We start from the raw sequence: 57,671 nt of genomic DNA on the forward strand, positions 1-57,671 counted from the left end.
GTGTGGTCGGTGAGGTCGGTGACGCGCGCCTCCTCCGGCTCGGGCGCGGCGGCGTGCGGCAGGGGACCGTCCGCCTGACCCGGCGCGGTGTGCGACATGGCCGCGAGGAACTCGCTCTTCTCCAGCCGGGGCCGCAGCCAGGAAATGGCGGCAAAGGCCACCGGGTTCAGCAGGATCGACAGGATCGCGCCGGCGAGGATGAGATCGCGCCCCTGCTCGGGCAGAAGATCAAGAGCAACGCACAACCCTGCGAGAATGAAGGAGAATTCACCGATCTGCGCAAGGCTTGCGGAAATGGTGAGCGCCGTCGGCACCGGGTGGCGGAAGGCCAGCACGATAAAGAACGCGCCGATCGACTTGCCGAAGATGATGATGAGCAGCGTGCCCAGCACCGGCCAGGGCTCGCGCGCCAGGCTCATCGGGTCGAACATCATGCCGACCGAGACGAAGAACAGCACCGCGAACGCGTCGCGCAGCGGCAGGGTTTCCTCCGCCGCGCGGTGGCTGAGTTCGGACTCGCTGAGGATCATGCCCGCGAAGAACGCGCCCAGCGCCAGCGAGACGCCGAACAGCTTGGCCGCGCCGAAGGCGACGCCCAGCGCGATGGCGAACACCGCCAAGCGGAACAGCTCGCGCGAGCCGGTGTGCGCCACATAGTGCAGCAGCCACGGGATGACCCGGCGGCCGACCACCAGCATGAAGACGACAAAGGCCACCACCTTGAGGAGGGTGATGCCCAGCACCACCCCGATGCGCGGTCCCGATCCGGCCTCGGCCGCGGCTGCCGCCTCGCCCGTCCCCACATGCAGCATGGAGGCGAGTGCGGGCAGCAGCACCAGCGCCAGCACCATGGCCAGGTCCTCGACGATCAGCCAGCCGACCGCGATGCGCCCCTTCTCCGTGTCGATGAGTCGGCGCTCCTGCAACGCCCGCAGCAGCACCACCGTACTGGCGGTGGAGAGGGCAAGGCCGAACACCAGACCGCTGACAAGGGGCCAGTCCAGCGCCAGACCAAGCCCCGCGCCCATCACCGTGGCGATGGCGATCTGCACCACGGCGCCCGGCACCGCGATGGTCTTCACCGACAGCAGGTCCTTCAGCGAGAAATGAAGACCCACACCGAACATCAGGAGAATGACGCCCATTTCCGCCAGCTCGGGGGCGAGAGACTGGTCCGCCACGAAGCCCGGTGTGTGCGGCCCCGCCAGAACGCCCGCGATCAGATAGCCCACCAGCGGCGGAATTCGCAGCCTGCTGGCGATCGTGCCCAGAATGAAGGCAAGGCCGATACCGCCGACGATCGTGGCAATGAGGGGCGTATCATGGGGCATTCGTGGTTCGGTGCTCCTTGTTGAGGACGTCCCGTCGGGAAATGACAAGAAGTGGGCAGACCACTTTTATGAAATAGATACGGCCGGTCGCGCAAGTACTTCCTGCAAGAATTTTGCTCCCTTCTCAATGGATCCGACGGCATCGAACGGTAAACGGTTCGGCCGGATCCGACATCGCTATTAATCTATTCAGCGATATTCTCACAGAAATCGGCAGGAAGATCGACAATGTTACACGGCTGTTCAAAAAATTCCGCAAACTAAATGTCTCCGTATGCTGAAATACAGGTTAACTTTTCTGAACAACCATCCTCGTTTACCTTTGTCTCAATGCTCCACTGGTGAATATTTCACGTACCGTCATGACTTTTCATCTCTATGACGATGCTCGGCATGTTCTGAACACCAGGGTTTTCCGCCCGGTCTCTGCCCTGCGATTCTGGCGTGGTTTACTATGGCGGGGCCGGTCAATTTTGGCCCGGGACAGGAACAAACGGGCAGCTTCCCCCGCTTTGTTTTGCGCGTCGCCCCCCGGGAAACAGTGCTTTTCTCGGCAACAGTTCGTCGTTACTCGACGGGGGCACGCGCGCGCTCGCGGCGACCGGTCCACCGGTGGGCAACCTTTCCCGAGCGTTCAGGCTATGGCTTGAGCAGGGGTCGCGGGACTGCTACCGCTGGGCCACGCAAGACTGCCATCACAGGCTGTGATGCCGTCCCTCGATGTGATGCCGTTGAGTTTGTCGACAGGATACACCATGGATGAAGACTTCCGCAAAGCCGCATTGGATTATCACCGGCTCCCCCGCGCCGGTAAGCTGGCGGTTGAGCCGACCAAGCGCATGGCCAACCAGCACGACCTCTCCCTTGCCTACTCCCCCGGTGTGGCCGCAGCCTGCGAAGCCATCCGGGCCGATCCTGAAGCCGCGCGCGAACTGACCGCCCGCGGCAACCTGGTTGCCGTCATCACCAACGGCACGGCGGTGCTGGGCCTGGGCAACATCGGTGCCCTCGCCTCCAAGCCGGTGATGGAGGGCAAGGCGGTTCTGTTCAAGAAGTTCGCCGGCATCGACGTGTTCGACATCGAGGTGGACTCGAGCGACCCGGACCACTTCGTCCAGGTGGTGGCCGCGCTGGAGCCCACCTTCGGCGGCATCAACCTCGAGGACATCAAGGCACCCGAGTGCTTCGTGATCGAGGAGCGCCTGCGCGAGCGCATGAACATCCCCGTGTTCCATGACGATCAGCACGGCACCGCCATCGTCTGCGCCGCCGCCGTCCGCAACGGCCTGCTGCTCCAGGGCAAGCGGCTGGAGGACGTGAAGCTGGTCACCTCGGGCGCGGGCGCCGCCGCCCTGTCCTGCGTCAACCTGCTCGTCACGATGGGCCTCAAGCCCGAGAACGTCACGCTCACCGACATCAACGGCGTGGTCTACGAGGGGCGCGACGCGGACATGCCCGCCAACATGGCCCGCTACGCCCGCAAGACCGACGCGCGGACCCTTGGGGACGTGCTGGCGGGCGCGGACGTGTTCCTCGGCCTTTCCGCCCCGCGCGTGCTGAAGCCGGAATGGCTGCCGCTGCTGGCGGAGAAGCCGCTCATTCTGGCGCTCGCCAACCCGGAGCCCGAGATCCTGCCCGAGCTGGTGAAGGCGGCGCGTCCTGACGCCATCGTGGCGACCGGCCGCTCGGACTATCCGAACCAGGTCAACAACGTTCTCTGCTTCCCCTACATCTTCCGCGGCGCGCTCGACGTGCATGCGACCGAGATCAACGAGGCGATGAAGATCGCGGCGGTCGAGGCCATCGCCGAGCTTGCCCGGGTGGAAGCCAGCGAGGTGGTGACCACTGCCTACGGCGGCGAGGCGGCCCTGTTCGGGCCGGATTACATCATCCCCAAGCCGTTCGACCCGCGCCTGCTGCTGGAGATCGCCCCGGCCGTCGCCCGCGCCGCCATGGCCTCGGGCGTCGCGCGCAAGCCGATCGAGAACTTCGAGAGCTACCGCACCGAACTTGAGCGGTTCGTCTACCGCTCCGGCCAGCTGATGCGCCCGGTGTTCGAGGCGGCGCGCCGCGCCCCCAAGCGGGTGGCCTACGCCGAGGGCGAGGACGAGCGCGTGCTGCGCGCCGTGCAGACGGTGGTGGACGAGCGCATCGCCCGGCCGGTGCTGGTGGGCCGCCGCACCGTCATCGAGGAGCGCATCCGCGAACTGGGCCTGCGCCTCAAGATCGACCGCGATATCGAAGTGGTCGACATGAGCGAGAATGACGACAAGTACCTGCCGCTGGTGGAGCGCTACCAGCAGCTGGTGGACCGGCGCGGCATTCCGCCCTCGTCGTCAGAGCGCCGGGTGCGCCGCCGCCCCAACATCACCGCGGCCATGCTGCTTCAGGCGGGTCATGTGGACGCGGCCATCTGCGGCGGCCGCAGCGACTGGTGGCAGCAGACCCGGGATGTGCTGCCGCTCATTTCGCGCGTGGAGCATGTGAGCCGCGTCTACGCCATGTCCACGGTCATCCTGCCGTCGGGCGTGCTGTTCCTGTGCGACACCCACATGAACCTGGACCCGACCGCCGAGCAGGTGGCCGAGATGACCCAGCTGGCCGCCCAGACGGTGCGCCGGTTCGGCATGGTGCCCAAGGCGGCGCTGCTGTCCCACTCCAACTTCGGGGCCAGCAACTCGCCGACGGCGCGCAAGATGCGCCAGGCGCTGCCGCTCATCCGCGAGGCCTGCCCGGATCTGGAGATCGACGGCGAAATGCATGGTGACGCGGCACTGGCGGAGGGCATCCGCAGCCGCATGGTGACCCGCAGCCCGCTCACCGGCTCGGCCAACCTGCTGATCATGCCGACGCTGGACGCGGCCAACATCAGCCTCACCCTGCTGGCCGCCGCCAACGACGGCCACCTGATCGGCCCGCTGCTGCTCGGCATGTCGAAGCAGCTGCACGTGCTGGTGCCCAGCACCACCGCGCGCGGCATCGTCAACATCACCGCGCTCAGCGTCGCCCAGCTTCAGGGGTAAGCCGGACCAGGGACTGGACTCGCCGGGGGCCCTGCTCCCGGCGGCCCTCCTCCCCAAAACAAAAGCGCGCCGCAAGGAGGGCCTTGCGACGCGCTTTTTTTTCGTGGCGGGCGGCGGGGTTATTCGGCCGACTTGGCCTCATCCCCGGCCACGTCCTGGAAGTAGGGCTCGACCTCGCCCTTCAGCTTGATGGTCAGCGGATAGCCGTGGCGGTCGCGGGTGTTGCCCACCGGCACGCGGATCCAGCCCTCGCTGACGCAGTATTCGTCCACATCGTTGCGCTCGACGCCGCGAAAGCGAACGCCCACGCCCCGCTCGAGCACGGCGGCGTTGAAATAGGGGCTTTTCGGATTGATCGACAGGCGATCCGGTGGCGTATCGGTCATGCTGTGCGCTCTTTGCTTGGACACAATCTGGAAAGCCAAGGGATATAACCGGGGCCGGGCGCAAAACCAAGCGGCCAGTCAAGGCGCGCCCGTGAATGGCTTGCGCGCCGCACTGCCCCCCCCGATTGTCCGCATCTTGTCCGCATCGACCCGGGCATCGCCGCGTTATGGCAGCATGGCCTCTCCCGCACCCGACCCCCGCTCCACCGCGCCGGACCCGCCGGAGGCGCGGCTGGACACACTGCAGGCGCAGTCCGTGCGGATGGAGAAAAGCGCCTCGGCGGTCAGGCAAAGCAGCCAGGCCGTCGAGCACAGCACGCAGCATGTCTCGGAGAGCGCCGACCGGCGCACCGAGCTGGCGGCGGACCGCACCATCTTCGCCGCCGAGCGCACCTATGCCGCCTGGGTGCGCACCGGCCTTGCCGCGCTTGCGAGCGGCGTCGGCGCGCGGGCGGTTCTGGAAAGCGTGGTGGCGGACTGGGTGATCATGGCCACGGCGACCGTGCTGGTGCTGCTCAGCGCCTTCTGCTTCGTCTGCGCCATCTGGCGTTACCTGCGCCCCGGCGCGCCGCTCAGCATCCCCAGCATCCGCCGCCTGCCCGCCGTGATGCTCATCGGCGTCAACATCTTCCTCATGTTCGTGGCGCTGGCGGCCCTCTATGGCATCTGGCACGGCGATTTCACGCCGAAATGATCGTGGCCAACCGGCGGCCGTCCGGCTCCAAACCTTGACCCCCCGGGTTTGTTCGGGCATTCCTGACCCCACCAGAGCGTGACTGCCATCGCAACAGAGAGACAGCGCCGCCCTTGTCCGGCGCGATGACGGGAATTGATGACCGCCTCAGAACTGATTGCCGCCCACCCCATCCTTGAAACCCTGATCGGCCTAGCGATCCTGGGCCTCGCCGCGTGGGTGGCCTACACCCTCACCCGCGTGATCCTGATCCGCCTGTTCGGCCACATGACGCAGCGCACGAGTTTCGTCATGGATGGCCTGCTCATCGAGCACCGGGTGGTGCACCGGCTGGCCTATGCGGTGCCCTCGGTCATCATCCATGCGGGCGCGGCCTTCATTCCCGGCCTGCCGGAGCCGGTGCGGCTGCTCGTCGAGAATGTGGCCTCCGCCTTCACCGCCATCACGCTGGTGCTGGCGCTCGGCGCCTTCACCAACGTCATCAACGATCTCTACAACCGCCGCCCCGACGCGGCGAACCGGCCGATCAAGGGCTATCTCCAGCTGGTCAAGATCGTGCTCTACACGGCGGGCGCGATCGTGGCGATCGCGTTCCTCATCGAGCGCTCGCCCATGCTGCTGCTCTCCAGCCTTGGCGCGCTGGCGGCGGTGCTGACCCTCGTGTTCAAGGACACGCTGCTGTCGCTGGTGGCCAGCGTGCAGCTCACAACCAACGACATGGTGCGGGTGGGCGACTGGATCGAGATGCCCCAGGTCCACGCCGACGGCGCGGTGATCGACATCGCGCTGCACACGGTGAAGGTGCAGAACTGGGACAAGACCATCACCACCATTCCCACCTACCGGCTGATCAGCGACAGCTTCAAGAACTGGCGCGGCATGTTCGAGAGCGGCGGGCGGCGCATCAAGCGGGCGATCCCGCTCGATCTGGCCAGCGTGCGCTTCCTGACGGCGGAGGAGCGCGCCCGGCTGCGCCGCTTCACCCTGCTGCGGGACTATCTGGACGCCAAGCAGGCGGAACTGGACGCCTGGAACGCCAGCCACCCGGAACGGGCGTCGGAGCCGGTCAATGCCCGCCGCCTCACCAACATCGGCTGCTTCCGCGCCTATGTGCAGGCCTACCTCAAGGCCCATCCCGGCATCCATCAGGAGATGATGATGCTGGTGCGCCAGATGCCGCCGGGGCCGGCCGGCGTGCCGCTGGAGATCTACTGCTTCACCAACACGGTCGTCTGGGTCGAATACGAGGCCATTCAGTCGGACATCTTCGACCACCTGTTCGCCATCCTGCCCGAGTTCGGCCTCAAGGTGTTCCAGCAGCCCTCCGGCTGGGACATCCAGCAGGCAGCCGACGCCAGCGGGCCGGAGGCCGGCCGGCTGGCGCTGCTGGCCGCCCTCGCCCAGGAGGACAGGCAGGCCGCCGCCCGCTGAGCCCCCGGGACGGCCCCGGGGAGCCCCCGGGCGGGCAAGCGGCTGGCGGGACACGTCAGGCAGGAATTGCAGCGGGCTGGACCGGCTACTTGAGGTGATTGCTCAGGTACCGGTTCATCTCGAACATGGTGACCTTCTTCTTCCCGAACACCGGCTCCAGCTTGTCATCCGCCAGGATTTCCCGGCGGTTTTCGGGGTTTTGCAGGTCGTTCTTCTTGATGTAGGCCCAGACCTTGCTCACCACCTCGGCGCGCGGCAGCGGCGTATCGCCCACGATGGCGGCCAGCTCGCGCGACGGTTGAACGGGCTGCTGCAACGCGTTGAGCTTCTGGCCCGACGATTTTCCCTTGGTGGTCCTGGATGGCATGCTTCCTCCTTCGCGGGACTGTTGCATTCAGGGCGAACCGCCGGCCCGGCCGCACTGTTCTGGCGGGTTAACGCTTGGCCGCCCAACTGTGTCCGTACAGACCATGCGGACAGCAGGCGGGCTGCGGCCGGAAAGCCACAGTTCCGCCTGCCCGGCAGCGCCGCGGAGCCAGGCGGCCTCAGTAGTCCTTGGCGTATTGCAGCTGGAGGCTGGTCTCGCCCGCCCGGCCCACCTGCGAGAGGATGCTGAGCGCCCGGGTCAGCTCGATCTGGAGCTGGGTCAGCGTGTTGCCGTGGGTGTCGCTGGTCACCTCCACGTAGACGTCGTCGGTGAGATACTGGCCAACCGCCAGCGACGTGCCGCGCCCGCTGGCCTCGTCTCCGCCCACGATCCGCAACCGGTCGATGCTAGTCGCCTGGCGCAGCTTGCCGAGGGGGTTGAGCCCGCCCCCGCCGCCGCGCAGCGAGGCGACGGCTGCGCCCAGCTGCAGCGCCTCGGTGGCGGACAGCTCGGTGACCGAGCCGCCGAACAGCAGGCGGGAGAGGATCTCGTCCTGCGGCAGCGACGGGTTGGAGGAGAAGGCGATGCTCGGCTGCAATGCCTGCCCGGTCACCTGCAGCTGGGCCTCGATGCCATCGACGGTTGCGCCGGCCACGATGTCGAGGGTTGGCGCGGGCGGGAATTCCCCCGCGAAGCGGATGACGCCCTTGTTCAGCTCGAAGCGGCGGCCCGCGAAGGCGTAGGAGCCGCGCACCGCCGTCACCGTGCCGCGGATGGCCGGCTCCATGACCGGCCCGCCGATATTGAGGTCCACGCCCCATTCGGAATCGAGCCCCATGCCCTGGATGAAGATGCGGTTATCCGCATCCACGTCCACATTGAGCGTGAACTCGAACGGAGACGGCTTCTCCGGCTCCTTCCGGCGAGGCCGGCGCTGGATCGGCACCTCGCCGACGCGCTGCACCTCCAGTTGCGGCACCTCGGCGGCGGCAACGCCGGTGAAGCGGTAGCGGGCCTCGTTGATCCGCAGCTTGCCCTCGATGACGCCCTTGCCCCCCGCGCGCCGGATGGCGACCGGCCCGGTGATGACCGCCTCCAGCGCATCGGTCTGCGCCGCACGCAGGTGGTCGAGCGTGATCTGCACGTTCATGGGCAGGCCCGCCTCCATGTCGAGGTCGGCAAAGCCGGTGGCGGAGAACCCGCCGCCGCCCGGCGAGGTGCCACTGAACTCGGCCAGCTGAAGGCGCGAGCCCTCGAAGCGGGCGTTCAGTTTCACGTCGCGGATGCGGGTGCCGAAGTCCACATTCTCGTAGGACATGTCCGCGCCGCGCACCGTGCCGCGCAGCAGGGGCTGGGCCGGGGTGCCGCTCATGTCGGCGCTGACCGACAGGGTGCCGCCCAGCTCGTGCCCCTTCATGCCGCTGAGCGCCCAGAGCAGCTCGACCGGGCCGCTGAAGCGCAGCCCGCCCGCCAGTGGCGCATCGCGCAGGCGGCTCATCCAGTCTGTCTCCGGCTCCTCCGCCTGCGGGGGCAGGCTGAGGCGCGCTTGCAGCGAGCCGACCACCTTGCCGTCATGGCGCACCAGCGCCCGGACCGCCGCCTGCTGCTCCGAAAGGGAGGCGTTCAGCCCCAGATCGAGCGGCGGCGACTGGGTGCTGAGACCTGCCCGCTGCATGTTGCTGACGACAATGCGCGCCTCGGCGCGGGGCGTGCGCCCGCCGGGCGGCAGGGTGGCAGTCATGGTGCCGGAGGTGGTGCCGGAGAGGCCCATCTCGGGATCGATGGCATCGAGGAAGCTGAGCCCGAGGCCGGACCACTGGGCGGCCAGCCGCGCGGTCTCGCCGGTCTCCCCTTCCACGGTCAGCTTGCCCCCGGCCAGTTGCAGGGTGGCGGGATTGAGCCGCCAGCCCGCCTCCACCCGGTCCGCGACGGCGGGCTGGGCCAGCCGGATGCGCCGCTTCGACAGCGTGCCGTTGAACTGGGTGAGCTGCACCCGTTCGGGCGTCATCTCGGCGGCAAGGTCCAGATTGAACGGCGCGTTGTGCCGCCCGGCCAGGGTCAGGTTCGCCCGGCCCGTGCCGGACTGGTAGAGCACCGTGCCGGAGGTCTGCTCCACCAGCCAGTCGCCATAGCGGATCTGGCGGCCGGAGAAGCGGGCATTCACGTCGGGCGCGCCGTCGGGCAGGCGCAGGCTGGCCTCAAGCTGGGCCTGACCGATGCCCAGCGCCGGGAAGACGGGCGGCCGCGCCTGCCGGGCCTGAAGCGACGCATCCATCCGCTGCACCGCGCCCTCGCCCGCAAGGCGAAGCTGCCCGGTCAGCCCCGCGCCCTTGAGGCTCAGCGCGCCGGCCATGGGCCCGGCCTCGGTCTGCTCGACCCGGCCTTTGAGGGTGAGATCGGCAAGGCTCAGCTCCGATATCTCCGCCGCCAGCGGCCCTTCCTCCAGAACCACGATGGCGCGGCCCCGCAGCGGCCCCTCGGACGAGCGGCCATCGAGCGCCACCGCGTAGCCGCGCGGCTCGGGCGTTGCCTTCAGCACCACATTCCTGAGGCCGATGCCGAGATCCGGCCGGGCCAGCGTAAGCTCCGCCTGCGGGCGGACGGCCTCGCCGCTGGCGTTGATCGCGAAGGGGCCATAGGCGGCGGATTCGCCCTGCCCTGCCAGCACGATGCGCCCGTCCGGCGTGTAGACGCCCTCGGTGAGCGCGAAGCGGAAGCGCGGCGCCTCCAGTTGCGCCACGTTGAGCACGATCGCCCCGCCGGGCCGCTGCCGGGCCGAGACGGTGAGCACCGGCAGCCCGCCGAGAAAATCACGCGCCGCCTCGTTGTCGAGCCGGGTCGCCCGGGCGTTGATGTCGCCGTTCAGCGCCAGCGCACTGGTGCGCGGGTCGAATGCGATGCGGGCGTCGGCCGAGGCGTTGACCACGCCGAACCCGGCCACCTCATACTGCTGCACCGACGCATCCACATCGGCGTCGTAAGCGCCGGAGGCGGGCGCGTAGGCGAACATGGCCCGGCCGTTCAGCCGGTTGGAGCGGAAGGCGAGGTTCTTGGCCCCGATGCGCTCCGGCGTCATCTCGACCGTCCCGTTCACGCGCACCTGCCGCAACAGGCCGCCCACCTGCTCCGGCAGGCCGTCGATGGAGGCGGCGCTGAGGGTAATGGGCGCGGTGATGCGGCCTTCCGGTTCCATCTCGACACGGCCTTCGGCGTTGAGGTCTGTGGCCCCGCGCCCCTCGAAGGCGATGCGGCGCGCCTTCAGGGTATAGGCAATGGTGGGCGTTGCGACCGGACCGTTCAGCTCGGCAGCGAGCGTCACGTCGTCCCCGCTGAGGCCGTCCATCACCGTGGCGGGGGCGAGCAGCCGCCCGTTCACCTCCATGGCCTCGAAGCGGCTGGTTCCGGTGTCGATGGCGCCCTGCGCGTCCACCGCGAAGGCCGGGGCGGACGCGCGGGCGGTAGTGACAAGGCGCGGCTCCTCGAAGCGGGCCGTCGCGCTCACCTCGACAGCGGGCGAGAGCAGGCGCGTTGCCGGCCCCTCCTCCAGCACCAGCGCCGGGCGCACCTGACCCTCCAGCGAGAAGGTGCCGCTGCGCGCCTGAAGGGCGAGGTTCGCCAGCTCCTCCCCGGCCAGTTGCCCGTGGAGGCGGCCGTTCCATGCGCTCCACGGCCCCGCCCCTTCCAGCCGCACCGTCAGCGGCTCGGTGAGCCCGGCAAGCCCGGCCACCAGACCGGCGGCGGGCGCGTCGAGCCGGGCGTCGAGGTCGAGCCGGTCGCGGTCCGGCTCGGCCGCCAGCCGCAGGTGCAGCCGGTCCCCCGCGTCGGCGGCGGAATCGGCGGTCAGGTTCAGCCGCCCGTCCGCCAGCACGCCGCTCGCCTTGAGCGATGCCACAGAGCGCTGCCCCGCCACCTTCGGGCCGATGACGATCCGCTCGGCCGTCAGATCATCCAGCGTCGCGTAGATGTCGGGGAACAGGGGCTGGTCCGGCTCGGGCGGCGTCGGATTGAGGCGCGGCAGGCGGGAGAGCGTGATCTCCGGCGCATGCGCCCGGCGCACCACCACATGCTTGCGCACGAGGGGGCCGGGCTTCCAGTCCACGGTGACCGCCGGGATGGCAAGGAACGGGCCGTCCAGATCGAACAGCACCAGATTGCGGATGGTAAAGCGGCTGTAGAGCGAGCCGTCGATGCGCTCCATCCGCACCCGCAGGCCCGACTCCAGCTCCAGCTTCCCGATCTGGCGGACAAGGAAACCACGGCCCGGCCCGGTGTTGATGGCCAGCACGAGCGCCGCCACGAGGACCACGACCGCCGCCAGGGCGACTGCGCCAGCGCGCAGCACCCGGACCCAGACGGGGCGGGCGCGCGGGGCGGGATTTTCCGTGTCCGTATCCATCAGAAGGCCTGCCCGATCGAGATGTAGACAGCGAATTTCGGGTCACCCGGGCGCCGGTCGATGGCGCGGGCGATATCGAAGCGGAGCGGACCGAAGGCGGTGTAGTAGCGCGCGCCCAGCCCCGCGCCGTAGCGCAGGTCGCTGAACTGCGGCAGCGCGTTGGTGTAGACCTGGCCCGCATCGACAAACGCGACGATGCCATAGTCGCCGAACCGGTAGCGCAGCTCCGTCGAGACCTCGGTCAGGGAGCGCCCGCCAAGCGGGTCGCCGTCCGCATCCTGCGGGCCCAGCTCCCAGTAGCCGAAGCCGCGCACCGAGCCGCCGCCGCCCGCGTAGAAGCGGCGGCTGGGGGCAATGCGGTCGCGGTCCGCCCCCAGAATGGAGCCGAGCGCCACGCGCCCGGCCAGCACCAGATTATCGCCGCTCAGCGGCAGATAGCCGCTCGTGTCCAGCCGCAGGCGGGTGTAGCCGTAAAAGCCGTTCTGCAGGGCGGCTTCGGGCGTTGCCTGAACCGCGGCGCGGAAGCCTCGCGTCGGATTGAACAGATCGTTGGAGCCATCGTATTCCAGCCGCGTGGGCAGCGCGGCGATGAGGAAGGTGCGCCGCTTGCCGTTCTCGTCGCCTTCGTCCGCGAACAGGCTGCGGTCGCGCTGGTTGGTGGCGAGCAGCTCGGCCCCCACCGCATAGCCCCAGCGCCGCCCGAGGCCGATATCCGGCTCCCGCAGCAACCCGACCGCTCCGCGCAGCGCGTAGGCGCTGTAGGCGTCCCGGTTCTCCCGCAGCGCCTCGGTCAGCAGGAACATGCTGCGGCCGCGCTTGCCCGCGTTGGAGCGGCGCACCTCCGCCCCCAGCCGCTGCTCCTTCGTGCCCGCCACCGCCCGCGCCGTGAAGGCGCCCTCGGGCGGGAACAGGTTGCGGTGCGTCCACTCGCCTTCCAGCTTGATGCCCTCGCCCGTGGCATAGCCGCCGCGCGCCGCCAGCCGCCGCTGCGGGCCCTTGGTGGTCTCCACCTCCATGTCCACCACCGCAAGGCCGTTGTCCGTGCGCTGGTCGGTGAGCACCGGCCGCAGCGCCACGCTGGAGAACAGGCCGGTGGCGATGAGCGCCTGGCGCAGGTCCTCCACGTCGCGGCTGTCGTAGGGGTCGCCGCTCCTGAACCGGGCGAGAACGTTCAGGTGATCCTCATCGAACAGCCGGTCGCCGGTGATGCGGATGTCGCCGTAGACGCTGGGCGGCCCCGGCGTCACCGGCAGGGTGTAGAGGCCGGTGTATTCCAGATCGTCGATCAGCACCTGCCGCACGCCCACCTCGGCAAAGGGATAGCCGCGCTGGGGCAGCTTGAGGCGCAGCTCGGCCTCCGCCGCCTCCACCCTGGTCGCAACGATGGGGTCGCCCTCGAACAGCGGAAACAGCTCCCGCACCGCCGCGCGGGTCGCCTTGTCCGTGGCGCGGGGGAACTGGAGCCGGATGTCGCTGAAGGTGTAGCGCGGACCGGGGGTAACGGTGAGGGTCACATCGACCCGCCCGTCCTCGTCGGCAACCGGCGCCAGGGCGATGTCGACCGTCGCGGCGTAGTAGCCCTCCGAGGCCAGCAGGCGGCGGATCAGGTCCGCGTCGGACCGGGCGCGGCGGTTGATCTGGGCCGCCAGCGCCCCGCCGTTGCGCTCGGCAATCAGGCTGGAGAGGGACTTGAACTGGCCTTCGAGCCCCACCGCGTCCAGCCCCTCGGTGCGGACGGAATAGCGCAGCGTCCGGTTGGCGAACCGGCGGCGGTCGCTCCGCCCCTCAGCGGGCGGAAAGGCGTCCAGATCCGGCCAGGGCACGGCAATGTCGGGAATCTCCGGGATATCCGGACTCTCCGGGATGTCCGGCAGGTCGCCGGGCGCTTCCCCGGGCCCCGCTGCCGCTTCTTCCACCGCCTTGTCGGCGGGCGCATCCGGGGCAGGCTCCGCCACCTCCTGCGCTGCCGCGGACTGCCACGGGAACGGAGCAAGGCCCAAAAACATCAAGGAGATGAGGCGGAACGGCAGGCGCATAAACTTACCAACGCAGAGCTTGGGCCAAAGTGCCCGCCACCGGATTGCAGCGCCCCATCTTCGTCCAGCCCCTGACGGTTTCTATAAGCAATTGACAATAAAGCACTATCTCATCCCAACGGCATGACGGAACTTGCCCCGCTTGTCAAAGCCGCAGCAACGCGCCCCCTGCCGCCGCCGCCGTTTCCGCCCCGCTTCGCATCCTGCGGCCCGGCCCCGCGTTCAGGACACGAGAACCCGGAACCGCAAAAGGGGGGGTGGCCCATGCGTCCCTTTGCAGCCTTGCCGTCAAGGCGCGCGTTACCCATACTCCAGCATGGCGTGGCGGCAATTCAGGAACAGGTGCCAGACCATGGCTGACTCCGAACTCGCCCTTCTTCTCGCCCGTTTCCAGTTCGCCTTCACGGTGAGCTTTCACTTCATCTTTCCCGCCTTCTCCATCGGCCTTGCGAGCTATCTCGCCGTGCTGGAGCTGCTGTGGCTGCGCACCCGGCGGGAGGTCTACCGGAACCTGTTCCGCTACTGGGTGAAGATCTTCGCCATCACCTTCGCCATGGGCGTGGTCTCGGGCATCGTGATGTCCTACCAGTTCGGCAGCAACTGGTCGGCCTTCTCCGACAGGGCCGGGCCGGTCATCGGCCCACTCATGGCCTATGAGGTGCTCACCGCCTTCTTCCTGGAAGCGGGTTTTCTCGGCGTCATGCTGTTCGGCCTCAACCGGGTCGGCCCCAGGCTGCATTTCGCCGCCACGCTGATGGTGGCGGTCGGCACGGCGATCTCCGCCTTCTGGATCCTCTCCGTGAACAGCTGGATGCAAACCCCGCAGGGCCACGTGATCAGCGAGAACGGCCAGTTCCTGCCGGGCGACTGGCTGGCCATCATCTTCAACCCCAGCTTCCCGTTCCGGCTCGTGCACACCGTGCTGGCCGCCTATCTGACAACGGCGCTGGTGGTGGGGGCGGTCGGCGCCTGGCACCTGCTGCGCGACCGCACCAACAAGGGCGCGCAGCGCATGTTCTCCATGGCCATGTGGATGATCGCCATCGTCGCGCCCATCCAGATCGTGGCGGGCGACCTGCACGGCCTCAACACCTTGCAGCACCAGCCGATCAAGATCGCCGCCATGGAGGGGCATTTCGAGAGCTACCCCGAGGGGCGCGCGCCCCTCATCCTGTTCGGCCTGCCGGACGAGGAGGCCGCCACCGTGCGCGGTGCGGTCAAGGTGCCAAGCGGCTCGTCCCTCATCCTCAACCATGACCTCAACGCACCGCTCAAGGGGCTGGATTCGGTGGACCGGTCCGAGTGGCCGCCGGTGGCCATCGTGTTCTGGTCGTTCCGGCTCATGGTCGGGCTCGGCGTGCTGATGTTCGCCCTGGGCATGGTCAGCCTCTACGCCCGCTGGCGCGGGCGGCTCTATGACTGGCCGCTGCTGCATCGCTTCGCCGTGCTGCTGGGGCCGGCCGGGTTCCTCGCCGTGATCGCGGGCTGGGTGACAACGGAAGTGGGCCGCCAGCCCTACACGGTCTACGGCCTGCTGCGGACGGCGGACTCGGTCTCGCCGCTGGGGGCGCCCGCCGTCGCCTCCTCGCTGGTTGCGTTCGTCGTCATCTACTTCGCGGTGTTTGGTGTCGGCACCTGGTATCTCCTCCGGCTCATGGCCCATCCGCCGCACCGGGGCGAGCCCGGCATCGAGGAAGGGCCGGACCGGCCGATCCGCACCGCCGGCATCACCCCCGCTCCCTCAGTCAATCCCGAGCGCTCGCTCCACCCCACCCTTCCGGCCAAGTGAGGCGACGATGGAATACAACTTCGACCTGACGCTGCTCTGGGCCTGCATCATCGCCTTTGCCGTGTTCGCCTATGTGGTGATGGACGGCTTCGACCTTGGCATCGGCATCCTCTTTCCCGCGCTCCACGTGGGGGAGGAGCGCAACGTCGCCATGAACTCCATCGCCCCGGTGTGGGACGGCAACGAGACCTGGCTGATTCTCGGCGGCGGCGGGCTGATGGCCGCCTTCCCGCTGGCCTATGCGCTCATCCTGCCCGCCATCTACGCCCCGCTCATCGCCATGCTGCTGGGGCTGATCTTCCGGGGCGTCGCCTTCGAGTTCCGCTGGCGCGACCCCGGCCACCGCGCCTTCTGGGACGCAGGCTTCTTCGGCGGCTCGCTGGTGGCGGCGCTGAGCCAGGGCATCATCCTCGGCGCGGTGCTTCAGGGCATCACCATCGACAAGGCCGCCCGCACCTACGCCGGCGGCTGGTGGGACTGGCTGACCCCGTTCAGCCTGGTGACCGGCGCGAGCGTGGTGATCGGCTACGGCCTCCTCGGCGCCACCTGGCTCATCATGCGCACCGAAGGCGGGCTCCAGCACAAGGCGCGCAACTACGCGCGCTGGTTCGGCGCGCTCATGCTCATCGCCATCGCCGTGGTCAGCGGCGCGACGCCCTACCTCAGCAATGCCTACTTCGAGCGCTGGTTCGCCTGGCCCAACGTGCTGTTCACGGCGCAGGTGCCGCTGCTGGTGGCGGTAACGGCCATCGCGCTCTACATCGCCCTCAAGCGGCAGTGGGAGCACTGGCCGTTCCTGCTCTCGCTCATCCTGTTCGCCCTCACCTTCATCGGGCTCGGCATCAGCCTCTACCCCTACATCGTGCCGGATCAGGTGACGATCTGGGAGGCCGCCGCGCCGGAGAAGAGCCAGATCTTCATGCTGGTGGGCGCAGGCATTCTGGTGCCGCTCATCCTTGCCTACACCGGCTATGCCTACTGGGTGTTCCGGGGCAAGGTGGGGCACGAGGGCTACCATTGATGCGGCCCGACACCGCCCCCGGCCCTCTGTGGAAGCGCCTGCTGTGGTTCGTCGGGCTGTGGGCGGCGGGCGTCGCCGTTGTCGGCGCGGTCGCCTGGCTCCTGCGCCTGTGGATCGCCTGACGCACCCGGCGCCTGCGCCAGACAACCCCCTGCGACAGAAGGGACATTTGCGCTTCGCGAAAGTCCGGCTATGAGAGGCTCATGATCCGCCATCGCCCAGACCGCAACCGCGCCCTGCACGCAGCCCTGCTGCTGCTGACGCTGCTTGCGCTGTTCTGGCGGGCGGTCATTCCCGGCGGGTTCATGCCCGACTGGCAGAACGGCGGCCTTGTCGTCACCCTCTGCACCGAGCAGGGGCTGGCCACCGCCGTGCTTGGCCCCGACGGCAAGCCCAAGGCCGCCGGGGACGCCGCGAAGGCCGAGGGCTCCTGCGCCTTCGCCAGCCTCGGCCTGCCCCTGCTGCCCGCCGCGCCCGCCGCGCTGCTGGCGCTGGCGCTGGCGTTCGTGCTGCTCTCCGGCCGCCGCCCGGCCGCGCCGGTTCCGTGCCGCCAGACCCTGCGGCTGCGCCCGCCGCTGCGCGCGCCTCCCGTTTCCGTCCTTGCCTGAACCAGATCCCTCGCTGATCCATTCAAGTGATGGCGCGCGGATGCACGCGCGCCCGGAAAAATGGGAAAGACCCATGACGAAATTCGCATCCCTGCTGGCCGCCGCGCTGGCGCTCTCCACCCTTGCCGCTCCGGCAGCCCTCGCCCACGCCTACAAGGCGGGCGACATCTCCATCAAACACCCGTGGTCGCGCGAGACCGCGCCGCGCGCCAAGACCGGCGCGGGCTACCTCACCATCGTCAACGGCGGCGGCGAAGCCGACCGGCTCATCGGCGGCACCAGCCCGGTCGCCGAGCGGCTGGAGGTGCATTCCGTCACGATGATAGACAACATCATGCGGATGCGCCACCAGGAAAACGGCGTCGAGATTCCCGCAGGCGGCACCCTGGAGCTGAAGCCGGGCGGCTACCACATCATGCTCATCGGCCTCAAGGCGCCGCTGAAGGCAGGCGAGAGCGTGCCCGCCACGCTGGAGTTCGCCAAGGCGGGCAAGGTGGACGTGACCTTCAAGGTGGAAGCCCTGTCCGGCGCGGCCGCGACGCCCGCCCCGGCCGCCAGCCACGGCACCCACGGCGAGACGCAACATCATGGCAAACATTGATCGTCTGCGTGCCGTCCGCCGCATCCTGTGGGCCGTCGTCGCGCTGACGCTCGCCGGCCTCGCGGTTGCCATCGTGGTCAAGCGCAGCGAGCCGCCCGAGGCCGGGCAAGCCGCCAGCGCGGCGCGCCCCGCCATCGGCGGGCCGTTCACGCTGACCGACACGGAAGGCCGCACGGTGACCGAGGAAAACCTGAAGGGCAAACCCTTCGCCATTTTCTTCGGCTTCACCCGCTGCCCGGACGTGTGCCCGACCACGCTCAACGACCTGAGCCTGCTGCACCAGCAGCTCGGGCCGGATGGCGACAGGCTGAACATCGTCTTTGTCTCGGTGGACCCGGAGCAGGACAGGCCCGAGGATATCAAGCAGTACCTCACCCTGTTCGATGCGCCGATCATCGGCCTCACCGGCACGGACGAGCAGCTGGCGGAAATCACCCGCGCCTACCGGGTGTATTTCCGCAAGGTGCCGCAGGGCGCAGACGATTACACCCTGGATCACACGGCGACCGTGTTCCTGATGGATGCGGACGGACAGTTCGTCAGCACCATCGACCTGCACGAGTCCCGCGAGGTGGCCTTGCGGAAGCTGCAGCGCCTCATCGGCCGCTCCGCCTGAGAGCGTCGCCTCGGTCCATGACCCAAGGGCGGCGGAAGGGGCACTCCGCCGCCCGCCTGTAAAGTTTAGGGGGAATAACCCGCTATGAAGATCTTCCATGGCGTCCTTCTGGCCGCCGCAAGCCTTGCCGCGCCGTGCGCGCAGGCACAGAACACCGACTTCGCGGTGGGCGATATCGTCGTCACCGCCAAGGGCATGGCCCGCTCCACCGCGGGCGTGCTGACCTCCGTCGACGTGCTGGGCGGCGACATCGCCCAGCGCCAGAGCGTGGACAATACCTGGGAAATGTTCGCCCGCCTGCCGGGCGTCACCCTGACCGATTTCGACCAGGGCACCACCTCCGGCCGCTTCTCCATTCGCGGCTTCAACGGCGAGGGCGAAATCAACGCGGTGAAGCTGCTGATCGACGGCATCCCGAGCAATGCCAACGATGGCGGCATGGGCTTCATCGACATGGTGATGCCGCTGGAAATCGCCGGTATCGAACTGGTGCGCGGCACCTCCGACCCGCGCCACGGCCTGCACAGCATCGCGGGCAACGCCAACATCCTCACCCGCACCGGCGGCACCTACCTGGACGCCCGCCTGCTGGCGGGGGCCTATGCCACCGTCGAGGGCCAGGTCTCGGCAGGCTACGAGACCGGAAACGGCTTCAGCCAGAATTATTTCGTCGGCTACCGCGACACCGGCGGCTACCGCGACCACGCGGATCTCGACCGCCTCAATCTGGCGGGCAAGTGGTTCCAGACCCTCGGCGCGGTGCGCGTGGGTGCCATCGCCCGCTATTCCCGCGCCACCGCGCAGGAGCCCGGCTATCTCACCGAGGCCGACGCCGCCCGGGACCGCCGCCAGTCCCTCGACGTGTCGGAGACCGACGGCGGCAAGCGCCGCCTCCAGAGCTACAGCCTGCATCTGGACGCGGACCTCGCCCGCGCCCTCTCCCTCACCGCCAAGGCCTACGCCAACGGCTACCGGGACGACCGCTACGTGCGCTTCTCCGAAAACGTCTCCCAGCAGCGCCGCCTGACGAAAGAATGGCAATACGGCGGCCTGTTCGCGCTGCACTACCACCCGCACATCGCCGGACTGCACAGCGTGATGCTCGAAGCGGGCGGCGACTTCCAGATCCAGAACAACAAGAGCCTGCGCTGGCTCACCGAGCGGCGCGCGGCCACCCGGCAGACCCGCGATCACGACTTCGACATGACCGTCTACGGCGGCTACGTGCAGGCGATCATCGAGCCGACGCCCTGGCTGACCCTCACCCCCGCCTGGCGCTTCGACAAGGTCTCCGGCGACTTCACCGACCGGCTGGCGGACGCGCGCTACGACATCAACGACTACGGCACCATCAGCCAGCCGAAATTCAATCTGGCCGTCGTGCCGATGGCGGGCCTCACCCTCTACGGCAACTGGGGCCGCACCTTCCAGATCGGCGTCGGCTCGGGCGCATACAAGGTGCCGCCGCGCGTGAGCGACCTCGACCCCTCCGTCAACGAAGGCTGGGAAGCGGGCGTGAAATACGCCGCCGGCACCTGGCTCACCCTGCGCGCCGCCGTGTGGAAGCAGACCGCCTCCGGCGAGATCAAGCGCCGCCTCAACGACCCCTCCGGCGATTTCGACAACCTCGGCAAAACCCGCCGCCGGGGCCTCGACGTGCAGGCCAGCCTCTCGCCCCTGCCCACGCTCGACCTGTGGGCCGCATGGTCGCGCCAGCGCGCCATCATCGCGGAGCCGGACCCCGCCACCCCGTCCCAGCGCGGCAACTGGATCGACCACGTGCCGCGGAACCTGTTCTCCGGCGGCATCGACTACACGCCAACCCAGGGCCTGCGCCTGTCCCTGTGGGGCAACGGCCAGTCCCGCTACGAACTGACCCCCGCCAACAACGTCGGTCGCTACGGCAACTACGCGGTGTTCAACTTCGAAGCCGCCTACCAGCTCACCCCGGCCGTCGAACTGTCCGCCCAGATCAACAACCTGGCGAACGAAAAATACGAATACGCCTGGCACGACGGCACACAAACCCTCCTCGCCCCCGCCCCCGGCCGCGCGGCCTATGGCGCTATCCGGGTGCGGATGTGAGTTTTTGAGGGGGATTTTTTTGGGGGGATTTTTTTGATTGCAGGAGGGTCTCGGACCCTCCTGCACCTCCCTTTCGTTTTGTCGGGCCGTGTTTCCGGCGCTTCATCCGCAACACTAAAAAACAGGGACGCACCCGGTCGAACCCAGGTGCGTCCCTTTTATTCCTCAATGTTGCGTACCGGCCGAGTGGCCGGGTGCATCCTGAAAAAGACCGGGAGGTGCAGGAGGGGTAAGCCCCTCCTGCAAAAAAAATTCAAAACCTCCAGACCACCAAAATCACCCTGCCAGTCCGTAGGACCGCAGCAGTGCGTCGGGTTTCGGCTCACGCCCCCGGAAGGCGATGAAGCTTTCGAGGGCCGGGCGGGAGGCGCCTTTGGCGAGGATGTGTTCGCGGAAGGCGAGGCCTGCGTCGCTGCTGAGCACGCCCACTTCCTCGAAGCGTTCGAAGGCGTCTGCGGAGAGGAGTTCGGCCCACAGGTAGCTGTAGTAGCCTGCGGCGTAGCCGCCCGCGAAGATGTGGGTGAAGGCGTGGGGGAAGCGGTGCCACTCCGGCGGGACGATGACCGCCACTTCCTGCCGGACCTCGTTCAGGAGGTCGAGCACGTTGACCGGCTGCTCCGGGCTGTATTCCAGGTGCAGGCGCAGGTCGAACAGGGCGAATTCCAGCTGGCGGACGAGGAACATGCCGGCCTGGAAGCGCCGCGCGGCGAGCATTTTCTCGAGGAGCGCGTCGGGCAGCGGCTCGCCGGTCTGGTAGTGGCCGGAGAGCAGGCCGAGGGCTTCCTTGTTCCAGGCGAAGTTTTCCATGAGCTGGCTCGGCAGCTCGACCGCATCCCACTCGAAGCCGGTGATGCCGCCGACGGAGGGCAGGTCCACTTCCGTCAGCAGGTGGTGCAGCGCGTGGCCGAATTCGTGCAGCAGGGTCAGCACGTCGCGGTGGGTGAGCAGCGCGGGCGTGTCCGCCGTTGCCGGCGCGAAGTTGCAGGTGAGGTAGGCGACCGGCCGGTGCACCTTGTCCGCGTCGCGGAAGCGGGAGCGGCACACGCCCATCCACGCCCCGCCCCGCTTGCCGGAGCGGGCGAACAGATCGATGTAAATACCGGCGAAGGCCTCGCCCTCGCGGTTGTGCAGCTCGTAGAAGACGGCATCCGGGTGCCAGGTTTCCACGTCGTCCCGGCGCACCAGGGTAATGCCGAACAGCCGCTCGAACAGGGTGAAGGTGCCGGAGAGCACCCGGGGCAGCGGGAAGTAGGGCTTGATCTGCTCCTCGTTCACCGCGAAGCGGGCGAGGCGCAGTTTTTCGGAGGCGTAGCCCACGTCCCACGGCTGAAGGTCCTCGATGCCGAGTTCCGAGCGGGCGAAGGCGCGCAGCTCCTCCAGATCCTGCCGGGCAACCGGGCGGGCCCGGGCGGCGAGATCGCGCAGGAAGTCGATCACCTCCTGCGGGGTGCGGGCCATCTTGGGCTCCAGCGAGAGCGCGGCGCTGTTGGCGAAGCCCAGCAGGCTTGCCGCCTCGTGGCGCAGCGCCAGAATGCGGGCGATGCGCTGGCTGTTGTCGAACTGCCCCGCGTTCGGCCCCTGATCGGACGCGCGGGTGTTGAAGGCGTGGTAGACGCGCTGGCGCAGGGCGCGATCATCGGCATAGGTGAGGATCGCCTGCACGCTCGGCTGGTGGAGCGTGACGAGCCAGCCCTCCAGCCCCCTGGCCTGCGCGTAGGCGGCGAGCACGCCCTTCTCCGAGGCGGGCAGGCCGCTCAGCGCCGCCTCGTCCGTGAGATGCTCGGACCAGGCTTCGGTCGCATCCAGCACGGCGTTGGCGAATTCGGTGGAGAGGGTGCTGAGCTCGATGCCGATCTCGCGGAAGCGGGAGCGGTCCGGCTCCTCCAGCGCGACGCCGGAGAGGCGGAAATCGCGCAGGCTGTGCTCGACGAGCGCCCGCGCCGCGGGCGAGAGGGTGTTGAGGCTGCCCATCTCCGCCACGGCGCGGATGGCGGCGTAAAGCTCCCGGTTCTGGCCCACTTCCAGGTAATGGGCGGTCAGCTTCGGCTGGGCCTCGCCATAGGCGGCGCGCAGCTCGGGCGTGTCGGCGACGCTGTGCAGGTGGGAGACGGGCGCCCAGGCGCGGCTGACGGCGAAGTCCGCCCGCTCCTTGGCCATGAGCACATCCTCGAAGGTGCGGGGCGTCGAGGCGTCGGTGATGCGCGCCATGGCGGCCGCGTGCTCGCTCAGCACGGCCTCAACCGCCGGGGCGACATGCTCGGCGCGGATTGCGGCAAAGGCGGGCAGTTCCGCGTCCAGAAGCAGCGGATTCGAGGAGTGAGTGGAAATGGCGGCCTCCTGTGGTGCTCGGTCTGTTTCGGCTCGGTTCCGGCTTGGTCCTGATGCCGCCGCGCCCGGGCCGGGCGGGCGGAAATTCCTGATCCGTTCCAAGCAAGTGCGGCCTTGGGCCCCTGATTTCAAGAGGCATCCGAACGCGCGCAATCTGAACGCACGGCGGAGCCCGCCGTGCCCTGCCCTTCCGGCACGCGGTTCGGTGGCGGGGGGACGGCGGCGCATTTCGCGTCACTCGCGATGGAAGCGCCCGCAATTTCCCCGAAAACGTGAAATCGACGCTACGGGGGTTTAAACGCCCGATGAGAGGTTTTTACCTATCACCGGTAGGGCGGTACCGACCCACCCCGTTTTGGCGCTGTAAGGGGCCTTTACGGGCGACGGCGAGGCATTCCGGCGGCGACCCTCGCCCTGCCCCGCCAGCAGCGCCACATAGGCGTCCAGCATACGCCCCGCATCGAAGGTGCGCGCCCGCACCTTCAGCAGCGCGGCCTCGCGCGGCTGGGCCATGTGCCATTCCATGGCGGCGGCCAGCGCCTCGGCGTTGTCCACCGGCACCAGCGGGCCGTAGCGGCCGTGGGCCAGCACTTCGCGCGGGCCGGTGCGGCAATCGGTTGCCACCACCGGGCAGCCGCACGCCAGCGCCTCCAGCAGCGCGTTGCTCGACCCCTCCCACGCGGAGGAGAGCACGAACAGCGCTGCCCGGGCAAGATAGCGGTGCGGGTTGGGATCGAAGCCGGCCAGGCGCACATCCTGCGCGATGCCGAGCCGGGCCGCCTGCCGCTGAAGTGCGGCGCGGGCCCTGGCCGAGCCCTCGCCCAGAATGACGAGGCGGCAGGGGCGCGTCTGGCGCAGGCGGGCAAAGGCGTCCAGCAGCAGGGGGAAATTCTTCTGCTTGACCAGCCGGCCGATGCCGAGAACCACCGGCGGCGCGCCCGGCGCGAACCACGGGTCGTCGAGCGGCGCCTCCGCCCGGCCCGCCACCCAGTCGAGCGGCACGCCGTTGGGGATGACCGAGACATGCCCCAGCTTCAGCGCCTCCTCCATCTGGTGCGCGAGATCGCGCGACACGGCCACCACCTGATCGGCCCGGGCGAAGACGCGGCGCATGAGGGTGCGGGCGACCAGCCCGCGCACCGCCCCGGCCACAGCGGCGAGCGGGCCGCCGCGCCGGTGGAACAGATCGTTGCTGGCGCGCATGACGAGGCGGGCGGGATGGCGGGCGGCCGTATTGGCCTCGGCGGCGAGCCAGTGCACATGGTTGCCGCTGGAGAGCAGCACCCGGGGACGCCGGCCGGCGAGCGCCCGGGCGAGCGTGCGCGTTGCCAGCGCAATGGCGAGGGCGCGATGACGGCAGCGCTTCAGGAGGGGGTTGGCGTCGGCCAGCGCCAGCACCGATACGCCCGGCGGCACCTCGCCCGCCAGGGCGCCATCCGCATGGACCACCCACAGCTCGGTGCGCAGGCCTTGCGCGCGGGCGGCGGCGGCGATGCGCAGCGCGTTGCGCACCACGCCGCTGCCCCGAAAATCGTAGACGAGAACGGCCAGATCGAGCGTTGCGGTCTCGGGGTGCGGCCGGGGGAAAACCGGAGCGTGCATCATAGGGGCAACCACCGCCGTTCGTGGGTGATGTGGATGTAGCCAAGCCGCGCGCCCAGACGCACGCCGACCCCGCTGTAGACCGGCACCAGGGTGACGGACTTGCGATGATCGACGCCCACGTCTCCGCCTGCCCCCACGTAGACGCCAGCCTGCGCCATGGGGCGGCGGCCGAAGATGTCCTCAACGGCGCGCAGGTTGTAAACCAGGATGAAGACCCTGGAGGCGTTCGCCCCCGCGTCCAGTCCGATGGACGGCCCCTGCCAGTAGAGACGCCGGGTAATGCGCCGCCCCTCGGCATCGGTGAACACCAGCTTGCCCGAGCCGTAGCGCAGGCCGCCGATGAACCCGGCGCTCACTTCCTCGCCCGCGATATAGCCGGTCGGCACGCCGTACTCCGCCACCGCCTTCTCGATGGCCTCGGCGACGCCGTGGCTCACGTCGCCGAAGAATTCGTCCGCCGCCGCGATGATGCCGCTGCGGCGGCTCTCCTCGGCGGAGGAGAGCGCCTCCTTCGCCGCGGACGTCTCCGCCGGGGCCGCCGCCGGAGCCTCCGCGGAAGCCACCGCGGGAGCCTCCTCGGCCCGGGCGGCGGGCGGCGCGGCCAGCAGCGGCAGCACGAGCGCGGCCGCAAGCAATCGGGGCCGGCGCGCGCATTCAAGGAGACGGTGCAGAATCATCATGCCCCGCCTTTTAGGGGCGGGGCATGACAGAAGCCTGACGAAGGACCGGCGTGCGCCGTTTTTCCTTTTCCGGCTCTTTTTCCTTTTCCGGCGCTCCGGGGGCGATCAGCGCCGCCCTTCGAGGTAATCGTTCAGCACCTCGTGGAAGCGCCGCACGCGGGTTTCCTGCCCGGTGAGATAGGCGTCCTGATAGGCCTCCGAGCGCAGGCCCTGCTGCTGCTGCTCGGCGACCGAGAGGTCCTGCGACAGGAAGTCGCCGATGCCCAGCTCCGCCAGGTGATTGGTGAAGCTGTTGGTCTCGTGCTCCGCCTCCTCGTAGGGGCGCATGCCGTAGATGGTCGGCACCTCGGTGCGGCCCTCGATGCGGGGCACCATGTACCAGTAGTCGAACGTGCACTTGTTCGGATCATCCGGGTGCGGCTCGGTGCGGAAGAAGTGCAGGCCGTCCGACGTGCCGGTGATGGTGACGTTCGGGAACAGGGTGTGATGGAGGTGATCCGTCAGCTCGTCGTCGTACATGGTCTCGAAGTAGGTGTAGCCGCGCGACGGCCCGAGACGGCGCTTGGCCTCCTGAAGCGCCAGACGCCCGTCGCGGGCGCGGCCCTGGAAGTCATCGGGATTGAGATCCCACTCGCGCAGCATGTCGGCCCAGGCGGGCTCCACCTCGTTCGGGAACTTGGAGCGCATCGACGGCTGGCCCCGCTCGATCATCCGGTTGTGACCACTCGGGTACATCTCGAAGATGGTGTTCTTGTAGTCTTCGTCGATGATCGCCTGCATCTGCGGGTGCACCGTCGGCAGGTGATAGCTCTCGTTGAAATTGTCCGACGCGAACTTCCAGTTGGTGTTCACCGTCAGCGTGCGCCAGATCACGCGCACCCAGTTGTCCAGATCGCGGCTGGCCAGGAGATCGGGAATCGGCTCCAGATATTCCAGCAGCGGCTTGGCGTTCGGGTCGAACGAATACCACACGAAGCCGCCCCAGGTGCCGCAGGGCAGCTCCTTCAGCTTCAGCTTGCCGCACGGGTTGCCCTGGGGGAAGTCGTCCGGGTCCTGCACGTCCTGAAGGCCGCCGTCCAGGCCCCACTTCCAGCCGTGGTAGGCGCAGGACAGGGCCTTGGTGATCGAGCCGCTCTCCACCGCCACCAGCCGGTTCCCGCGATGAAGGCAGACGTTGTAGAAGGCGCGGATCGAACCGTCGGTCTGTTTGATCATGATGACCGACTCGTGCATGAAATTGTGCACGATGAAGTCGCCCGGCTCCTCAAGCTGGGCCGTGCGCCCGCCCACATGCCAGACGCGCTTCCACATGTACTTCCATTCGCGCTCGGCGAATTCCTTGCTGTAGTAGCGATCGCCGGTGATCGGGTCGCCGCGGACGGCGGGCGGCTGTGCCTTCGGGTGGGTGGGATAGCCGGGCTTGCCCTTGCTTTCGATCTTCGTGGCGATGGTCATGTGTACTCCCCTTCTTGCGTCGCGAGCGACTTTTGAACGATCGTACAATACGACGTCCCGCCAGAGGGAGACACATCAACCCGACCCTGTCATTTTGGATAGGCCCGATCGCATCCATCCGGCCCGCGCGCGGCTCACGGCTGCTTTCCCGCCGCCAAGGCCGCGCGGAACCGCAGCACCGCCCGCGCGCCGCCGCCCGGGCGGTTGTGCAGCGCCACCGCGCCGCCGTGGGCCTCCATGGTGCGGCGGACGATGAACAGGCCCAGCCCCGTGCCGGGGCCGCGGGCGTCGCCCCGCCGGTAGGGCTCGAACAGCTGCTCCCGCACCGCCGGGTCGATGCCCGGCCCTTCGTCCAGCACCGCCACCTCCGGCCCCGGCCCCACCTGCACCCGCACCGTGCCGCCCGGCGGCGTCACCCGCGCCGCGTTCTCCACGATGTTGAGCAGCGCCGCGCCAATGGCCGTGGCATCGCCCATGACCGCCACCGGCCCCTCGCCCTCCAGCGCCAGCCGCACCTTCCGCGCCATGGCGATGGGGGCATAGCGCCCCACCACATCGGCCGCGATTTCGGCCAGATCCGCCCGCTCGCCGCCTTCCAGCCGCAGGGCCCCGGCCCGCGCCGAGGCCAGCAACTGGTCGATGCGGCGGGAGAGCGCCGCCACATCCTCCCGCAGGCGCGCGGCCACCGGCCCGTCCAGCCGGTCCACCTCCAGCCGCAGGATGGCCAGCGGCGTGCGCAGCTCGTGCGCCACCTCACCCGCGAAGGCCTGCTGCTCGGCCAGCTGGTGCTCCAGCGCCGCGATGCCGTCGTTCACCGCCCGCACCAGGCTGAGCACCTCGGCGGGCAGCCCCTCCTCCGACAGGCGCCGCCCGCGCCGCCGGGGATCAAGGGCGCGCGCCTCCCGCGCCGCCCGCTTGAGCCCCAGGAGGCTGCCCCGGATGGCGAACACGCCCACCACATACATCAGCACGATGACCGGGAAGGTGGGAAAGAGGGCCGATTCCACCACCTCCGCCACCAGGATGTTGAGCGGCTGGACGCCGCGCCGGAACACCACTTCGGCGACGATGACTCTCGGCTGGCGATCGGGCTGGAAGGTGCGGCGCGCGCCGATCCAGCGGTTCCCCCCGGGCCGGGCATCCACCAGAAACATCTCGTGGATGCGGCTGGCCTGCCGCGCCACCTCGGGCTCCACGGCGAGCGTGCCATCGAGCCGGTTGCCTGCCGGATCGAGCACCGCATAGCGGATGGAGGCGAAGTTGTAGCGCTCCGGGTAGAAGTGATCGACCGTGCCATCCGTCTGAAGGCGCGCGCCGAGGGCATCCAGCACCCACTCGACGGCGTCTTCCTCCATCTCGCTGTGCTCGTCGGGGCTCCGGTAGGACCACACCGCCCAGATGGACTGGAGCAGAACCGCGATGAACGCCGCCAGCGCCAGCCGCCGGGCAACCCGCTGCGACAGGGTGGTGATGCGCCGCGTCACTCCGGGCTTTCCAGAAAATAGCCGACGCCGCGCACCGCATGGATGCGCACGCCCGAGCCCGCCTGCTGGAGCTGGCGGCGCAGACGCGAGACCACGGCGTCAATGGCGTTGGGGGTGACGTCCTGCTCCGAATCGTAAAGGGCGTCGTCAATGGCCGCGCGGGGCACGGTGCGCCCGGCCCGGCGCATCAGCACCTCCAGCAGCGCCAGCTCCCGCCGCGCCAGCATGACCGGACGCCCGCCCACCTCCACGCTGCGCGCGGCGGTGTCGAAGCGGATGTCCCCCGCCTCGATGACGGTCGCGACGTAGGTCTCGGGGCGGCGCAGAAGCGCCCGCACCCGCGCCACCAGCTCCGGCATGGCGAACGGCTTCACCAGAAAGTCGTCCGCCCCCAGGTTGAGGCCGCGCACCCGGTCGTCGAGCCCGTTGCGGGCCGAGACCACCAGAACGGGAATGCCCTGCCCCTGCTGCCGCAAGGCGCGAATGAACGCCTCCCCGTCCTCATCGGGCAGGCCGAGATCCAGGGTGATGAGATCATAGCCATAGCTGGCAAGGAGATCGCGCGCGGCCTCCGCGCAGTCCGCCTGGTCCACGGTGAATCCCGCCTCCCGCAGCCCCTCGGCCATCAACGCGGCAAGGCGCTCGTTGTCTTCCACCAGCAGGATCCGCATGCGTGCCCTTCTCCGCCATGCTCTTGGTTCTCTTGCTATGCCGCATCGAGCCTGACCGCAAGCTGACATCGCCGCGCGAGACGTGTGTCGGCGGCCCCCATCGCCAACGAAAAAGGGCGCGCCCTTGCGCGGCGCGCCCTCCCGAACCCGGCGGACCCGGCGGGCCCGCGATGCGTCCTTGCCTTACGCCTGGTCGGGCACATGCTCCTCAAGGGCGTTGGTCGGCTTCGAGCCCCACAGCGCATAGAACAGCACGTAGAGTTCGCACGCCGCCGGCAGCAGGAACGAGGCCTGAAGACCGAAGGTATCGGCCAGCCAACCCTGGGCGATGACCAGCGCGCCGCCCGCGATCGCCATGATGAGCAGGCCCGAGCCTTCCTCGGTGAGCGGGCCAAGGCCGCGGATGCCGAGGGTGAAGATGGTCGGGAACATGATCGAGTGGAACAGGCCGACGCTGATGAGCGCCCACATCGCCGCCTTGCCCGTGCCGAACACGGTGATCATCATGACGATGAACGCGCCGATGCTCGCCCAGGCCAGCACGGTCTCCGGCTTGACGCTGCGCATGATGTAGCTGCCGACGAACCGGCCCACCATCATGCCGCCCCACAGCAGGAACAGGTAGTTGGCCGCCTCGGCGTGGGTGAGATTGCCGATCTCGGGCGAGGAGACGAAGTTGATGAACAGGTTCGACACGCCGATCTCGGCGATCAGGTAGATGAAGATCGCCGGAATGGCGAACACCAGGTTGCGGTGCTTCCACAGCGACAGCGACTTGCGCTCCTCGGCCGCCGCGCGGCGGGAGGTGGGCGCGAAGTCCGGCAGCTTGAAGCGGGCGATGACGATGGCGATGACCGTCAGCACCAGCGCGATCAGGATATAGGGCAGCTGCACCGACTGGGCGTCGGCCAGACGCTCGGCCTGGGTGAGGGTTGCCGCGCCGCCCTCCACGGAGCCGGAGGCGCTGCGCGAGAGAATGAGATAGCCGCCGAACAGCGGGGCCAGCGTCGTGCCCATGGAGTTGAACGCCTGCACCAGATTGAGGCGCGAGGACGCGGTCTCCGCCGGGCCGACCACCGCCACATAGGGGTTGGCCGCCACCTGGAGGATGGTGATGCCCGAGGCGATGATGAACAGCGCCGACAGGAAGAACGGATAGGACGGAATCGCCGATGCCGGGAGCATCAGCAGCGCACCGCCCGCCATGGTCAGCAGGCCGACGACCATGGCCTTCTTGTAGCCAATGCGCTCGATCAGCTTGGCGGCCGGAATCGAGGCGACGAAATAGGCAATGAACCACACCGATTCGATCAGGGTGGTCTGGGTGTAGGTCAGGTCGAAGACCGACCGCAGGTGCGGCAGCAACGTGTTGTTCAGAACCGTCGCGAAGCCCCACATGAAGAAGAGACTTGCCAGAAGAATCAACGCGGCGCGGTAGGTCGAGCCGCCGCTCGCGCTCGTCTCATGAACCGCCGGAGTTCCGGGCACCACAGGCATATCTGTTACTCCCCAATCCCTGTATCGTGTGCGGGGTTGCATTTCTTTTATTTGTCTGAGTAAATGCAGATGAAGCGCGAGTCAACGAACCGTGCACGGGGAGAAAGTACAGTCCTATGGCAATCCGACATGCCCTCGCCGCTCCCGCCCTGCTGGGAGCCCTGCTGATCACCGTTTCCGGACAGGCCCTCGCCGCCGATGTCGCGCGCGCCTCCTTCGGCCAGCTCTCGACGGGTGAGACGGTCGAAGCGTTCACGCTCACCAACAACAACGGCGTCTCGGCCCGCGTCATCACGCTGGGTGCCACCCTCCAGTCGCTGGTGGCGCCGGACCGGAACGGCAAGAGCGCCGACATCGTGCTCGGCTACGCCACCGCGGCCGACTACGAGAAATACGCCAACTACTTCGGCGTGAGCGTTGGCCGCTATGCCAACCGCATCGGCAAGGGCCGCTTCACGCTGGACGGCAAGACCTACCAGCTCGCGCTGAACGACAACGGCGTGGCGGCGCTGCACGGCGGCAAGCAGGGCTTCGACAAGAAGGTCTGGAAGGTGCTGGAGGTGAAGAGCGGCCCGGTGGCCAGCGTGACCCTCGGCTACACCAGCCCGGACGGCGAGGAAGGCTACCCCGGCACGCTGACGGTGACCGCCACCTACGCGCTCGATGAAAACAACCAGCTGACCATCGACTACCGCGCGAAGACGGACAAGCCGACCGTCGTCAACCTCACCAACCATGCCCTGTTCAACATGGCGGGCGAAGGCGCGCCGGAAGGGGCGATGGGCAACGTGCTCACCATTCCGGCGGACCACTACACGCCGGTGGACGCGGAGCTGATCCCGACGGGTGAGTTGAAGCCGGTTGAAGGCACGCCGTTCGATTTCCGCAAGCCGCGCGTCGTCGGCCAGGACATCCGCGACGGCAGCGACCCGCAGCTGGTGATCGGGCGCGGCTATGACCACAATTTCGTCCTGAACGGCAAGACCGGCGGCCAGATGCAGCTGGCCGCGCGCCTGGAGGACCCGGTCTCCGGCCGCGTGCTGGAGGTGCTGACCAACCAGCCGGGCGTGCAGTTCTACGCCGGCAACTTCATCGACGGCACCACCGTCGGCAAGAGCGGCAAGATGTACCGTCAGGGCGACGGCATTGCGCTCGAGCCGCAGGTGTTCCCGGACTCGCCCAACAAGCCGCACTTCCCCTCCGCCCGGCTCGACCCGGGCAAGGAATACCATCACCAGATGGCCTTCCGCCTGACCATCGCGCCGGCGCAGTAACCGCCGCAGACAGACCGTGGGCCGCCGCTGCGGCGGCGGCCGCACGTGAAGCATTGAGCAAGGGGGAGCGCTCATTGGCTTCGAGAAAAAGCCGCACCTCTGCGCCGCGCAGGGGAACCGGACTTCGCTGCATCCGCCCTGCCGCAACGGCGCGTCGCCGCGCGGGCGCTCCCTTCCCCTGTCGACCGGCCGGACAGCCTCCGCCGCCACCAATTTCGCGCTCAACCGTTTCACGGATGAGGAGCGGATACAGGCGGCGAAGCGCAGCGGTTTCGGCCCGCGCGGAATCAGTCATGTGACTGATCCGTACGCCTCCGACCCGAGAGCGGCGGACGGCAGGGCGACGCTGACTCCGCTTCCTGAAAATATGTCCGCTCCCCGGGCATTCTGAGACTATTTGTTTTATTCCAGCACCTCCCAAGGTATAGTTGTGACAAAACCACACAAAACGAACGCAAGGGGCACGATGGGGATTGAACGTACTCTGGAGGCCGGCCTGGATGTCCGCGCGCGACGCAAGCAATTGCGCCTCCACGGGATGGTTGCGAGGGATTTGGGAATTCTGATCGTCTCGGGGCGGTACAAGCCCGGAGACATTCTCGACAACGAAATCGAGGCGAGCGATCGCCTGAACGTCTCGCGCACCGCCTACCGCGAGGCCGTGCGCATTCTGGCCGCCAAGGGGCTGGTGGAGAGCCGCCCCAAGACCGGCACGCGCGTCAGCCCGCGCGAGAAGTGGCACCTGCTGGACCCGGACGTTCTGTCGTGGATCTTCAAGCATGAGCCGGACGAGCACCTGCTGCGCAGCCTGTTCGAGCTGCGCAAGGTGGTGGAGCCGGAAGCGGCGGCCTTTGCCGCGCGGCGGCGCACGGACGCGCACATCGAGATGATGCAGGCGGCGGTGGAAAGCATGGCCGAGCACAGCCTTGCGACCGACGCGGGCCGGGCCGCCGACCAGCAATTCCACGCGGCGCTGCTGGACGCGACGGGCAATCCCTTCCTGGTGACGCTGACCAGCAGCGTGAGCGCGGCCATTACCTGGACCACCATCTTCAAGCAGCGCAACCGGCCGCTGCCGCGCGACCCGGTGCCGGACCACCGCAAGGTGCTGGAGGCCATCGCGGCGGGCGACCCGCAGGCCGCCCACGAGGCCATGGCGCATCTCATCGAACTGGCGTTCCTCGACACCATCGGCACGCCGCCGGCAAAGGGAAAGGCGCGCAAGGCCTCTGCCCCCGCTGAGGTGGACTAGCCTCAGCGGGCGACGGGCCAGCCGTCCTCCGTCCATTCAAGGGGCTGAATCCGCAGGGCGGGCGCGCCTTGCCGCGTGGCGTCGTAGGCGTGGTACACGATGTAGTCCTGCCCGTTGTCGCGCAGGATCGCATTGTGGCCGGGGCCGATCCAGCGCCTGCCGGGGTCCTGATCCGTGTGCAGGACCACCGTGCCGCCGCCGTCCAGCAGCAGCTTGCCGTCCCGGTCCACATAGGGACCGAGCACGTTATCCGCGCGCCCGACAACCGTGTGATAGGTGCTGTTCACGCCGCGACAGCAAAAGTCAAAGGACACGAACAGATAATAGGAACCGCCCCGCGCGATGAGGAACGGCGCCTCGATGGCGTGCTCGCCGCCCGGGCGGGAGGCGATGCTGTGGATCGGCCCGTCCTCCGCCTTGCGCTTGCCGGTGGCGGGGTCCAGCTCCACCAGCTTGATGCCGCCCCAGAAGCTGCCGAAGCTCATCCAGTGGCGGCCGTCGCGGTCGATGAAAATATTCGGGTCGATGGCGTTGAAATCATCGCCGGGGAAGGACTGGAGGACGGGCCCGCGATCCTCCCAGCCGAAGTCCGGGCTTGCGGGATCGAGCGAGCGCGTGACGGCAAGGCCGATGGCCGAGCGGTTTTTCCCGAAGGTGGAGACCGCATAATAAAGGCGATATTCCCCGTTCGCCTGAACGATGTCCGGCGCCCACAGGCCCCGCGCGCCCTCGATCGTGCGCGGCGCCCAGTCCGGCAGGTCCCGGAACACCGGCCCGACGAACGCCCAGTCCACCAGATTTTTCGAGACGCGCCAGGGAATGATCCCCGTGCGCTCGCCCAGATGCCCGGTCGAGAACAGATGATAGGTGTCCCCGACCCGGAGGATGGCCGGGTCATGGACGCGCACGTCCTGTTCGGCAAGGCGGTCGTTGAGTGACGGCTCCGCATCGGCGCGATTGCCTGCGGGCCCCGCCTGCGCGGTGAACGCCAGCGCCAGCACGGCCGCGAACGCCAGCCCGCGTGCGGGAGAAGAGCGTTGTGCCATGATCCCCTCCGAGACGAAAAATGGGGGCCAAAGAAAATCGGGGCCCAAAAAAATTGGGGGCAGCCGCGGCCGCCCCCAACCTTCGATCGCTAGCGGCGTTTCCGCTCTCAGTTCAGCGAGTAGCGCAGACCGATCGCGAAGGTGCGGCCCGGCAGGCTGTTGCCGAAGTTGGTGGTCTCCGGGCTGCCCGAACCATCGAAGTAGTAGTAGGACTGATAGATTTCGTTGGTCAGGTTGACCGCATCGAACGTCAGCGCCAGGCGGTTGTTGACGTTGTAGGTCAACTGGGCATCGAGGCTCTTTTCCGCGCGGCGCCAGATGCCGATCGGACCGGCGAACTGCGGCGCCTCGTTGTTGTTGAGGAAGTCATCGCGCCAGACATACGACACGCGGGCGCCGATCGGGCCGCGCTCGTAGGCGAGCGTGATGTTGTACGACACATCCGACACGCCGAAGAAGTCAGACGAGGACTCGCCGATGATCTCGCCCAGCTCGTTGGTCTGCGGCACGTTCTGCTTGGTGTCGAGCAGGGTCAGGCTTCCCTGGATACCGAGGCCGTTGAGGATACCCGGCAGCTCGGGGAAGTAGACCATGCCCAGTTCCGCGCCCTTCATGGTGCCGTTGGACGCGTTCATCGGCAGGGTCACGATGAAGCGGGTCGCATCGTACCGCGGATCGTGCATCTCGCGGACCTGACGCAGCGGCACCACCAGACCGTCGATCTTGCGGCGGAACAGCGTTGCGTAGATGGCGCTGTCCTTGGCGAAGTACCACTCGACGCCGATGTCGATGTTCTTCGAGCGGGTCGGCTCCAGATCCGGGTTGCCGCCCGAGCCCGTGCCGTAGCCGATGTTGGTCAGGTCATCCACGTAGAGGATGAACGGATTGAGATCGACGAAGTTCGGGCGACGGATGGTCTCGCCGTAGTTGAAGCGGACGCGCAGCTTGTCGGTGATGTCATAGCGCACGGTCACGCTCGGCAGGAACTCGGTGACCTTCTTGGACGCATCGTCCGTGCCGCCCTCGCTCGCCCGGTTGAAGAACTCCATGTCGGTCTTGATGTGAACGACACGGCCGCCGACCTGCACGAACAGCGGACGGCCGAACACATCGTGCTCCGCCTCCGCCTGGAGGTAGGCGGCGGTGGTCACTTCGTCGATGTCGAAGTTCTTGGTGATCGCCAGCTGATCGCTCAGCAGGAGATTCGGATTGACGCTGCGGTACAGGCGGCGGAAGTCGTCGGCGTGGTCCCACAGGTAGGAGCCATCCGCCACCACCCACGAGGACGGGACATTCGCCTTGCCGTCGAAGAAGTTCTTGTTCTTGTGGAACAGGCCGTCGTCGAAGTCCGACAGCGGACGGCCGAGAACGCCCGCATCCTGATCCCGCTGGCCTTCGCTCGCGGAGCGGATGTCGTGACGCAGACCGAAGCTCAGACGGGAGAGCAGGCCACCATCGAAGGTGTAGTCGCCATCGACCGAGAAGGTGACCGCCTCGCCTTTGCGCTCGACGCCGTTGTCGTAGAACTGCGCCAGGGTCCAGGCCGACGGATCGGCCAGCAGGTCGTTGTTGCCGAACTGCCAGGACGGCAGACCACCATGGGCGTTGAAATCGACATCAATCGACTCCGCCACGCGCTCGGTGCGCAGGGCGATGAAGTCGCTCTTGAACTTGCTGGTCTGGTACGACAGGTCCGCCGTCAGCTCGAAATTGTCGCCGAAATTCCACTTGCCGTTCAGGGCGTAGACGAAGCTGTCGGTTTTCTGCTTCGTGTAGTCGCCGCTGTTGAAGCCGTAGATATCGCGGACGTGGCGCTTCTTGATGAGGTTGGTATCCGGGTACAGCTCGATGGTGTCAGCCGGATTGGGGCCCAGGTTGCCCCACCAGTCCACAAAGGTGAAGTGGAGGTTGTTGAAGGTCTTGTTGCGGAAGCCGCTGTAGAAGAACTCGAAGGTGTAAACCGCATCCGAGTTCGGGCTGTATTGCAGGGCCAGGTTGACCGCCGGGCGCGTGCGCGTGCCGGTGAAGTCGGAAGCGAACATGGCGTCGCGCGACAGCAGGTACGGCGTGCCGTCCTCAAGCGTCGAGCCCGGCTTCATGGGCAGGCCGTGGTTGGTGCCGACCGGCCAGCCGTCGAACAGGCGCTCCAGCGGCACCTTGCCCGCCGGCGGATTGTCGGCCGTCGCGAACGGCACGATCGCGCCCGAGGTGATGCTCTGGTCGCGGAAGCGGGTGCGCTCGAAGCTGACGTTCAGCAGGGCGCCGAATTCGCCGGCGCTGGTCTCCCAGCGGTCGCTGATGAGGGCGCTGACGTTGGGGTTAATCTTGTCCGCCTGCTCGTGATAAATGCCGCGCGCGGCAGCGGTGATGGCGAATCCGTTGAAGTCGAACGGACGGTGGGTGAACACGTCGATCTGACCGGCAATGCCGCTTTCGATCTGCTCGGCGGCGCGGGTCTTGTACACGTCGATTCGGCGCACCAGGTTGGCCGGAATATCGGCCAGCGCGAAATTCTGGCCCGACGCGGTGAAGATGTTGCGGCCGTTCCAGGTGGTGTTCACGTCCTCGAGACCGCGGATGAACACGCGGCCCACCTGACCGCCTGCACGGTCGGTCACCTGCACGCCGGCGATGCGCTGCAGCGCCTCGACCACGTTGTTGTCCGGCAGCTTGCCCACGTCTTCCGCGATGATCGATTCGACGATCTGCGTGGCGTTGCGCTTGACGCCAAGGCTGCCCACCATGGACGCGCGAACGCCGGTGACGATGATGGTGTCCATCTCCATGGACTCAGAGTCGGTGGCAACGGCGGTTTCCGCGCGCGCGGCGTCCGATTCCTGCGCCATCGCCGGAGATGCGACCACTCCCAGAAGCAGAGCGGACGCAGATAGATACAATTTGGCCCTTACAAATCTCATGAAAAGCCTCCCCTAGACAAAGCGTGCCTGTCCTCCGGGCGGATGCCCGGGCCGGCATTAACTCAGACAATATGCTTGTAATGAGCAAACGGGCAAGCTATTTTCGCATTAACTCATACAATTTCAAAAACCGTATACAATTTTGGGGCGACCCGGCCGCATGGCTCTGGTATTCGAGCAGGGTTTCGCTTCACTCAAACAGAGAGAGAGAGTACCATGGCACTGACAGGCGAATTGTTCATCGCTGGGCAAAGGCGCAGCTCCACGGAGACCTTCAAGGCGATTGATCCCTCCACTGGCGAGCATCTTCCCACCGAATTCAGCATCGCCACGGTTGCCGACGTGGAAGAAGCGTGCCGTGCCGCCGAAGCCGCCTTCATCGAGATGCGCGGCATCAGCCATGAGCGCCGCGCGGGTCTCCTCGAGGCGATTGCGGATGCCATCATGGAGCTGGGCGACGAACTGCTCGAGCGCGCCAACAAGGAAACCGGCCTGCCGCTGGCCCGCCTGACCGGCGAGCGCGGCCGCACCGTCGGCCAGCTGCGCCTGTTCGCCGCCGAAATCCGCTCCGGCGGCTGGCAGGGCATTCGCATTGATCCGGCGATGCCGGAGCGCACCCCGATGCCGCGCTCCGACCTGCGTCTGCGGAAGGTGCCGCTCGGCCCGGTGGCCGTGTTCGGCGCCAGCAACTTCCCCCTCGCCTTCTCGGTCGCCGGTGGCGACACCGCCTCCGCGCTGGCGGCCGGCTGCCCGGTCGTGGTGAAGGGCCACTCGGCGCACCCGGGCACCTCGGAGCTGGTGGCCTCCGCCATCACCAGGGCCGTGGCCGCGACCGGCTTCCCGGCGGGCACCTTCTCCCTCGTCAACGGCCCGGGCAACCTGCTGGGCACCGCGCTCGTGGCCAACCCGGTCATCCAGGCGGTGGGCTTCACCGGCTCGCGCGGCGGCGGCCTCGCCCTCATGAAGGTGGCGAGCGAGCGCCCGGTGCCGATTCCGGTCTATGCGGAAATGAGCAGCATCAACCCGATTCTGCTGTTCCCGGCGGCGCTGGCGGCCCGCGCCGAGGATCTCGGCCGCGCCTTCGTCGGCTCGCTGACCATGGGTGCCGGCCAGTTCTGCACCAACCCGGGTCTGGTGCTGGCCGTTGACGGGCCGGATCTGGAGCGCTTCATCGCCGCGGCCGCCGAGGCCGTGTCCGCCGCTCCCGCCGCGACCATGCTGACGCCGGGAATCTACAAGGCCTACTGCACGGGCGTTGACCAGCTCTCCTCCAACAGCAAGGTGAAGCTGGTGGCGCGCGGCCAGGCCGGCGGCACCAACGCCTGCCAGGCGGCCCTGTTCACCATCGCGGCGGAAGACTTCCTGCAGGACGAAAGCGCTGCCCAGGAAGTGTTCGGTGCGTCGTCGGTGGTGGTGCGCTGCGCCGACTTCCAGCAGCTCATCAAGGTGCTCGGCCACATGGAAGGCCAGCTCACCGCCAGCCTGCACTTCGACGAGGCCGACCACGGCGCTGTCGCCCAGGTGGTGCCAGTGCTGGAGCGTCTGGCGGGCCGTCTGGTCGCCAACGGCTGGCCGACGGGCGTCGAGGTGTGCCACGCCATGGTTCACGGCGGTCCGTTCCCGTCCACCTCGGACGGCCGCACCACCTCGGTCGGCACCCTCGCCATCGAGCGCTTCCTGCGCCCGGTCTGCTATCAGGATTTCCCGAACGGTCTGCTGCCGGAGGTTCTCCGCGACGGCAATCTGGCGGGTGTCCCCCATCGTCTGGACGGCGTCTACAAGGTCGGCTGATCCAGTGCGCACCCATCAACCCTCAAAACCAAGTGTAGAGTAAGGGGAGAAGAACCGTGAAGCTGGTTCAGTTACGGGCCCAGGACGGCACGCGTCTCGTTGCCGCAGTGGACAATGACGGCGTTGCGCGCCGTATCGAAGGCGCCACCAGCACCTATGCGCTGGCGCTTGAAGTCATCAATGCAGGCACGAAGCTGGCCGATGTCGTGGCCGCCCGCCTGACCAGCGACGTGGTGGATCTTGAAGCAGCAGCCGCCGAAGGGCGGCTGCTGCCCCCGATCGATCATGAAGACCCCGCCCACCTGCACCTCACCGGCACCGGCCTCACCCACCTGGGCTCGGCCGAGGGCCGCGACAAGATGCACAAGGCCGCCGCAGGCGACGCCGTGACCGATTCCATGCGCATGTTCCTCATGGGCGTCGAGGGCGGCAAGCCGGAGGGCGGCAAGCCGGGCGTGCAGCCGGAGTGGTTCTACAAGGGCAACGGCAACGCCATGGTGGCCTCCGGCCAGGATCTGGTCTCCCCCAGCTTCGCGCTCGATGGCAGCGAGGAACCGGAGATCGCCGGCATCTACATCATCGACCAGACCGGCACCCCGCGCCGCCTCGGCTTCGCGCTGGCCAACGAGTTCTCGGACCACGTGACCGAACGCGGCAACTATCTGTGGCTGGCTCACTCCAAGCTGCGCCCGGCCGCCATCGGTGCGGAGCTGCTGGTGGGCGCCCTGCCCGAGGACGTGCGCGGCACCAGCCGCATCGTGCGCAACGGCGAGGTCATCTGGGAAAAGCCGTTCCTCTCGGGCGAAGCGAACATGTCCCACTCCATCGCCAACCTGGAGCACCACCACTTCAAGTACGGGCTGTTCCGCCAGCCGGGCGACGTGCACATCCACTTCTTCGGCACGGCCACCCTGTCGTTCGCCGATGGCGTCACGGTGCAGGAAGGCGACGTGTTCGAGATTTCCGCCGAGCCCTTCAGCCTCACGCTGCGTAACCGCCTCTCCGTTGCAAAGCCGGAGACGGTGACCGTGAAGGAGCTGTAAGCATGGCTCCCATCCGGATTGCGCTGGTCGGCATCGGCAAGATCGCCCGCGACCAGCATATCCCCGCCCTCGCCGCCAGCGAGGACTTCGAGCTGGTGGCGGCGGTGAGCCGCCATACCGGCCCGGAGGGCATCCCCCTGTTCCGCACCATCGATGACATGCTCGCTGCCGGAATCAAGGTGGACGCCGTCTCCCTGTGCACGCCGCCGGTCGGCCGCTATGCGCTGGCGCGCTCGGCCATTGCCGCCGGCCTGCACGTGATGCTGGAGAAGCCCCCGGCCGCCAGCGTGACCGAAGCGGAGGATCTGGCGAACGCCGCGCGCCGTCGCGGCGTCAGCCTCTACACCACCTGGCACACCCGCGCGGCCCCGGCGATCGAGCCGGCCCGCGCCTGGGTTGCGGAGCACAATGTGCGCGACGTGGTCATCACCTGGCGCGAGGATGTGAAGAAATGGCATCCCGGCCAGGAATGGATCTGGGAGCCGGGCGGGCTCGGCGTGTTCGACCCGGGCATCAACGCCCTGTCGGCCATCACCCGCATCATGCCGGATGCGCTGCACCTGACCGACGCCGAGCTGTTCTTCCCGGCCAACCGCGCGGCGCCCATCGCCGCGCACCTGACCATGAGCGACGCCAACGGCACGCCGATCCGCGCCGAGTTCGACTGGCGCGAGGAAGGCCAGGACCGCTGGGACATCGACATCGTGGCGGACGGCGGCCGCCTTGCCCTCTCCAAGGGCGGCGCGCGCCTTGCCATCGGTGACAAGGTCTTCGTCGACGGCGGTGCCATCGATGCCGAATATCCGGGCCTTTACGCCCGGTTCGCGGAACTGGTGCGCACGGGGCAAAGCGACGTGGATCTGGCGCCGTTCCGTCTGGTTGCCGACGCCTTCATGCTCGGCCGCCACACGACCATCGAGCCGTTCATCGAATAAAACGAAAAACAATCTGGGGAGAATAGCGGTGGGTATTACCACGAAATTCAAGACCGTCGCGGGCGCCGCCGCGGCGGCCCTGGGCGTGTTTGCCCTGGCCAGCGCAGCCATGGCCCAAGGGAAGGCCGTGCCGGTGTCGGTTTCGGTCGATCCGGCCAAGACCGGCCCGGTCATCAACCGGGACATCTACGGCCAGTTCGCCGAACACCTCGGCCGCGGCATCTACGAAGGCATCTGGGTGGGCGAGAACTCGCCCATTCCCAACACCAAAGGCTATCGCAACGACGTTCTCGAGGCGCTGCGCAAGATCCGCGTGCCGGTCATCCGCTGGCCGGGCGGCTGCTTCGCCGACGAGTACAACTGGCGCGACGGCATCGGCCCGCGCGACAAGCGGCCGGTGCGGGTCAACACCCACTGGGGCGGCGTGACCGAGAACAACGAGTTCGGCACCCACGAATTCCTCGACTTCACCGAGCTGGTGGGGGCGGAAGCCTACGTGGCCGGCAACATGGGCAGCGGCAGCCCGCGCGAGATGGCCGAATGGGTCGAATACATGACCTCGGACAGCCAGTCGTCGCTGGCCAATGAGCGCCGCGCCAACGGCCGCGAGAAGCCGTGGAAGATCAAATACTTCGGCATCGGCAACGAAAGCTGGGGCTGCGGCGGCAACATGCGTCCCGAATATTCGGCCGACCTGCACCGCCGCTACCAGACCTTCGTGAAGGCGCCGCGCGAGAACCCGGTCATCAAGGTCGCCACCGGCGCCAACGTCGATGACTACATTTTCACCAAGGTGCTGATGGAGCGCGCCGCCCACACCATGGACGCCATCAGCCTGCACTACTACACCTTCACCCACAGCTGGGAGGAGAAGGGTCCGGCCACCGGCTTCAACAAGGACGGCTGGGTCTCCACCCTGAAGAACGCCCTGCGCATGGACGAGCTGGTCACCAAGCACTCGGCCATCATGGACCAGTATGACCCGGAGAAGCGGGTCGGCCTGTTCGTGGACGAGTGGGGCACCTGGTTCGATCAGGAGCCGGGCTCGACCCCGGGCTTCCTCTACCAGCAGAACACGCTGCGTGACGCCCACGTGGCGGCGCTGACGCTCAACATCTTCCACCGCCACACCGACCGCGTGCGGATGGCGAATATCGCTCAGATGATCAACGTCCTCCAGGCGATGATCCTGACCGACAAGGAAAAGATGATCCTGACGCCGACCTACCACGTGTTCGACATGTACGTGCCGTTCCAGGGTGCGACGCCGGTCGCGGCCCGGGTCGAGGCCGAGCCGTTCACCCATGGCGACACCACCCTGCCCCGCGTCGATGTCTCGGCCGCCCGCGACACCTCGGGCAAGCTGCACATCGCGCTGGTCAACCTGGACCCGGACAAGCCGGCCCGCGTGACCACCGAGATCGCCGGCGTGAAGCCGCGCGCCGCCAAGGGCCGCGTGCTGACCGCCGACCGGATCGACGCGCACAACACCTTCGACAAGCCGAACACCATCCAGCCGGTGGCGTTCAGCGGCCGGGTCGAAGGCGGCAAGCTGGTCTTTGACCTGCCTGCCAAGGCCGTCGCCGTCGTGGCGGTCGACTAACGAAAGTATGCCCCCTGCGGGAGGAGCCGATCGCGGCTCCTCCCGCGCCCCTCAATCCCGAGGCCATTCGCCTCGCTTCTCTGCTCCAGACCGATACCGATCAGACGAGTACCGATCAGACGAGCCGCCGCGCCGGTTCAGGACCAGCGGGCACGCACAGTGCAGGACTGCACCGGATTTTTGTGCGGATTAATTCTGGAACAATTCCGTCACCGGCGTGAGGGCGTCAGCCAGTTGCGGCAGAACTTCTGCTTCAGCTCCACCAGGCGCGTACCGTTGCGGTGAATTTCTTCGTCATTCACCTGGCCATGCAGGCGAATTGCCGAGATTCCATAGGACACGATGCCTTCGGCGTCTGCAAAGACCGTCGCCACCGTCGTCACCCCCGGCGCAAAATTGCTCTGGTCGACGGCATAGCCGGTGATGCGGCACTGCTCGACCTGGGCGCAATATTCCTCGAGGCTTATCGGCGATTGCCAGCGCAGGAGGCTGAACTCCCGCTCGATCTCCGCCCGGCTGAGGTTCATTTCCGCTGCAAACGCACGGCCGACCGCACCGATGAACATGGGCAGGCGCTGGCCGATCGGCATGTGAATCCGCATCATTCCGGGGTTTTCCACAAACCCCGCCAGCATGATCCTGCCGCTGGAAATGCGCCGCCAGAAACCGAGCGCGCAGCCGTAATGGTGTGCAAAATCCTCCAGCATCGGCCGGATCAGGGAAAATGTATTGCCCGGATCCAGCGCGCCGCGCGCCAGAAGAACGGCGGACGCACCCAACGAGTAGCACTTCGTCTCCGGGTTGAACTCGGCGAAGTCCTCTTCGCACAACTGTTTGAGAATCTTGAAGCAGGAGCTTGGCGCGAGGCCAAGCTCCCGTGCGATCGCGTTCACGCCCATCGGGCGCGGCAGGGCCGACAGGAATCTCAGCAGGGCCAGCGTCTGGCTGACAGTGCCCGCTTTTTGCGGCGCTGCCGCATCGGCGGACACCTTCGACGATGTTCGACTGGATAACTGCATCGATTAAACCTGTTCCGGTGTTTGAATGCTGAGGCGATCGAGACCGGCTGGCACTGCCTCTCCAGTCTATACATCCCTACGTCGGACATAAACTCCCCCACCCCGCCGGAGTGCAATTGCGGAGCAGGAAGCCTGCCGTTACAGGATAGATTTGAACGTTCAATTGTACCCGATCGTGATTTTTCCGAAGTGATTCTGGCCCTCCATATGCCGGAAGGCGTCCGCGAGCGCCTCGAACGGATACGTCGAGTCGATCACCGGTCTTAATCCGCCAAGCTCCACCGCCCGCACCAGATCCGCCTGGTGTTTGCGGCTGCCAACCGTGATCCCGGTGATGCGGCGATTCGCGTGGATCATGTGGACAGGGGCGAACTGAATGGCCTGGCGGCTGAGCACGCCGACCAGGCAGAGCTGCCCCCCGCTGCGCAGCGCCTGAAGCGACTGGCCGAGATCGCCGCCTCCCACCTCGACAACGAGGTCAACGCCCGAACCGGTCAGCTCCCGCACGCGCTTGCCCCAATCGGGGGTCGCAACCCGGTTGACAACCTCATCCGCGCCGAGCGCCCGCAGACGCTCCGCCTTCTCCTCGGACGACGACGTCGCGATGACCCGCGCCCCGGCCAGACGAGCCAGTTGCAGCGCGAAGGTGGCAACGCCGCCGCTCCCCTGCACCAGCACCGTATCACCCGGCTTGATCTGCCCCTCGACCGTCACCGCCCGCCATGCGGTCACGCCCGCACAGGGAAGGCAGGCCGCCTCGACGGCCGAATAGCCCTCGGGCGCACGGGTGAAGCGAGTCTCGGGCATGGTGACGAAGGTTGCCGCAAAGCCGTCCACATGATCGCCGAGCATGCGGCTGGTGCGCTCCGCCGTCGCCGGGCCGTCCTCCCAGTCCGCAAAGAAGGTGCCGATGACCCGGTCCCCGACCTTGAATCGGGTCACGTCCGGGCCGCAGGCCTCGACGATTCCCGCACCATCGGACAGCGGCACACGCCCCGGCGCCACCTTGATGCCCCCGGTGACGACAAGATAGTCGTGAAAATTCAAAGAGCTGGCCTCGACCCGGACGAGAATCTCATTCCCCGCGGGCGCCTTTGCCGCGCCGTCCTTCAGCTCCAGCGCATCGATGCCCGGGCCCTGACCAATTTCATAGTGCTTCATGCCCTCCCCCTTATTGGTACGGTTCTTCAACGCCTGTCCTGCCGGGTTTCCCGCCGTTTGCGAGAGCCCCCTTGACTTACAATTCCCTATCAGGAATGATCATTCCTGAAAACAACAAAACCGAGTGTGTAGGCGTACCATGTCAATGTGGGGAGGAAATTATGGAGCGCCTGTTCTCTGGCTTTGCTGTACGGACACCCGATGCCGGGCGCATCTACGCCGCGCTGACCCGCCGGGAATTCTATGAAGGCGACCTTGAGAGCGCGACGGGCGACTTCAACAGCGTTGAACTGGACAAGGCCCTGAGCGCGCCTTTGTCGATCACCCGCCTCAAGACCCGGACAGAGCTCACCTTCCGCCGCACGTCGCAGCACATCCGCCGCAACAGGGTTGGCCTGCGCGTGCTGTGGTTCGTCCAGAGCGGCTCCTTGAAAATCGTGCGGGCAACCGGCACATGCGAGATCAAGGCCGGACAGGCCGGCATCCTCGACTCGAACGTTCCGTTCGTCGCGACGCTCAAGGCATCGCACGAAGGCGAGCACTGCTCCTACCAGGTGATCATTCCGCCCGATCTCTTCATTGCCCACCTGCAGGAAGCCGAACGGTTCTCCGATCCGTTCAGCCTGGCCAGCCCGTCCGGGCAGATCGCCAGGGAAATTCTGGAGATCATCGTCCAGCACGGCTCGACCCTGGGCGAGAAGGTCACCCAGTCCCTCACCCACGCCATGCTGGATGCGGTGGGCGACCATCTGCGGGACAGCGGCATCGAACTGCCCCGGCGCCAGAAACTGGTCGATCGGCGGCTGGCCGACATCGAGAACTACATCAAGATGAATCTCGCCGACCCGGAGCTGAGCTGCGAAAAGGTGGCGTTCTCCTGCGGAATTTCGCCGCGCTACCTGTGCTTCCTGCTCAAATCGAACAACACCTCGTTCTCCGAACTGGTCTGGCAGAACCGCCTGTCCAAGGCCCGCGACTGGCTGGTCTCCCGGAAAACCCGGGACTACCCGATCCACGAAATCGCCTACATGTCGGGCTTCAAGAGTGCCGCCCACTTCAGCCGCATGTTCCGCTCCGCGTTCGGCATGCCGCCGCGGGAATATCGGGCACTGCATTTGCAGCAGAACGCACAGGGCGACACGTCCACCTGCGCGGGCTACGCCGACAGGGCCTATTCCCAGGCGGCCTGAGCCGTTTTGACTGCCATTACGCAACGGGATTGATTGCGGGGGAAATGGTGCTCGTCACGCCCCCGCAAATCCGTAGCATACCCTGACATTTCCGTCGCATGGACTGAGGGGCTGTTTATGTCTCAAGGGCAAGACAGGATCGATCCGTTGTGGGTCTGGGGCGAGGACGCAACAGCACCGCGCGTGCTCCACACCATGTTCCGGGTGCGCGACGTGGACGCCTCCTTGCGTTTCTATTGCGATGGCCTCGGTATGCGTCTGCTCGACCGCTACGATTTCGAGAGCGGGCGTTTCTCCATCCTGTTCCTGTCCTATGCCGGTTATCGTGATGGCGAGGCCGCGCTCGAGCTGACCTACAACTGGGATCAGACCGAGGACTACTCGCACGGAAGCGGCTATGGCCACATCGCCATCGGCGTGCCGGATGTGGCGGCCATGTGGAATCGCCTGCCCGAATTCGGGGGCCGGCAAGGCACCGCGCCGAAAACCATGATGCCCGGCGCGCCCCAGCTGGCCTTTGTCTACGATCCTGATGGCTATGCCATCGAGTTAATCCAGATCAACCGCCCGAGCACGGCCTCCGCATAACGGCCTCGTTCATGACGATCAGCCCTTCCCTGCTGGAAAAACTCGGGCCTATCGTGGGTGATCGCGGTTTGCTGACGGGTGAGGACGTTGCCGCCCGCAGCTGCGATCCGTTCCTGCATCTGCCGCCGGGGTCTCCCGTGATCGTCCGGCCGGCGTCCACGGAGGAGCTGTCCCGCGTCCTTGCCCTTTGCCATGCGTCCGGGCAGCGGGTCGTCACACACGGCGGCTGCACCGGGGTTGTGGGCGGCGCCATGGCGGGCCCTGCGGACATCGTCATCTCCCTTGAGAGAATGAACCGCGTTCTCGAGGTCGACCCCATCGGCATGACCATGACCGTGGAGGCGGGTGTTCCGGTTGAGGTGGCACAGAACGCCGCTGCCGAACACGGCCTGTTCTACCCGATCGATCTGGGCTCGAAGGGCACGGCGACCATTGGCGGCACCATTGCCACCAATGCGGGCGGCAACCGCGTGATCCGGTGGGGCATGACGCGCCAGAATGTCAGCGGGCTGGAAGCCGTGCTGGCCGATGGCACAGTCGTCTCCCAGCTCAACCGCTTCCTCAAGAACAACACCGGCTATGATCTCAAGCAGCTGTTCATCGGCAGCGAAGGGACGCTCGGCATCGTCACCAAAGCCGTCTTGAAACTGGTGGCGGCCCCCACCACGCAGAAGGTGGCCTTTGTCTCCGTCCCCGGGTTCGCGGCCGTTCTGGACCTGCTGGTGCGGGCGAGACGGATGCCGCAGCTCTCCGCCTTCGAGGCGATGTGGCAGGACTATTACGCGCTTGTCGCGAACCATGATCCCTCGCGCCGGCCGGTCTCCCCCGACCAGCCCTTCTATGTGCTCATCGAAGCCATGGGCTATGACGAAGCCGAGGACGACCGGGTGTTCACGACCTTCCTCGAAGAGGCCTTCGAGGCCGGCCTGATCGCGGACGCCGTTTCCGCCCAGTCCGCAAAACAGGCGGCGGACCTGTGGCGGGTCCGCGAATCCTCCGAGATCCTGGTTCGCGAAATGGGCCCGTTCGTCTCCTTCGATATCAGCGTGGATGTCCGCCGTGCCGATGCGTTTGTCGAGGCCGTGCGGGCGGCGCTGAAAGAGCGCTTCGGGGCATTCCGGTCCGTCGCATTCGGACATCTGGGCGACAGCAACCTGCACATCGGTGTCCATATCGGCGCGGATACCCGGGAGCGGGAGCATGAGATCGAGGCCTGCGTCTACGGAACGCTTCGGGCGTTCGGCGGCGCGCTGACCGCCGAGCATGGTGTCGGCACCGCCAAGCGCGCCTTTCTGCCGGATTTCGTGACCCCCGGGGCGTTCGGCACGATGCGCACCATCCGCCAGGCGCTGGACCCCGTCGGCCTCCTCAACCGTGAGGTTCTGTTCCGTTGACGCGGTACCCGGAATCACACCGCTCACGGCCGCGCGCCGCGCCATTTGCGGCGGCCGTTTCATGGAACATCGTTCAGCGACGTGTCTTCCGTCGCGACAAGTCTCCAGATGCAAGGCTTCTTGCTCCTGACCCTGTGCGGTATGGCACTGTCCTGCCTTCGAATGCGAATATCGCCCGCATCACCAACCTGAAATCGTCGATCGCGCACGAACGCGACATGTGAACTGAGGATGAGAACGCCGTCATGAGCGAGAACGCAGAGGCCATTCGCGAGATTTGCGACAGCATCATTCGCCGCATCGATCGCAGCTACGTGGCAGAATGTGGCAAGCGCAATGAAATGCCCGAGAAGCTGTGGAAGATGTGGGCAGAGAGCGGACTGCTCTCCATCGGTCTGCCCGAGGAATACGGCGGCTCCGGCGGCCACCTCTCGGATCTCGTACTTGCGCTTGACCTGCTGCACCAGCACGGGCTTCTGATGCCGCTGGCCGTTCCCAACTTCATGTCGCGCGAGCCGCTGCTGCGCCACGCGAGCGAGGAGCAGAAGCGCCGCTATCTGCCGCCGACCGCAACCGGTGAAGCCTTCTTCAGCTTCGGCATCACCGAGCCGGACGCCGGCACCAACACCTTCAAGATCAAGACGACCGCGATCCGCCAGCCGGATGGCACCTTCCTGCTGAACGGCGGCAAGACCTTCCAGACGGCCTTCGTCGAGTCCAAATACTGCCTGCTCGTGGCGCGCACCAAGCCTTACAATCCGGAAAACCGGAAGGAAGGCATCTCGCTGTTCATCGTCGATACCAAGCTGCCGGGCATCTCCGCCACGCAGATGGACATCGGCATGTACCTGCCCGAGAAGAACTACACCACCTACTTCGACAACGTTGTTCTCCCGCCCGACTCCCTGGTCGGCGAGGAGGGCCGCGGCCTCCAGATTCTGTTCGACAGCCTCAACCCGGAGCGCCTGCTCGTCGCCGCCATGAACGTGGGCCAGGCGGATTACTGCATCAATCGCGCGGCCGAATACGCCAAGGTCCGCGCACCGTTCGACAAGCCGATTGGCGCCTATCAGTCGATCCAGCACCCCCTCGCTCGCGCCAAGACCTATGTCGAGGCCGCGCGCACCATGATGTACATGGCCGCCGAGAAGCATGACCGGGGTGAGAACATCGGCGTCGAGGCGAACATGGTGAAGATCCTGTCCTCGGAAGCGTTCAAGATGGCTGCCGAGATCGCCATGACCACCTTCGGCGGCTCGGGCGTGGATGTCAGCCAGGATATCCTGCCGTTCTACATCGCCGCGCAGAACAATACCGTGGCGCCCGTCAACAACCAGATTGTGCTCAGCTTCATTGCCGAGAAGGTGCTCGGGCTGCCGAAGTCCTATTAACGCACAGCACAGGTTGCGATAGCGGCGGCCTCTGGCAATCGCCAGGGGCCGCCTTTTCGTATGGGGGCGGGTGTGGCCGCGACCGCTCCGCCCCGCACGCCATCAAGCAACCTGCCGCGACGATGTTTCGAGGCCGAGGAACCGGAGCGCCTCAACACCGTGAACCACCGGACGGCCGACCGAGTCCGCCAGCGCGGCAGCAGCCCTCACCATCTCCCCATTGCGCATGGTTGTGGTGCCGCTGATATCCTCCTCGCCGACCCGGATGTGACCGCCCATTTCCAGCGCATAACGGACGACCTCCGTGTCCAGGATATTGTCGCCCTGCACCGCGATCATCCAGGGCAGATCGGTTCCTTCAAGCGCCTCCAGATAGGCATCGAGGGCCTTGATCGTCGGCGCCAGGGCGTGGCGCACCGTGGGCTCCCGATTCGACCAGACCTTGTAGCGGCCGCCCAACCAGATCTTGACCATTGTCCCCTTGGGCAACAGCCCGCGCTTTGCGTACTCCGCAATCCAGTAGCACATGGATGGCGTGTAAATTCCGAGGGAAATCGGCACCTGATGGGTGTTGGCGAATGTCACGAGTTCATGCCCCTCGGAGAAGGTGCAGCCATTTACCCATTGGTTACTGGGCAACCCATCCTCATCACAAATGGCGAACACAGTACGCCCCATCTCGATCGCGATCATGGTGAGGCAACCGGCATCAGCCAACGCCTGATAGTGCTGATGCATCTCGGCGTGTGTCTGCCCCGTGAGCAGTGGCGCCGGATAAACCAGGGCATGGGGATGGCTGGAGAGAATCTCCTGGCTCATCCGAATGACCTGCGCGATCTGCTGGTCGATCGACAGATCCAGATCGTGGTGATGATGGATGATGGTTGCGCCCGCATCCAGGGAAGCGCGCGCCCCCTCGAGAGACGGCTCGTACAGACTCCGCCGGCCCTCGCCGCCGTCGTTCAATACCTGACCGTCCGATGATGCAGCGGAATAGAGCTTGCGCTCATTGCCACCCTTTTTCTCCATCGATACGGCAGCCTCGATGATGACTGGTTTACCGGCACCGGACATCTCCACCTCCATTTTGCGTCCGTTGATCCGGGAAAAATTCTACGGATTTCGGACGAGATTCCGGCGCAAAATTCCTGTTTCTTCCTACACAGACAATCAGGGCATCCCACTCAAGACAATTGCCTTGTTTATGATTCAGACATGGCAACCCGCATTCGAGAACGAAGGCGTATCCGCGGTTTGCCATTCCCAAGGTGCAGCAAGCCTCTGCTGCCGCCAAAGCATCACTATGCTTTGAACGGCATTCAGTAAAAAAGGCTTCGCACCTCCGCCAAAGGAAAACGCGCGGCCGAAGAGTCTCATCCATCAACGCACAAATGGATCAATTTTCTGTCGGTCCTCTGATTCCGGAAGCACGCCTCGCGTCTGGCATTTCCGGAAGCCGGGGAGACAAAACAACACACACCCTTCAGTTGCGTGCAGGGACAATTTTCAGAGGTGGTACGGGAAACACGTCTCACAACAAATGGCGTATGTAATCTGGCCGGGCAGAGATGCCGCATGGCAATCGGTTTTTAGAAGAATACTGCTCTGGGGAGGAATCAAAATGGGAAAGGGATGGAGTATCATTCGCACGTCACTGCTTAGCGGTGGTGCTGCCTGTGCATTCACGGCGGCCTCCGCTGCCGTGGCGCAGGATGCAACGGATCAGGCTTCGGCCCAGCAAGGTGCGTCGCAATACATCCTCACCGAGGATATTGTGGTCACCGCGCGTAAGCGCGATGAGCGCCTTATGGATGTTCCGCTGTCGATTACGGCGGTCACGGCCGATGATCTTTCCCGGAGTGCGATCAACGGAACCGACGCCATTGCGCGCAAGGTTCCCGGCCTGCTGGTAGGCGAAGGCGGCGGCACCGTTCAGGGCGGCTCGCTTTCGCTGCGCGGCATCTCCGCTGCCGACGCCAACCCGCTGGGCGATCAGGCGGTTTCGTTCAACATCGACGGCGTGCAGGTTGCCCGCGCGTCGATCCGCCGTATGGGCGATTTCGACCTTGCCGGCGTCGAAGTGCTCAAGGGCCCGCAGGCACTGTTCTACGGCAAGAACAGCCCGGGCGGCATCATCTCGATGCGCACGGCCGACCCCACCAACCGGTTCGAGGTAGGCGGCAACGTTGGCTATGAGTTCAAGGCCGATGAAGTGCGCGGCGAAGGCTACATCTCGGGTCCGCTGACCGAAGGCCTCGGCGCCCGCCTGGCGCTCTATGGTTCGTCGATGAAGGGCTGGGTCAAGAACCTGGTTCCTGCGTCTGACCCCTTCGCGCCGAACAGCCCGCGCTCGCCGGACAAGGACGAATACGCGGCGCGCTTGACCTTGAAGTTTGACAACGGCGGACCGCTGCGCGCCCGCTTCAAGATTGCCTACAACAATGTCAAAGACAACGGCATGACCAACAACTACCAGACGGTGGATTGCCCGACCGGCACCCCGCAGGTGGAAGGTGCTGCCGCTGACTGCAAGGGCGACGATCGCATTGTGCAGGGCGCGCTCGGACCGGCCTTTGGCGCCATCAAGACGATCGTCGGTTCGCTTGGAACGCCGGCCAATCCGTCGGGCAACCCCATGCTGGCCTATGCGGATTTCGGTGATGGATCGCTGCGTTCGCGGTCCAAGCAGTGGCTGTCTGGTCTGGAACTGAACTACGACGTCACGCCGGAGTTGACCGTCACGTCGATGACGGGCTTCTACAAGCTCGACTTCTTCAACGTCGGCAACTTCACGGCGACCAACCGGCCGGAGGCCATTCTGGGGTCGATGAACGCGCTCGACATCCGGGAGATCAGCGAGGAACTGCGCCTGACCAGCAACTTCGACGGCCCTGTCAACTTCCTGATCGGCACCCAGTATCAGGACAGCAAGGTTGAAGTTGGCTCGATGGCGGCATTCGGCGCGATTGCCGGTGACCCCTCGATCCTCGGCCCGACGCGGCCCAGCCCGTTTGTCTCGACCAACTACTACCTGGATCAGGACGGCGAAGCCTATTCGTTCTTCGCGCAGATCCAGTACAAACCCATTCCCGAAGTCGAGATTTCGGCGGGTGGCCGCTACTCGCATGAATCGAAGAAGCTCAACTCGGTGATCAACTTCGGCAACGAGCTCGTCGGAGTGACGCCGTTCCTGTCCAACGGCAAGAACAAGCGCAGCTTCAACAACTTCTCGCCCGAAGTCGCTGTCAGCTACCGGCCGCATAACGATCTGACGTTCTACGTCAACTACAAGCACGGCTTCCTGTCCGGCGGCTTCAACGGCGGGTCGTTCAACACCGCGGGCGACTTCAGCTTCCGCCCGCAGAAGGTGAAAGGCTTTGAAGGCGGCGTGAAGGGCCGATTCCTCGACGGCATGGCCACGGCGGAACTGGCGCTGTACAGCTACAAGATCACCGACCTCCAGGTGCAGATCACCACGAGCGGCACCGTGCAGGAAATGCGCAATGCCGGTGAAGTGGACTCGAAGGGCGCCGAATTCAGCCTGACCCTTCGCCCTGCCCGCGGGTTGCAGCTCTATGCGAACGTAGCCTACATGGACGGCAAGTACGACAAGTACTATGCCACCTGCTATGCGGGTCAGCTGGCGCTCAAGCCTGGCACCGGGATTGGCGAGTGCGCTCTCCAGCCCAACCCGACCAACAACAATGTGGTTGGTTACCTCCAGAATCTGAGCGGCACCCGGCTGCTGCGCTCGCCGGAGTGGTCTGGCAACGCGGGCTTCATCTATGACACGCCTGTCACGGACTCGATGAAGATCGAGCTCGCTGGCGGCCTCACCTACAGCGACAGCTACATTGCCAGCGCCGTGTCGCAGCCGCGCTCCAACTCGCCGCACTACACCCTGTTCGATGCCTCCATTCGCCTGGCCGATATGGATGATCGCTGGGAGGTGTCGCTCATCGGTCGCAACCTGACCAACAAGTTCTACTGGTCGCGTGCAACCGACAACCCGACGAGCGTCGCCAATCCGAACCAGCTTGCGGACACCATCGCCGTGCCGAGCCGCGGCCGGGAAGTGATGCTGCGGGCGGGCTTCAAGTACTAACCACGCGCGATCCGGTAACCCGGTATTCGCTGTACAAGAGTAACGGTCAGGTCCACAGTCCTGTGGACCTGACCTTTCTTTTTTGCCTGCAACTGCTGGCTTTCCCCACCCTCGGACACGACAAAAAGCGCGGCCCAACACTATGGCGACCGACGCGCGGGCCTCGGGATTTCATCAGGAGAGGTGGGCTCTGAGAGGTGCGCCCTGAGGGCGGGAATGGGCCAAAAACAGTCAGGCGAGGAGCGCCTGGGCCCCTCGCCTGACAGTGTGCGGACGGCTCCTGTCCGCCAGGAATGGATATCCCCCTTGAAGAAGGGGATCAGATCTCGGTTGCAGACCGGTAGGGCGTGATCAGTTCCGCGGACCCCATGAAGAACGAGGACATGTCGAACGCATCGCTCATGACCATGTCCGCCGTGCCTGCCCGCTTCTTCAGTTCCGCCTCGACCGCCGCGCAGTCATCACAGTCCAGTTCATAAATGGCCAGATACTGCCAACGTCCACCCGTGCGCATACGGAACCGCTCGGCACCAATGACGCCCGGGACGCGGAGAACGTCGGGCAAATGGACCTTGTCGTACCATTCATTGAATTCATCATCACGCCCGTCCCGAGGGTTCGACAGGACGAGCATCTTGAAACGTGCCATCGGTACCTCCTACAGAGCCATGGTCTTGCCGCTGGCAGCGGCCTGCTCGATTGCCTGGAGCAATTTGTGCCGAACCACGGCCTCATTGAACGTGGTGGCTGTGCGCGTTCCCTCCCGCAGATCGTTGGAAAGGAGACGATAGCTTTGCGCAACGTTGAGGGCGGGATTGGAAAAGCCACCCGGCACCCAGCGATGTTCCGCCGGAACATCGAGAGGCGCCAGGGTGCGCTCCTCGCCGAAGGCCCCGCTCAGCGAGACATCGGCCATCTGCACGTGGCCGATTGACGCCTCCATCCGAAGCTCGCCCTTGGTGCCGTTGATCTTCCAGACAAAATTCGGCCCCCGCGAGGATCCGCCCTCGTAATGCACCACGGCGACAGCACCGCTCTCAAGCCTGCCGGTCACCACCAGCTGGTCGGGCGAATTCACTTTCTGGAGAAACTCGCCGGTCTCAATCAGGCGGACGGCGGGAATACGCGTCGCGGTCAGGGCAGAGACCTCGCGGAACTCTCCCAGGCAATAGCACATCGCATCGATGGCGTGACCAAAGGGAATGGTCAGAAGCGTCGCGCCGTTCTTGCCGTCAAGCAGGTAGGCATTGGGCCGGTTGACCCAGTCGCCCCACATGATGCCGGTTGCATGGATATGGGAGGACAGCAGATCGCCAATCAGGCCGGACCTCACCATTTCCCGAACATAACGGATCTGGGGCGCGCAGCGGGCCTGAAGGCCGATCACCCCGAGCCGTTCCGCCTTGCGGACAAGGGCGGCCATTTCCTCCGCCTCGGCGACACCATTGCCGAGCGGCCACTCGCAATAGACATGCTTCCCGGCCGCGACGGCGGCGCGGACAATCTCCAGGTGATGCGGAACCTTCACCGTCACGGCGACCACATCCACATCCGGGCAATTGGCCAGATCCCCGGCTGAGGCAAAGGCCCGATCCTCCGGGAGGCCGATGTCCGCAGCGGCAGCCAGGGCACTTTCCCGGCGCGTTGTGGCCACGGCGGTGATCTCGAACTCGGGGAGACTTCGCAGCGCCGGCACATGGGCCAGGGCGGCCCAGCTTCGACCGACCTCATACCCGACCAGACCAACGCGAATTTTGCCTCCCGACATGCCTGCATCCCCTCACTGCAAACCGACCGTCGCCCTCAACGCCTGTTCAGACGTTCGGGGAAACCGGGCTTCTTGCGAGGCCGGCCCCCGGACACTTCCACTGGCGTTCGCCGACGGAATTCCTCACCATCCGCAAATGGCTACATAATGCTTCTGAGCGTGCGCCGCGCCAAGGGATTCTCCTGAGCCTTCAGACAGCCGCAGGCTGGGGCAAGTCCCCATTCCACAAAAGGCAATGCCGTAGTGCTTCCCCCGGCTCGTTGCGGGCAGCTGGTCTGTGATGGAAATGTGCCGTACCAGGTCGCCCTAAATCAGCCCCGGGCGCCCGGAAGTTCTGGCAGGATTGTGCTGTCTGATCGCACCAGCAATGAGAGCAGATGGCATGAAACGGGACTATGAGACGATCGTGTTCGATTCCAGCGACGGAATCGCCGTCATTACCTTGAACCGGCCGGAGGTCATGAATGCCATCAATCAGCAGATGGTGGAGGAACTCCTGGCCGCATTTGACCAGGCGGAAAATGATCCCGATGTCCGGGTCATCATCCTGACCGGAAGCGGCACGCGTGCTTTCTGCGCCGGTGCCGATGTGAGCGGCGGAAGCGCCACATTCGACTATGCCAAACGCCCGGCTGCCGCACGCCCCACACTGGCGGCCGACGGCACCTATCGGGACGCCGGAGGACGCGTGGCTTTGCGCATCTACAATTGCCTCAAGCCGGTCATCGCCGCCATCAACGGCGCAGCGGCGGGCGCTGGTGCGACCATCATCCTGCCGGCCGATATCCGCATTGCGTCGGATACCGCGCGCTTTGCCTATGTCTTCGGCCGTCGCGGGATCGTCCCTGAATCCGCCTCGTCGTGGTTCCTGCCCCGGATCGTCGGGTTGCAAACAGCGCTGCAATGGTGCCTGACCGGCAGGATCGTGCCCGCAAGCGAGGCGCTGGCCCGCAATCTGGTGTGGGAACTTTGCACGCCGGATACGTTGTTGGACCGGGCCAAGGTCCTGGCCCGGGAAATCGCCGACAACATCGCACCGGTATCGGCGGCGCTGATCCGCCAGATGCTCTGGCGCCTCTCCGCCGCCGATCACCCGATGGCGGCCCACAAGGTGGACAGCCGGCTTATTCACGAGATCGGCCGGGGGCCGGATGCGCAGGAGGGCATCGCCGCGTTTATCGAGAAACGCCCTCCCCACTTTCCCGGCCGGGTGCCGGAGGATCTGCCCCGGGCCTTCCCCTGGTGGGAGGACCCCAGTTTTTCCTGAGGTCCACCCCCACCCTCAGCGGTACTTCTCGGGGATCGGAATGTTGAAGGCGCGTGCCGCATTCAGGCCGACGATCTTGGCGCGGGTGCTTTCCTTGAGCCCGTTGCCAAGCGTGCGATACAGCGCCTCGGCCGAGTGCGGCCAGCTGCCCTCGTGGTGCGGGTAGTCATTGGCCCACATCAGGTTGTCCTCGAGCCCGAACTCCTCCACCAGCGCAATCGCCGCCTTGTCTTCGCCAAACGAGGCGAAGCAGTTGGTGCGATAGTATTCGCTCGGAAGCTGCCGCAGCTTGGGACGCACCCAGAAGTGATGCTTGAGATAGGCCTCGTCCATCTTCTGCAGCATCCACGGCACCCAGCCGGCATCGGCTTCAATGGTGGCGGCCCGCAACTTGGGGAAGCGCTCGAACACGCCCGATGCGCACATGTTCACGATGGGCTCGATCGTGGGCGACAGCGAGTGACAGACATAGTTGATGATCGCGCCGCCATTGCCACGCGCCGCACGGGGATCGCGACCCGTCGAGACATGGTAGGTGATGGCCAGGTCATGGTCCTGAATCGCCGCCCACATGCGATCGAACACCGGCAGGTTATAGTTGATGTGCGACACATCGTGCGGGCCGAAGATGGGCTTGTTGGGCAGGGTCAGCACCCGGTAGCCGAGCTTGGCGACACGTTCGATTTCCTCAACCGCAAGGTCGATATCGGCCGTGCACAGGGCCGCCACCGGGCTGCACCGGTCGATGTAGGGCCCGCAGACCTCCATCGCCCAGTCGTTCCACACCCGCGCCTGCGCCGCGACCATCTCGTTGTTGTTGCTGGACCACATCAACAGCGCGGCACCGTTGGGAAAGATGATCTCCGCGTCCACCCCGTCGAGTTCCTGGTCCTCGATCCGCTTGAGCCCGGTCACGATGGCGCCGGACTGATCCTTGGCGTTGAGATCGGCACCGGATTTGGAGCGGATCAAATCCTCACCTTCCAGCGGCGCGTCGATCAGGCGCTCCGGGCGGGCCCCCGGCATGATGATGTACCGATCTCCGTTTTCCCGCTTCTCGATCCGGGGAAGCAGATCGTGGAACTTCTTGTCCATGCGCTCATGAAAAAGGGTGGGCGGGGGTGTCAGGTGCGTATCGACCGAAACCATGAAGTATTTGTTCGGCCCGGGGCGGACATCCTTCTCCCAACCTTCGACGGTCGGCGCTTCGAGACGCCACAGGTTCTCCTTGTTCACAACGATCTCTTGCCGGGCAATCATGCCTCCCTCCCTCGGAAATGACCTTACCGTCCCAAGGGGTGACGCAACTGGTGCCGTCCATCAAACGCTAAGTTTAGGCAGTTCGTTGAAAGAATTTGAACAAAAGAGGGGCAGCGCAGCCTCCTGCCCTGCCCCTTGTTACCCGGCGTTTTCCGTTCGCCTTATTGCCCGGTAAAGACCGGTTTCCGCTTTTCCCGGAACGCGGCGACGCCCTCGGCAAAGTCTTTTGTATTGCCGGCTTCCCTCTGGCTCTGGCGTTCCAGCTCCAGTGCAGCCGCGAAATTCGATTCAAGGCCCGCCCGGATCGCTTGCCGGATCAGGTCGTAGGCCCGGGTCGGCCCCGCCGCGAACCGGGTTGCGATCGCCTCGGCCCGCGCGGCGAGTTCGTCGTCCTCGACCATTTCGTAGATCAATCCCCAGGCCGCCGCCTTTTCCGCCGGGATGCGTTCGCCCAGCAGCATCATTCCACTGGCCCGGCCCACACCGACAAGGCGTGGCAGCCACCATGTGCTGCCCGCGTCCGGAATGAGGCCAATGTTGACGAACGCCTGAAGAAAATAGG

At 66.5% G+C, this 57,671-nt stretch carries 43 protein-coding genes (2 of these 43 cut by a window edge); 22 read left to right on the top strand and 21 right to left on the bottom strand.

The features are described 5' to 3' along the window. Positions 1-1,331 carry the 5' portion of a YbaL family putative K(+) efflux transporter gene (gene ybaL, locus ACSJJU_RS09585; protein WP_435915167.1) on the bottom strand. Its footprint begins 442 nt before the window's first position, so only the first 1,331 of its 1,773 coding nucleotides appear in the window; its start codon is at positions 1,329-1,331; the stop codon falls past the left edge of the window. A gap of 755 nt (positions 1,332-2,086) precedes the next feature. Between ybaL and ACSJJU_RS09590 the strand changes: the two genes are divergently transcribed. Then, positions 2,087-4,354, top strand: coding sequence for an NADP-dependent malic enzyme (locus tag ACSJJU_RS09590; protein ID WP_435915168.1), 2,268 nt, complete (start codon positions 2,087-2,089; stop codon positions 4,352-4,354). A 119-nt stretch (positions 4,355-4,473) separates the two neighbouring features. Here ACSJJU_RS09590 and ACSJJU_RS09595 read toward each other — a convergent pair whose 3' ends face one another. Then, positions 4,474-4,740, bottom strand: a complete 267-nt coding sequence (locus ACSJJU_RS09595; RefSeq protein WP_435915169.1) for a DUF3297 family protein — start codon at positions 4,738-4,740, stop codon at positions 4,474-4,476. 175 nt (positions 4,741-4,915) lie between these two features. On the opposite strand from ACSJJU_RS09595, the gene ACSJJU_RS09600 reads away from it, so the two are divergent. Further along, the gene (locus ACSJJU_RS09600) at positions 4,916-5,434 is read left to right on the top strand and encodes a YidH family protein (protein ID WP_435915171.1); all 519 of its coding nucleotides are present in this window, start codon (positions 4,916-4,918) and stop codon (positions 5,432-5,434) included. Between the two features lie 138 nt (positions 5,435-5,572). Continuing rightward, positions 5,573-6,865, top strand: a complete 1,293-nt coding sequence (locus ACSJJU_RS09605) for a mechanosensitive ion channel family protein (RefSeq protein WP_435915173.1) — start codon at positions 5,573-5,575, stop codon at positions 6,863-6,865. An 85-nt stretch (positions 6,866-6,950) separates the two neighbouring features. On the opposite strand, the gene ACSJJU_RS09610 is transcribed toward ACSJJU_RS09605, so the two are convergent. From ACSJJU_RS09610 to ACSJJU_RS09620, 3 genes are all read right to left on the bottom strand, one after another. Then, a complete protein-coding gene (locus ACSJJU_RS09610; protein WP_435915174.1) occupies positions 6,951-7,232 on the bottom strand; it encodes an SWIB/MDM2 domain-containing protein in 282 nt (93 codons plus the stop codon). A gap of 178 nt (positions 7,233-7,410) precedes the next feature. Then, positions 7,411-11,628, bottom strand: a complete 4,218-nt coding sequence (locus ACSJJU_RS09615) for a translocation/assembly module TamB domain-containing protein (RefSeq protein WP_435915175.1) — start codon at positions 11,626-11,628, stop codon at positions 7,411-7,413. After that, positions 11,628-13,583: an autotransporter assembly complex protein TamA gene (locus ACSJJU_RS09620; protein WP_435915176.1), complete on the bottom strand. Its 1,956-nt coding sequence runs from the start codon at positions 13,581-13,583 to the stop codon at positions 11,628-11,630. The genes ACSJJU_RS09615 and ACSJJU_RS09620 overlap by 1 nt, the downstream gene beginning before the upstream one ends. A gap of 433 nt (positions 13,584-14,016) precedes the next feature. Here ACSJJU_RS09620 and ACSJJU_RS09625 point away from each other — a divergent pair, with 433 nt between their 5' ends. The 7 genes from ACSJJU_RS09625 to ACSJJU_RS09655 all read left to right on the top strand — a co-directional run bounded on the left by ACSJJU_RS09625 (position 14,017) and on the right by ACSJJU_RS09655 (position 20,384). After that, positions 14,017-15,453, top strand: a complete 1,437-nt coding sequence (locus ACSJJU_RS09625) for a cytochrome ubiquinol oxidase subunit I (protein ID WP_435915177.1) — start codon at positions 14,017-14,019, stop codon at positions 15,451-15,453. A 7-nt stretch (positions 15,454-15,460) separates the two neighbouring features. Next, entirely contained in the window at positions 15,461-16,474 is a 1,014-nt protein-coding gene (gene cydB / locus ACSJJU_RS09630; RefSeq protein ID WP_435915178.1) for a cytochrome d ubiquinol oxidase subunit II, read from the top strand. Further along, positions 16,474-16,596, top strand: a complete 123-nt coding sequence (locus ACSJJU_RS09635) for a DUF2474 family protein (RefSeq protein ID WP_435915179.1) — start codon at positions 16,474-16,476, stop codon at positions 16,594-16,596. The genes cydB and ACSJJU_RS09635 overlap by 1 nt, the downstream gene beginning before the upstream one ends. An 81-nt stretch (positions 16,597-16,677) precedes the next feature. Then, entirely contained in the window at positions 16,678-17,082 is a 405-nt protein-coding gene (locus ACSJJU_RS09640; RefSeq protein WP_435915180.1) for a hypothetical protein, read from the top strand. A 73-nt stretch (positions 17,083-17,155) separates the two neighbouring features. Next, positions 17,156-17,683 (top strand): copper chaperone PCu(A)C, encoded by a 528-nt coding sequence (locus ACSJJU_RS09645; RefSeq protein WP_435915182.1) that lies wholly within the window; start codon positions 17,156-17,158, stop codon positions 17,681-17,683. Further along, on the top strand, positions 17,670-18,299 hold the full coding sequence (locus ACSJJU_RS09650) for an SCO family protein (protein ID WP_435915183.1): 630 nt from the start codon (positions 17,670-17,672) through the stop codon (positions 18,297-18,299). Before ACSJJU_RS09645 ends, ACSJJU_RS09650 begins: the two co-directional genes overlap by 14 nt. 84 nt (positions 18,300-18,383) lie before the next feature. Next, positions 18,384-20,384, top strand: a complete 2,001-nt coding sequence (locus ACSJJU_RS09655; protein ID WP_435915184.1) for a TonB-dependent receptor — start codon at positions 18,384-18,386, stop codon at positions 20,382-20,384. Between the two features lie 276 nt (positions 20,385-20,660). Here the strand turns inward: ACSJJU_RS09655 and ACSJJU_RS09660 are convergent, their stop codons facing one another. The 7 genes from ACSJJU_RS09660 to ACSJJU_RS09690 form a co-directional block, all read right to left on the bottom strand. Next, entirely contained in the window at positions 20,661-22,712 is a 2,052-nt protein-coding gene (locus ACSJJU_RS09660) for a M3 family metallopeptidase (RefSeq protein WP_435915433.1), read from the bottom strand. Positions 22,713-23,006: 294 nt separating this feature from the next. Beyond that, entirely contained in the window at positions 23,007-24,317 is a 1,311-nt protein-coding gene (locus ACSJJU_RS09665; RefSeq protein WP_435915186.1) for a glycosyltransferase, read from the bottom strand. Further along, the gene (locus ACSJJU_RS09670) at positions 24,314-24,997 is read right to left on the bottom strand and encodes an EipA family protein (protein WP_435915187.1); all 684 of its coding nucleotides are present in this window, start codon (positions 24,995-24,997) and stop codon (positions 24,314-24,316) included. The genes ACSJJU_RS09665 and ACSJJU_RS09670 overlap by 4 nt, the downstream gene beginning before the upstream one ends. A gap of 105 nt (positions 24,998-25,102) precedes the next feature. Then, positions 25,103-26,452 carry an aromatic ring-hydroxylating oxygenase subunit alpha gene (locus ACSJJU_RS09675; RefSeq protein WP_435915188.1) on the bottom strand — a complete coding sequence of 450 codons (1,350 nt, stop codon included), beginning with the start codon at positions 26,450-26,452 and terminating at the stop codon, positions 25,103-25,105. Positions 26,453-26,586: 134 nt separating this feature from the next. Beyond that, the gene (locus tag ACSJJU_RS09680) at positions 26,587-27,936 is read right to left on the bottom strand and encodes a sensor histidine kinase (RefSeq protein WP_435915189.1); all 1,350 of its coding nucleotides are present in this window, start codon (positions 27,934-27,936) and stop codon (positions 26,587-26,589) included. Next, positions 27,933-28,607 carry a response regulator transcription factor gene (locus ACSJJU_RS09685; protein WP_435915190.1) on the bottom strand — a complete coding sequence of 225 codons (675 nt, stop codon included), beginning with the start codon at positions 28,605-28,607 and terminating at the stop codon, positions 27,933-27,935. Before ACSJJU_RS09685 ends, ACSJJU_RS09680 begins: the two co-directional genes overlap by 4 nt. A 183-nt stretch (positions 28,608-28,790) precedes the next feature. After that, positions 28,791-30,104 (bottom strand): sugar MFS transporter, encoded by a 1,314-nt coding sequence (locus ACSJJU_RS09690; protein ID WP_435915191.1) that lies wholly within the window; start codon positions 30,102-30,104, stop codon positions 28,791-28,793. Between the two features lie 116 nt (positions 30,105-30,220). On the opposite strand from ACSJJU_RS09690, the gene ACSJJU_RS09695 reads away from it, so the two are divergent. Both ACSJJU_RS09695 and ACSJJU_RS09700 read left to right on the top strand, forming a co-directional pair. Beyond that, on the top strand, positions 30,221-31,378 hold the full coding sequence (locus tag ACSJJU_RS09695; protein WP_435915192.1) for an aldose epimerase family protein: 1,158 nt from the start codon (positions 30,221-30,223) through the stop codon (positions 31,376-31,378). Between the two features lie 466 nt (positions 31,379-31,844). Further along, positions 31,845-32,630 carry a FadR/GntR family transcriptional regulator gene (locus ACSJJU_RS09700; protein WP_435915194.1) on the top strand — a complete coding sequence of 262 codons (786 nt, stop codon included), beginning with the start codon at positions 31,845-31,847 and terminating at the stop codon, positions 32,628-32,630. 2 nt (positions 32,631-32,632) lie between these two features. On the opposite strand, the gene ACSJJU_RS09705 is transcribed toward ACSJJU_RS09700, so the two are convergent. Both ACSJJU_RS09705 and ACSJJU_RS09710 read right to left on the bottom strand, forming a co-directional pair. Beyond that, complete coding sequence (locus ACSJJU_RS09705; RefSeq protein WP_435915195.1) at positions 32,633-33,676, bottom strand: arabinan endo-1,5-alpha-L-arabinosidase; 1,044 nt, start codon at positions 33,674-33,676, stop codon at positions 32,633-32,635. A gap of 107 nt (positions 33,677-33,783) precedes the next feature. After that, positions 33,784-36,522 (bottom strand): TonB-dependent receptor, encoded by a 2,739-nt coding sequence (locus tag ACSJJU_RS09710; RefSeq protein WP_435915196.1) that lies wholly within the window; start codon positions 36,520-36,522, stop codon positions 33,784-33,786. 288 nt (positions 36,523-36,810) lie between these two features. Between ACSJJU_RS09710 and ACSJJU_RS09715 the strand changes: the two genes are divergently transcribed. From ACSJJU_RS09715 to ACSJJU_RS09730, 4 genes are all read left to right on the top strand, one after another. After that, positions 36,811-38,385 carry an aldehyde dehydrogenase (NADP(+)) gene (locus tag ACSJJU_RS09715; protein WP_435915197.1) on the top strand — a complete coding sequence of 525 codons (1,575 nt, stop codon included), beginning with the start codon at positions 36,811-36,813 and terminating at the stop codon, positions 38,383-38,385. A gap of 56 nt (positions 38,386-38,441) precedes the next feature. Beyond that, the gene (araD1, locus tag ACSJJU_RS09720; protein ID WP_435915198.1) at positions 38,442-39,428 is read left to right on the top strand and encodes an AraD1 family protein; all 987 of its coding nucleotides are present in this window, start codon (positions 38,442-38,444) and stop codon (positions 39,426-39,428) included. Between the two features lie 2 nt (positions 39,429-39,430). Beyond that, on the top strand, positions 39,431-40,363 hold the full coding sequence (locus ACSJJU_RS09725; RefSeq protein WP_435915199.1) for a Gfo/Idh/MocA family protein: 933 nt from the start codon (positions 39,431-39,433) through the stop codon (positions 40,361-40,363). A 109-nt stretch (positions 40,364-40,472) separates the two neighbouring features. Continuing rightward, positions 40,473-41,966, top strand: coding sequence for an alpha-N-arabinofuranosidase (locus tag ACSJJU_RS09730; protein ID WP_435915434.1), 1,494 nt, complete (start codon positions 40,473-40,475; stop codon positions 41,964-41,966). A 209-nt stretch (positions 41,967-42,175) separates the two neighbouring features. On the opposite strand, the gene ACSJJU_RS09735 is transcribed toward ACSJJU_RS09730, so the two are convergent. Then, entirely contained in the window at positions 42,176-42,985 is an 810-nt protein-coding gene (locus ACSJJU_RS09735; RefSeq protein ID WP_435915200.1) for an IclR family transcriptional regulator, read from the bottom strand. Between the two features lie 159 nt (positions 42,986-43,144). Further along, on the bottom strand, positions 43,145-44,146 hold the full coding sequence (locus ACSJJU_RS09740) for a zinc-dependent alcohol dehydrogenase family protein (protein ID WP_435915201.1): 1,002 nt from the start codon (positions 44,144-44,146) through the stop codon (positions 43,145-43,147). A gap of 161 nt (positions 44,147-44,307) precedes the next feature. Here ACSJJU_RS09740 and ACSJJU_RS09745 point away from each other — a divergent pair, with 161 nt between their 5' ends. The 4 genes from ACSJJU_RS09745 to ACSJJU_RS09760 all read left to right on the top strand — a co-directional run bounded on the left by ACSJJU_RS09745 (position 44,308) and on the right by ACSJJU_RS09760 (position 48,709). Beyond that, complete coding sequence (locus ACSJJU_RS09745; RefSeq protein ID WP_435915202.1) at positions 44,308-45,336, top strand: AraC family transcriptional regulator; 1,029 nt, start codon at positions 44,308-44,310, stop codon at positions 45,334-45,336. A gap of 117 nt (positions 45,337-45,453) precedes the next feature. Then, positions 45,454-45,924, top strand: a complete 471-nt coding sequence (gloA, locus tag ACSJJU_RS09750; RefSeq protein WP_435915203.1) for a lactoylglutathione lyase — start codon at positions 45,454-45,456, stop codon at positions 45,922-45,924. 11 nt (positions 45,925-45,935) lie between these two features. Next, entirely contained in the window at positions 45,936-47,318 is a 1,383-nt protein-coding gene (locus ACSJJU_RS09755; RefSeq protein WP_435915204.1) for an FAD-binding oxidoreductase, read from the top strand. Between the two features lie 245 nt (positions 47,319-47,563). Continuing rightward, positions 47,564-48,709, top strand: coding sequence for an acyl-CoA dehydrogenase family protein (locus tag ACSJJU_RS09760; protein WP_435915205.1), 1,146 nt, complete (start codon positions 47,564-47,566; stop codon positions 48,707-48,709). A gap of 102 nt (positions 48,710-48,811) precedes the next feature. On the opposite strand, the gene ACSJJU_RS09765 is transcribed toward ACSJJU_RS09760, so the two are convergent. Then, positions 48,812-49,795: a 3-keto-5-aminohexanoate cleavage protein gene (locus tag ACSJJU_RS09765; RefSeq protein ID WP_435915206.1), complete on the bottom strand. Its 984-nt coding sequence runs from the start codon at positions 49,793-49,795 to the stop codon at positions 48,812-48,814. A gap of 535 nt (positions 49,796-50,330) precedes the next feature. Here ACSJJU_RS09765 and ACSJJU_RS09770 point away from each other — a divergent pair. After that, entirely contained in the window at positions 50,331-52,814 is a 2,484-nt protein-coding gene (locus tag ACSJJU_RS09770) for a TonB-dependent receptor (protein WP_435915207.1), read from the top strand. 319 nt (positions 52,815-53,133) lie between these two features. Here the strand turns inward: ACSJJU_RS09770 and ACSJJU_RS09775 are convergent, their stop codons facing one another. Together ACSJJU_RS09775 and ACSJJU_RS09780 are read right to left on the bottom strand one after the other, a co-directional pair. Next, on the bottom strand, positions 53,134-53,463 hold the full coding sequence (locus ACSJJU_RS09775; RefSeq protein WP_435915208.1) for a hypothetical protein: 330 nt from the start codon (positions 53,461-53,463) through the stop codon (positions 53,134-53,136). Positions 53,464-53,472: 9 nt separating this feature from the next. After that, positions 53,473-54,582: a Gfo/Idh/MocA family protein gene (locus tag ACSJJU_RS09780; RefSeq protein WP_435915209.1), complete on the bottom strand. Its 1,110-nt coding sequence runs from the start codon at positions 54,580-54,582 to the stop codon at positions 53,473-53,475. A 382-nt stretch (positions 54,583-54,964) separates the two neighbouring features. Here ACSJJU_RS09780 and ACSJJU_RS09785 point away from each other — a divergent pair, with 382 nt between their 5' ends. After that, positions 54,965-55,849: an enoyl-CoA hydratase-related protein gene (locus ACSJJU_RS09785; protein WP_435915435.1), complete on the top strand. Its 885-nt coding sequence runs from the start codon at positions 54,965-54,967 to the stop codon at positions 55,847-55,849. A 15-nt stretch (positions 55,850-55,864) separates the two neighbouring features. Here the strand turns inward: ACSJJU_RS09785 and ACSJJU_RS09790 are convergent, their stop codons facing one another. Together ACSJJU_RS09790 and ACSJJU_RS09795 are read right to left on the bottom strand one after the other, a co-directional pair. Further along, positions 55,865-57,109: an amidohydrolase family protein gene (locus tag ACSJJU_RS09790; RefSeq protein WP_435915210.1), complete on the bottom strand. Its 1,245-nt coding sequence runs from the start codon at positions 57,107-57,109 to the stop codon at positions 55,865-55,867. 161 nt (positions 57,110-57,270) lie between these two features. Continuing rightward, on the bottom strand, positions 57,271-57,671 hold the 3' portion of the coding sequence (locus ACSJJU_RS09795) for an enoyl-CoA hydratase-related protein (RefSeq protein ID WP_435915211.1). It continues 406 nt past the right edge of the window; 401 of the gene's 807 nt are visible here — the last part of the coding sequence; its start codon lies off the right edge, out of view; it ends in the stop codon at positions 57,271-57,273.

The organism is Pedomonas sp. V897 (assembly GCF_051304405.1).
GTDB lineage: Bacteria > Pseudomonadota > Alphaproteobacteria > Sphingomonadales > Sphingomonadaceae > Pedomonas.

Excerpts from the sequence above, each read along its gene's own strand:
- ACSJJU_RS09590 (WP_435915168.1), top strand. The coding sequence starts at position 2,087 with ATGGATGAAGACTTCCGCAAAGCCGCATTGGATTATCACCGGCTCCCC.
- ACSJJU_RS09595 (WP_435915169.1), bottom strand. The coding sequence starts at position 4,740 with ATGACCGATACGCCACCGGATCGCCTGTCGATCAATCCGAAAAGCCCC.
- ACSJJU_RS09600 (WP_435915171.1), top strand. The coding sequence starts at position 4,916 with ATGGCCTCTCCCGCACCCGACCCCCGCTCCACCGCGCCGGACCCGCCG.
- ACSJJU_RS09605 (WP_435915173.1), top strand. The coding sequence starts at position 5,573 with ATGACCGCCTCAGAACTGATTGCCGCCCACCCCATCCTTGAAACCCTG.
- ACSJJU_RS09610 (WP_435915174.1), bottom strand. The coding sequence starts at position 7,232 with ATGCCATCCAGGACCACCAAGGGAAAATCGTCGGGCCAGAAGCTCAAC.
- ACSJJU_RS09615 (WP_435915175.1), bottom strand. The coding sequence starts at position 11,628 with ATGGATACGGACACGGAAAATCCCGCCCCGCGCGCCCGCCCCGTCTGG.
- ACSJJU_RS09625 (WP_435915177.1), top strand. The coding sequence starts at position 14,017 with ATGGCTGACTCCGAACTCGCCCTTCTTCTCGCCCGTTTCCAGTTCGCC.
- cydB (WP_435915178.1), top strand. The coding sequence starts at position 15,461 with ATGGAATACAACTTCGACCTGACGCTGCTCTGGGCCTGCATCATCGCC.
- ACSJJU_RS09635 (WP_435915179.1), top strand. The coding sequence starts at position 16,474 with ATGCGGCCCGACACCGCCCCCGGCCCTCTGTGGAAGCGCCTGCTGTGG.
- ACSJJU_RS09640 (WP_435915180.1), top strand. The coding sequence starts at position 16,678 with ATGATCCGCCATCGCCCAGACCGCAACCGCGCCCTGCACGCAGCCCTG.
- ACSJJU_RS09645 (WP_435915182.1), top strand. The coding sequence starts at position 17,156 with ATGACGAAATTCGCATCCCTGCTGGCCGCCGCGCTGGCGCTCTCCACC.
- ACSJJU_RS09650 (WP_435915183.1), top strand. The coding sequence starts at position 17,670 with ATGGCAAACATTGATCGTCTGCGTGCCGTCCGCCGCATCCTGTGGGCC.
- ACSJJU_RS09655 (WP_435915184.1), top strand. The coding sequence starts at position 18,384 with ATGAAGATCTTCCATGGCGTCCTTCTGGCCGCCGCAAGCCTTGCCGCG.
- ACSJJU_RS09665 (WP_435915186.1), bottom strand. The coding sequence starts at position 24,317 with ATGATGCACGCTCCGGTTTTCCCCCGGCCGCACCCCGAGACCGCAACG.
- ACSJJU_RS09670 (WP_435915187.1), bottom strand. The coding sequence starts at position 24,997 with ATGATGATTCTGCACCGTCTCCTTGAATGCGCGCGCCGGCCCCGATTG.
- ACSJJU_RS09675 (WP_435915188.1), bottom strand. The coding sequence starts at position 26,452 with ATGACCATCGCCACGAAGATCGAAAGCAAGGGCAAGCCCGGCTATCCC.
- ACSJJU_RS09685 (WP_435915190.1), bottom strand. The coding sequence starts at position 28,607 with ATGCGGATCCTGCTGGTGGAAGACAACGAGCGCCTTGCCGCGTTGATG.
- ACSJJU_RS09690 (WP_435915191.1), bottom strand. The coding sequence starts at position 30,104 with ATGCCTGTGGTGCCCGGAACTCCGGCGGTTCATGAGACGAGCGCGAGC.
- ACSJJU_RS09695 (WP_435915192.1), top strand. The coding sequence starts at position 30,221 with ATGGCAATCCGACATGCCCTCGCCGCTCCCGCCCTGCTGGGAGCCCTG.
- ACSJJU_RS09700 (WP_435915194.1), top strand. The coding sequence starts at position 31,845 with ATGGGGATTGAACGTACTCTGGAGGCCGGCCTGGATGTCCGCGCGCGA.
- ACSJJU_RS09705 (WP_435915195.1), bottom strand. The coding sequence starts at position 33,676 with ATGGCACAACGCTCTTCTCCCGCACGCGGGCTGGCGTTCGCGGCCGTG.
- ACSJJU_RS09710 (WP_435915196.1), bottom strand. The coding sequence starts at position 36,522 with ATGGCGCAGGAATCGGACGCCGCGCGCGCGGAAACCGCCGTTGCCACC.
- ACSJJU_RS09715 (WP_435915197.1), top strand. The coding sequence starts at position 36,811 with ATGGCACTGACAGGCGAATTGTTCATCGCTGGGCAAAGGCGCAGCTCC.
- ACSJJU_RS09725 (WP_435915199.1), top strand. The coding sequence starts at position 39,431 with ATGGCTCCCATCCGGATTGCGCTGGTCGGCATCGGCAAGATCGCCCGC.
- ACSJJU_RS09730 (WP_435915434.1), top strand. The coding sequence starts at position 40,473 with ATGGCCCAAGGGAAGGCCGTGCCGGTGTCGGTTTCGGTCGATCCGGCC.
- ACSJJU_RS09735 (WP_435915200.1), bottom strand. The coding sequence starts at position 42,985 with ATGCAGTTATCCAGTCGAACATCGTCGAAGGTGTCCGCCGATGCGGCA.
- ACSJJU_RS09740 (WP_435915201.1), bottom strand. The coding sequence starts at position 44,146 with ATGAAGCACTATGAAATTGGTCAGGGCCCGGGCATCGATGCGCTGGAG.
- ACSJJU_RS09745 (WP_435915202.1), top strand. The coding sequence starts at position 44,308 with ATGGAGCGCCTGTTCTCTGGCTTTGCTGTACGGACACCCGATGCCGGG.
- gloA (WP_435915203.1), top strand. The coding sequence starts at position 45,454 with ATGTCTCAAGGGCAAGACAGGATCGATCCGTTGTGGGTCTGGGGCGAG.
- ACSJJU_RS09755 (WP_435915204.1), top strand. The coding sequence starts at position 45,936 with ATGACGATCAGCCCTTCCCTGCTGGAAAAACTCGGGCCTATCGTGGGT.
- ACSJJU_RS09760 (WP_435915205.1), top strand. The coding sequence starts at position 47,564 with ATGAGCGAGAACGCAGAGGCCATTCGCGAGATTTGCGACAGCATCATT.
- ACSJJU_RS09765 (WP_435915206.1), bottom strand. The coding sequence starts at position 49,795 with ATGGAGGTGGAGATGTCCGGTGCCGGTAAACCAGTCATCATCGAGGCT.
- ACSJJU_RS09770 (WP_435915207.1), top strand. The coding sequence starts at position 50,331 with ATGGGAAAGGGATGGAGTATCATTCGCACGTCACTGCTTAGCGGTGGT.
- ACSJJU_RS09775 (WP_435915208.1), bottom strand. The coding sequence starts at position 53,463 with ATGGCACGTTTCAAGATGCTCGTCCTGTCGAACCCTCGGGACGGGCGT.
- ACSJJU_RS09780 (WP_435915209.1), bottom strand. The coding sequence starts at position 54,582 with ATGTCGGGAGGCAAAATTCGCGTTGGTCTGGTCGGGTATGAGGTCGGT.
- ACSJJU_RS09785 (WP_435915435.1), top strand. The coding sequence starts at position 54,965 with ATGAAACGGGACTATGAGACGATCGTGTTCGATTCCAGCGACGGAATC.
- ACSJJU_RS09790 (WP_435915210.1), bottom strand. The coding sequence starts at position 57,109 with ATGATTGCCCGGCAAGAGATCGTTGTGAACAAGGAGAACCTGTGGCGT.